This is a genomic window from Polyangium sp. 6x1 (genome assembly GCF_029946515.1).
In the GTDB taxonomy this organism is placed as follows: domain Bacteria; phylum Myxococcota_A; class Polyangia; order Polyangiales; family Polyangiaceae; genus Polyangium.
This window is the reverse complement of record NZ_JARZHH010000013.1, coordinates 57672-115342: the sequence shown is the minus strand read 5'-3', so window position 1 is coordinate 115342 and position 57671 is coordinate 57672. Positions and strand designations below refer to the sequence as shown.

General features: G+C 69.7%; 40 protein-coding genes (2 of these 40 cut by a window edge). 17 read left to right on the top strand and 23 right to left on the bottom strand.

Annotation, left to right across the window (positions count from 1 at the left end):
* From QHF85_RS15380 to QHF85_RS15360, 5 genes are all read left to right on the top strand, one after another.
* On the top strand, positions 1-360 hold the 3' end of the coding sequence (locus tag QHF85_RS15380) for a hypothetical protein (protein ID WP_281327927.1). The gene continues 747 nt to the left of window position 1, outside the view; 360 of the gene's 1107 nt are visible here — the last part of the coding sequence; the start codon falls outside the window, past its left edge; it ends in the stop codon at positions 358-360.
* A gap of 120 nt (positions 361-480) precedes the next feature.
* On the top strand, positions 481-1419 hold the full coding sequence (locus QHF85_RS15375) for a hypothetical protein (RefSeq protein WP_281327926.1): 939 nt from the start codon (positions 481-483) through the stop codon (positions 1417-1419).
* Positions 1420-1499: 80 nt separating this feature from the next.
* A complete protein-coding gene (locus QHF85_RS15370; protein WP_281327925.1) occupies positions 1500-2108 on the top strand; it encodes a TetR family transcriptional regulator C-terminal domain-containing protein in 609 nt (202 codons plus the stop codon).
* Complete coding sequence (locus QHF85_RS15365; RefSeq protein ID WP_281327924.1) at positions 2105-3325, top strand: MFS transporter; 1221 nt, start codon at positions 2105-2107, stop codon at positions 3323-3325. The genes QHF85_RS15370 and QHF85_RS15365 overlap by 4 nt, the downstream gene beginning before the upstream one ends.
* 65 nt (positions 3326-3390) lie before the next feature.
* A complete protein-coding gene (locus tag QHF85_RS15360; RefSeq protein ID WP_281327923.1) occupies positions 3391-7185 on the top strand; it encodes a tetratricopeptide repeat protein in 3795 nt (1264 codons plus the stop codon).
* Positions 7186-7207: 22 nt separating this feature from the next.
* On the opposite strand, the gene QHF85_RS15355 is transcribed toward QHF85_RS15360, so the two are convergent.
* The 4 genes from QHF85_RS15355 to QHF85_RS15340 form a co-directional block, all read right to left on the bottom strand.
* Positions 7208-7972: a hypothetical protein gene (locus QHF85_RS15355; protein ID WP_281327922.1), complete on the bottom strand. Its 765-nt coding sequence runs from the start codon at positions 7970-7972 to the stop codon at positions 7208-7210.
* A gap of 382 nt (positions 7973-8354) precedes the next feature.
* Positions 8355-9926 (bottom strand): VWA domain-containing protein, encoded by a 1572-nt coding sequence (locus QHF85_RS15350; RefSeq protein WP_281327921.1) that lies wholly within the window; start codon positions 9924-9926, stop codon positions 8355-8357.
* 245 nt (positions 9927-10171) lie between these two features.
* Entirely contained in the window at positions 10172-12748 is a 2577-nt protein-coding gene (locus tag QHF85_RS15345) for a HEAT repeat domain-containing protein (protein WP_281327920.1), read from the bottom strand.
* Positions 12749-12804: 56 nt separating this feature from the next.
* Positions 12805-14076, bottom strand: coding sequence for a hypothetical protein (locus tag QHF85_RS15340; protein WP_281327919.1), 1272 nt, complete (start codon positions 14074-14076; stop codon positions 12805-12807).
* Positions 14077-14289: 213 nt separating this feature from the next.
* Between QHF85_RS15340 and QHF85_RS15335 the strand changes: the two genes are divergently transcribed.
* Positions 14290-15021 (top strand): DUF2064 domain-containing protein, encoded by a 732-nt coding sequence (locus QHF85_RS15335; protein WP_281327918.1) that lies wholly within the window; start codon positions 14290-14292, stop codon positions 15019-15021.
* Positions 15022-15028: 7 nt separating this feature from the next.
* On the opposite strand, the gene QHF85_RS15330 is transcribed toward QHF85_RS15335, so the two are convergent.
* Entirely contained in the window at positions 15029-15865 is an 837-nt protein-coding gene (locus tag QHF85_RS15330; RefSeq protein ID WP_281327917.1) for an NTP transferase domain-containing protein, read from the bottom strand.
* A gap of 680 nt (positions 15866-16545) precedes the next feature.
* Here QHF85_RS15330 and QHF85_RS15325 point away from each other — a divergent pair.
* On the top strand, positions 16546-17859 hold the full coding sequence (locus tag QHF85_RS15325; protein WP_281327916.1) for an inositol-3-phosphate synthase: 1314 nt from the start codon (positions 16546-16548) through the stop codon (positions 17857-17859).
* Here the strand turns inward: QHF85_RS15325 and QHF85_RS15320 are convergent.
* Both QHF85_RS15320 and QHF85_RS15315 read right to left on the bottom strand, forming a co-directional pair.
* Entirely contained in the window at positions 17850-18173 is a 324-nt protein-coding gene (locus QHF85_RS15320; protein WP_281327915.1) for a TMEM165/GDT1 family protein, read from the bottom strand. The two genes, QHF85_RS15325 and QHF85_RS15320, sit on opposite strands and share 10 nt — an antisense overlap.
* Before the next feature lie 49 nt (positions 18174-18222).
* Entirely contained in the window at positions 18223-19347 is a 1125-nt protein-coding gene (locus QHF85_RS15315; protein ID WP_281327914.1) for a diacylglycerol kinase family protein, read from the bottom strand.
* Between the two features lie 272 nt (positions 19348-19619).
* Between QHF85_RS15315 and QHF85_RS15310 the strand changes: the two genes are divergently transcribed.
* On the top strand, positions 19620-20282 hold the full coding sequence (locus tag QHF85_RS15310) for a hypothetical protein (RefSeq protein ID WP_136932596.1): 663 nt from the start codon (positions 19620-19622) through the stop codon (positions 20280-20282).
* A gap of 109 nt (positions 20283-20391) precedes the next feature.
* On the opposite strand, the gene QHF85_RS15305 is transcribed toward QHF85_RS15310, so the two are convergent.
* Positions 20392-22032 (bottom strand): SulP family inorganic anion transporter, encoded by a 1641-nt coding sequence (locus QHF85_RS15305; protein ID WP_281327913.1) that lies wholly within the window; start codon positions 22030-22032, stop codon positions 20392-20394.
* A 194-nt stretch (positions 22033-22226) separates the two neighbouring features.
* Here QHF85_RS15305 and QHF85_RS15300 point away from each other — a divergent pair, with 194 nt between their 5' ends.
* From QHF85_RS15300 to QHF85_RS15265, 8 genes are all read left to right on the top strand, one after another.
* On the top strand, positions 22227-23687 hold the full coding sequence (locus QHF85_RS15300) for an NADH-quinone oxidoreductase subunit M (protein ID WP_281327912.1): 1461 nt from the start codon (positions 22227-22229) through the stop codon (positions 23685-23687).
* 7 nt (positions 23688-23694) lie between these two features.
* Positions 23695-27630, top strand: a complete 3936-nt coding sequence (locus QHF85_RS15295; protein WP_281327911.1) for a putative inorganic carbon transporter subunit DabA — start codon at positions 23695-23697, stop codon at positions 27628-27630.
* Positions 27623-29788 (top strand): proton-conducting transporter membrane subunit, encoded by a 2166-nt coding sequence (locus tag QHF85_RS15290; protein ID WP_281327910.1) that lies wholly within the window; start codon positions 27623-27625, stop codon positions 29786-29788. Before QHF85_RS15295 ends, QHF85_RS15290 begins: the two co-directional genes overlap by 8 nt.
* Before the next feature lie 2 nt (positions 29789-29790).
* Positions 29791-31353 carry an NADH-quinone oxidoreductase subunit M gene (locus QHF85_RS15285; RefSeq protein WP_281327909.1) on the top strand — a complete coding sequence of 521 codons (1563 nt, stop codon included), beginning with the start codon at positions 29791-29793 and terminating at the stop codon, positions 31351-31353.
* Entirely contained in the window at positions 31350-32909 is a 1560-nt protein-coding gene (locus QHF85_RS15280) for an NADH-quinone oxidoreductase subunit M (RefSeq protein ID WP_281327908.1), read from the top strand. The genes QHF85_RS15285 and QHF85_RS15280 overlap by 4 nt, the downstream gene beginning before the upstream one ends.
* Before the next feature lie 188 nt (positions 32910-33097).
* Positions 33098-33694, top strand: coding sequence for a sigma-70 family RNA polymerase sigma factor (locus QHF85_RS15275; RefSeq protein ID WP_281327907.1), 597 nt, complete (start codon positions 33098-33100; stop codon positions 33692-33694).
* Complete coding sequence (locus tag QHF85_RS15270; RefSeq protein WP_281327906.1) at positions 33691-34299, top strand: hypothetical protein; 609 nt, start codon at positions 33691-33693, stop codon at positions 34297-34299. The genes QHF85_RS15275 and QHF85_RS15270 overlap by 4 nt, the downstream gene beginning before the upstream one ends.
* A 176-nt stretch (positions 34300-34475) precedes the next feature.
* A complete protein-coding gene (locus QHF85_RS15265; RefSeq protein WP_281327905.1) occupies positions 34476-35645 on the top strand; it encodes a porin in 1170 nt (389 codons plus the stop codon).
* A gap of 463 nt (positions 35646-36108) precedes the next feature.
* Here QHF85_RS15265 and QHF85_RS15260 read toward each other — a convergent pair whose 3' ends face one another.
* From QHF85_RS15260 to QHF85_RS15240, 5 genes are all read right to left on the bottom strand, one after another.
* Positions 36109-37065, bottom strand: a complete 957-nt coding sequence (locus tag QHF85_RS15260) for an IS110 family transposase (protein WP_281327904.1) — start codon at positions 37063-37065, stop codon at positions 36109-36111.
* Positions 37066-37330: 265 nt separating this feature from the next.
* Entirely contained in the window at positions 37331-37993 is a 663-nt protein-coding gene (locus QHF85_RS15255) for a hypothetical protein (RefSeq protein ID WP_281327903.1), read from the bottom strand.
* Positions 37994-38022: 29 nt separating this feature from the next.
* Positions 38023-41181: a serine/threonine-protein kinase gene (locus tag QHF85_RS15250; protein ID WP_281327902.1), complete on the bottom strand. Its 3159-nt coding sequence runs from the start codon at positions 41179-41181 to the stop codon at positions 38023-38025.
* Between the two features lie 112 nt (positions 41182-41293).
* Positions 41294-42076: a hypothetical protein gene (locus QHF85_RS15245; RefSeq protein WP_281327901.1), complete on the bottom strand. Its 783-nt coding sequence runs from the start codon at positions 42074-42076 to the stop codon at positions 41294-41296.
* A gap of 336 nt (positions 42077-42412) precedes the next feature.
* Complete coding sequence (locus QHF85_RS15240; RefSeq protein ID WP_281327900.1) at positions 42413-43864, bottom strand: ATP-binding protein; 1452 nt, start codon at positions 43862-43864, stop codon at positions 42413-42415.
* 53 nt (positions 43865-43917) lie between these two features.
* Between QHF85_RS15240 and obgE the strand changes: the two genes are divergently transcribed.
* The gene (gene obgE / locus QHF85_RS15235; protein WP_281327899.1) at positions 43918-44949 is read left to right on the top strand and encodes a GTPase ObgE; all 1032 of its coding nucleotides are present in this window, start codon (positions 43918-43920) and stop codon (positions 44947-44949) included.
* A gap of 43 nt (positions 44950-44992) precedes the next feature.
* Here obgE and QHF85_RS15230 read toward each other — a convergent pair whose 3' ends face one another.
* From QHF85_RS15230 to QHF85_RS15185, 10 genes are all read right to left on the bottom strand, one after another.
* A complete protein-coding gene (locus QHF85_RS15230) occupies positions 44993-46237 on the bottom strand; it encodes a guanine deaminase (protein WP_281327898.1) in 1245 nt (414 codons plus the stop codon).
* Positions 46238-46282: 45 nt separating this feature from the next.
* A complete protein-coding gene (locus QHF85_RS15225) occupies positions 46283-46876 on the bottom strand; it encodes a hypothetical protein (protein WP_281327897.1) in 594 nt (197 codons plus the stop codon).
* Between the two features lie 44 nt (positions 46877-46920).
* Positions 46921-47940 (bottom strand): SUMF1/EgtB/PvdO family nonheme iron enzyme, encoded by a 1020-nt coding sequence (locus QHF85_RS15220; RefSeq protein ID WP_281327896.1) that lies wholly within the window; start codon positions 47938-47940, stop codon positions 46921-46923.
* Between the two features lie 100 nt (positions 47941-48040).
* Positions 48041-50170: a sulfatase-like hydrolase/transferase gene (locus QHF85_RS15215; RefSeq protein WP_281327895.1), complete on the bottom strand. Its 2130-nt coding sequence runs from the start codon at positions 50168-50170 to the stop codon at positions 48041-48043.
* 124 nt (positions 50171-50294) lie between these two features.
* A complete protein-coding gene (locus QHF85_RS15210) occupies positions 50295-51557 on the bottom strand; it encodes a hypothetical protein (RefSeq protein ID WP_281327894.1) in 1263 nt (420 codons plus the stop codon).
* Between the two features lie 60 nt (positions 51558-51617).
* The gene (locus QHF85_RS15205) at positions 51618-52148 is read right to left on the bottom strand and encodes a hypothetical protein (protein WP_281327893.1); all 531 of its coding nucleotides are present in this window, start codon (positions 52146-52148) and stop codon (positions 51618-51620) included.
* A 68-nt stretch (positions 52149-52216) separates the two neighbouring features.
* Positions 52217-53173, bottom strand: coding sequence for a hypothetical protein (locus tag QHF85_RS15200; RefSeq protein WP_281327892.1), 957 nt, complete (start codon positions 53171-53173; stop codon positions 52217-52219).
* 210 nt (positions 53174-53383) lie between these two features.
* Entirely contained in the window at positions 53384-54916 is a 1533-nt protein-coding gene (locus QHF85_RS15195; RefSeq protein WP_281327891.1) for a serine/threonine-protein kinase, read from the bottom strand.
* A gap of 129 nt (positions 54917-55045) precedes the next feature.
* Complete coding sequence (locus tag QHF85_RS15190) at positions 55046-57577, bottom strand: HEAT repeat domain-containing protein (protein ID WP_281327890.1); 2532 nt, start codon at positions 57575-57577, stop codon at positions 55046-55048.
* Positions 57578-57623: 46 nt separating this feature from the next.
* On the bottom strand, positions 57624-57671 hold the final stretch of the coding sequence (locus QHF85_RS15185; RefSeq protein ID WP_281327889.1) for a hypothetical protein. It continues 996 nt past the right edge of the window; only the last 48 of its 1044 coding nucleotides appear in the window; the start codon falls outside the window, past its right edge; it ends in the stop codon at positions 57624-57626.

Sequence of the window (57671 nt, the reverse complement as noted above, 5' to 3'; positions counted from 1 at the left end):
GGGCTCGTCTTCCCCGCGTCCGTCGCCGTGGACAACGATTCGTTTTATTATCCGTCGTGGCAGCCGGGCGGCACGATCCAGCGGTGTGCGAAGGGCACGTATTGCGGCGGACCCACGGTGATCACGCCCAGCGAGGCCGGGGAAAAACCCTTCGACGTGGCCGTCTCCGGGGGGCGCGTGTACTGGAGTGAAACGACGAACGGCGCGATCCGGAGCTGCCCCGCTTCCGGATGCGGGGCCGAGGCGCCGCGCGTGCACGCGAGCGGGCGGACGGGTCTTTCGCGTTTCGCGCTGGGAAAGGCGTGTATTTTCTGGGTGGACGCGACGGACGGCGGGAGCGTGATGAAGGTCGGACGATGAGCCGCGTTTTCAAGCGCCCGGACCCCATCGCTTGACAGCCGCCACGACTCGTGGCAGCGGGCGGGCGCGCGAAAGCGTCTGTGCCGGCGCCGGAGGGGCCCGGCGGGAAGGTATGTCGTCGTGCTCGGTCTCCGGGAAACGTGGTTGCGTGCGTGGGGCATGTCCGCGGCGCTGCTCGTGGGGATGGTCGTGTCGCCGGGCGAGGCGCGGGGCGGGGACGCGCCGCGCTGCTCGGCGTGGCGCGCGGCCGGCAAGGGCTACGAGAAGCTCGAGCTCCGGACGTGCGCGCCCGCCGAGGACACGAGCGACGAGAGCGACGACGAGGACGAGGTCTCCGCCGTGGAGATCAAGAGCGGCTATGAGGACGCGCTGAAGGTCCGGGTCGAGATCGTGACCCGCGGCGGCGCGACCGAGCAGCTCGACGTGAAGCTGAAGAACGGCGAAAACGCGGCCGGGACGTGCAAGGCGTGCCGCGGGCACGACGACGTGAAGAGCTTCCGCGTCACGGCGCAGGACGGCGTCGGCGAGGGCAAGGACGCGACGCCCGAGCCGCTGCAAAAGGTGGCGGGCACGAACCACATGGAGGTGCTGGCCCGCGATCTGCGCCTCACGGACACGAACGCGAAGCGGCTCGACCGCATCGCGACCCGTTATCACAAGGCGACGAAGAAGCGGCTCGTTGTGACGGGCGGGACGCGCACGCCGCAGCGGCAGGCGCAGCTCATGTTCGACAAGCTGAAGCGCGGCGACGACGTGGTGGCGCTCTACGAGAACAAGGCCGCGGCGACCGAGGTGCGGAACGCCTATCGCGACGCCGCGGGCCGCGGGGAGAAACGAAAAGGGACGATCCGCGCGATGCGCGAGGTGATCGAGGCGCAGATCGGGCGCGGGACGTACGTGTCGAAGCACCTGAAATCGGGCGCGGTCGACGTGCGGTCGTGGGCCATGGACGGCGCGCTGGAGAAGGCGCTGCGCGAGGCCGTGAAGCAGGAACCGGGCGTGACGCTCATGGACGAGCGGGACGGGCCGGAGCCGCATTTCCACCTGAATCTGCCCTGATCGACGGGCCTTGGGCGCGCGCCCTTGACCTCGGTCGTCTCTTCGTTTATAGGTTGGTCAACCAAACAACGGAGTGAGCGATGGCGCGACCGTCGAACACCGAGGAGCGTCGAGGGCAGATCGTCGAGGGGCTCTTGGCCGTGATGGCGGAGCGCGGCTACGAGCGGGCCACGATCCAGGAGGTCGCCCGCGCGGCGGGGCTCTCCCCCGGGCTCGTGCACTACCATTTCCACGACAAACAGGAGATCCTGCTCGTGTGCGTGAACGAGCTCGCGGCGCGGGCGCGGGCGCGGGCGTCTGCGCGGATCGCGCGGGCGAGCGGCGCGCGCGCGAAGGTCGACGCGTTCCTCGACGCGTACCTCGCGACGGGCAAGGACGCGGATCCGGCCGCGGTGGCCGCGTGGGTGACGATCTCGGCGGAGGCCGTGAAGCAGCCGGAGGTGCGCGCGGCGTACGAGAAGGTGGCGCGCGAGGATCTCGAGCGGCTCGAGGGCCTTTGCGCGGAGGCCGTCGGCGCGCGGCGGGCGCGGGGCGTGGCGGCGGGGCTTTTTGCGGCCATTCAGGGGTATTTCGTGCTGGCCGCGGCGGCGCCCGGCCTCACGCCCAAGGGCTCGGCCGCGGCCACGGCGAAGCGCATGGCAAAGGGCCTGCTCGACGAGCCTGCGGACGATACGAAGGAGGCCGTGTGACGATCCCGAAGAGCTCGCTGACGAAGCTCGGATTGCTTTCGAGCCTCTACCTCTCGCAGGGACTGCCTTTTGGCTTCTTCACGCAGGCCCTGCCGGTGCTGCTCCAGCGGATGGGTTTGTCCCTCCCGGCCATTGGCCTGAGCCACCTGCTCGCGCTCCCCTGGATGCTGAAGTTCCTCTGGTCGCCCCTGATGGACCGGCGCGGCGCGGGGAGGCTCGGGCGGCGGCGCGGCGTGATCTTGCCGATCCAGGTCCTCTCGGCGTCGCTGCTCTTCGCCCTCGCCTTGCCGGAGGGCGGCCCCACGATCCCCTGGCTCTGCGCCGCCGTGCTTTGCATCAACCTGCTCGCGGCCACGCAGGACGTGGCGACCGACGGTCTCGCGGTGGACCTGCTCGACGAACACGAGCTCGGCTGGGGCAATGGCGTGCAGGTGGCCGCGTATCGCGTGGGGATGATCCTCGGCGGGAGCTTCCTGCTCCTCGTCTTCGACGCGGCGGGCTTCCGGATCACGCTCACGAGCCTCGGCGCGATGCTCCTCGTCGCCACGCTGCCCATCACAGTCTTTCGCGAGCCGCCCGCCGCGCCGCCGCCGCCCCGCGAGAGCCCGAGTTTGTCCTACTGGCTCACGCGCCCGGGCGCGTTCTCGTGGCTCGGGTTGCTCTTCGTCTACAAGGCGGGCGAGCATTTCGCCTCGGGCATGCTGAAGCCCTTCTTCGTCGATCCGCACGGCGCCGGGCTGGGGATGCGGGAGGTCGGCTGGATGATCGGCGGCGTGGGGTTCGCCGCGGGTCTGCTCGGGGCGATGCTCGGAGGCGGGCTCGTGCGCAGGCTTGGATACCGGCGCGCGCTGCTCGGGTTCGGGACGTTGCAGGCGATCGGGGTGCTGCTCTACGCGCTCGTCGCGTCGCGGCCCGTATCCATCTCGGCGCTGTCGGTGGTGTGCGGGATCGAGCACCTGACGAGCGGAATGGCGACGGCGTCGCTCTTCACGGCGATGATGGAATCGTGCCGGCCGGAGCACGCGGCGGCCGATTACACGGTGCAAGCCTCGGTGGTGGTCGCGGCGACGGGCGTCGCGGCGGCGGCGAGCGGGTTCTCCGCGGGTGCGCTGGGGTATGCGGCGCATTTCGCGCTGGCGGCGGGGCTCGCCGCGCTGGCGGTGGTGTTCGTCGGGGTGATGTTTCGGGGAATCGAGCCGGTGGGGGCGCGGGGGTGATTCCCCCGGCGAACCTCCTACCGTCACGAGCTCCCGGGCTGCGTTGACCTGTCCCTCGCGGGCGCTTGCGTCCGCCTGCGCACCGTGTACCGTACTCCAGACTACGGAGGGAGGGCCGGGTGCAGACATACACCTTGACCGTGTTCGACAAAGGGGGCGGCGTCAGCGAGCTCAGGCTTCTCGGGCCTGATGATCGCGAGATCGGGAGCCGACCGCTGGATCCTGCAGCCGTCCAGCAGTTCGCAACGGCGATCGTCGGCGCCTACCACGCCCCCGCTCCGCAGCTCGCCTTGCTCGGTCAGCGGCTCTACGAGTGGATCGACGGGCCCACCGAGCGGTGGCTCGAAGGCATCCTCGAAACGACGCCGGGGCTCGCGCTGCGCATCGACGTCGACGCGCGCCTGCGCCATCTCCCGTGGGAGCTCATGCAGCGGGGCGGCGTCTTCGTCTTCGCGAACGCGTATCCTCCCGCGACGCCGATCCGTCACGTCAAGGGCCCGCGGCTCTCGGGCGAGGCCGCGAATCGCCCGCTGCGGGTGCTGTTCATGGCTTCCTCGCCGGAGGACGTACGGCCCATGCTCGACTTCGAGGACGAGGAGAAGAAGATCCTCGCCGCGACGGGTCGCAGCTCCCTGGAGCTCGTGGTCGAGGAGAGCGGCACGCTCCGAGGCCTCACGGAGAGGCTCGCGGAAGGCGGCCCCGGGTACTACGACGTGCTGCATATCACTGGGCACGCGACGCTCGAGGACGGGAAGCCGTATTTCCTCCTGGAGAATGATGTCGGGCGGCTGGAGCGCGCAGACAGTGAGGCGATCGCGCGGGCCTGCGCCGGTCGCTGGCCGCGGCTGGTTTTCCTTTCCGGTTGCAGGACCGGCCAGGCCGGCGATCAGGGCGACCTCCCCTCCCTCTGCGAATCGCTGATCACCAAGGGTGCGCCCGCGGTCCTCGGCTGGGCCCTGCCGGTCGGGGATCCCTCCGCGACGCAAGCGGCTGCGAAGCTCTACGGGGAGCTCGCGCTTGGCGTGCCCATCGGGGAGGCCGTCGTGGCGGCGCGGCAGGTCTTGTACGACGCGAAGTCGCCCTACTGGCATCTGCTCCGGCTTTATGCGCGTCCCGGCGTCCTCCCGGCCGTCGTGACCCCGCTCAAGCACCCCGGGCGCGCGCACCTGCACCGCCGCGAAGCGGACCACGAGTTCCTCGACGTGCGCGAGAGCAGCGGCGTCCGCGTACCTGTCTGTCCCCGCGGCGCATTCGTGGGTCGTCGTCGCACGATTCAGCGATGCTTGAAGGTGCTGCGGAGTCACCAGGGGGAAGATGTCTACGCGGAGGGGGTGGTGCTTCAGGGCATGGGCGGGCTCGGCAAGAGTAGCCTGGCGGCACGGCTTTGCGAGCGGATGCCGGATCATCGTCGGCTGGTGTGGTTTCAGGGCGTCGATGAGAAGGCTTTCTTGCGGGGGTTTGCCGCACTGGACGACGCCGATACGAACGCGCTGCTCAACGAGCCGAAGCTGGAGCTACAGCAACGGCTTCGGAAGGTCCTGACGGGACCGCTGTCGGCGAAGCCCGTGCTCTTTGTGTTCGACGACTTCGAGCACAACCTCTCCGAGGCCACCGATGAAGCGAGCGTGGTGAAGCATGATGCGCTGCGCGTGCTCGTGTCGTTGCTCGGGGCGATCCGGGATACGGCCTCGGAGAGTCGCGTGATCGTCACGAGTCGGTATGGGTTTCCGTTGCCGAAGCCGTTGCAGCTCACCCCGATCGAGCTCGACGCGTTGCATGGGGCGGACCGGGAGAAGAAGGCGACGCGGCTGCCGGCCATGGCGGAGGCGGCGAAGGAGCTGCGGGAGCGGGCGATGTCGCTATCGGCGGGCAATCCGCGGTTGATGGAGCGGCTCGATACGGTGCTCGCGGAGAAGGGCATGGATCACGCCGCGTTGTTCGACGCGCTAGAGGCGAAGACGCGCGAGTTCCGGGAGGAGCTCGTGCTGGGGGCGCTCGTCGGTCGGCTGCGTCCGGAGGGAAAGAAGCTTCTGGCATTGATGTGCGTGTACGAGGTGCCCGTGGCGCGGGCGGCGGTGGATGCGATTGCGGGCGGGATCGACGTGGGGGAGCAGCTCGCGCGGGCGGCGAATCTCGGGCTCGTGGAGGTGGGGCGTGCGGCGGAGGAGGCGCAATACTTCGTCTCGCCGCTTTTGCGGCCCCTGCTCGCGGGGGAGCTCTCCGCGGCGGAGCAGGCAGATGCGCTGCTCGCGGCGGTTCACCATGTGTACGACGCGTGGTGGAAGACGGGTGTGACGACCGAGCGACGACTCGAGGTTCATCGCCTGGCCATGGCGACGCGCCTCAAGGACGTGGCCGTCGAGGTGGGCTATGCCATTGCAACGAGCTGGGTAAACGGAGCTCGTTATCGCGAGGCGTTGCTGCTGTGCGAGGAAACGCTGAAGCTCGGCGACGATTACCGGATCCATCACGCCATGGCCCGCGCCGAGACGATCCTGGGGGATACCACGAACGCGCGTTCGCATTATGAGCAAGCGCTCTCGGCATGCAAGATGGCGGAGGAAACGGATGCGCGGGAGCGAGCGCACTCGGCAATCGTTCATAATCTGGCGGACCTATGCGCCCAGCAGGGGGATGTGGCGCGCGCGCTTGACCTCTGGAAACAGTCCCTCGCCGTGGATGAGAAAATCGGCGACGTGAAGGGCAAGGCCGTGACGCTCCACCAGATGGCCGGCGTCATCGCCCAGCAGGGGGATGTGGCGCGCGCGCTTGACCTCTGGAAACAGTCCCTCGCCGTGGATGAAAAAATCGGCAACGTGAAGGGCAAGGCCGCCACGCTCCACAACATGGCCGGCGTCATCGCCCAGCAAGGGGATGTGGCGCGTGCGCTCGACCTCTGGAGCCAGTCCCTCGCCGTGGATGAGAAAATCGGCAACGTGAAGGGCAAGGCCGCCACGCTCCACAACATGGCCGGCGTCATCGCCCAGCAGGGGGATGTGGCGCGCGCGCTCGACCTCTTGAAACAAGCCCTCGCGCTCGTTGAGAAAATCGGCGACGTTCAGGGCACGGCCGCGACGCTCTCCAATATGGCAGGGATCATCGCGCAGCAGGGGGACGTGGCGCGCGCGCTCGACCTCTGGAAACAGGCCCTCGCGCTCCTTGAGAAAATCGGCGACGTTCAGGGCACGGCCGCGACGCTCTCCAACATGGCAGGGATCATCGCGCAGCAGGGGGACGTGGCGCGCGCGCTCGACCTCTGGAAACAGGCCCTCGCGCTCGTTGAGAAAATCGGCGACGTTCAGGGCACGGCCGCGGCGCTCGCCAACATGGCATGGGCCGCGGGCAAGAGCGGTGACCTGCAGCGGGAGCGCGCGTTGAACATGGAAGCGGCGCGGCTTCTGGGGCACGTCCGCGCCTGGCTAGATCTCGCTACGGTTCTGGGGAACCTGGGAGCGGAAGACACGCCAGATGCAGCGAACTTCCTGACACAGGCTTTGTGGCTTGCGCATACCGTGGGCGTGCGGGTCGATAATGGTATCGCGCTGACCGCTGTGCTGCTCCAGAAACTCACGCCCGCCCATCCACATGCCCCCACGCTCGCCGTCGCCGCGCAGTTCCTCGTGGCAACCAGAGGCGCGCAGCACCCGGAGCAGCAGAAGCTGCTCGGGTACACCAGACGCATGCTCGGAGCCTGTGTCAAGGCGCGGGAGATTGCCGATCAAGATTTCGAGAGGTGGGCGCACGAGGAAGGGCTGGACGATCCTCAGCGGCTCGGTCCCAAGCTGATGGCCGCCCTCGACTCCCTCGTGCCCGAGGGAGCCTGGCTCTTCGACCGCAACGACGTCCTGGAGAGCCGCTGAACCGGCTCCCCAGCCCCGTTCCCTACCCCTCCCCCTCTTCCCCCTTCTTCCGCGCCGCCACATGCCGCGATTGCAGCGGCGGCACATGCTCGTCCACCTCATCCACCCACAGCCACATCCCCACGCGCCGCAATTCGCGGTGCCCCTTCCCGAGCAGCGTCCACAGCCGATCGCGCGCCTTCACCGCCTCCTCGGCCGGATCCTTGCTCTTCGTCCCCCTCGGCTTGAGCCGCGTCAAGAGCTCGGTCCCGACCGTCGCGGCGTCCTGAATCTGCGCCGCCGTGACCGCCGTCTTTCCCTGGAACTCTTTCTCGTATTTCGTGAAGAGCGCGGCGAGGTCGACGCAATCCTGGGCGAGGTCGATGTTGCCCCTGCCCTCGCGGATCCTCGCGACCGCGTGCGCCGGGAGGATGCCCGAGGCGGCGAGGGCGTCCGCGGATTTGATGAGCACATCGCGCAGCGCGCGCGCCTTCTCCATGAACGCGGGGGTGGATCCGTCGCTCGAGCGGTCGATCTGCGCGGCGGCGTAGATCACCGCGAGCGCGAGGTCGTCGAGCTGCTGGAGCTGCGTGACGTCGATCTTCGGCAGCTCCTCCTTGATCCGGTCGATATGCGGCGCAATGGCGTCGAGGGCGCGGCGGATGTTGTGGTACGCGAGGGAGGCGTCGGCGCGGAACAGGCGCACCTCCCCCTCGGGGAGCGCCTGCGCCGCGAGGAGGAAGGTTTCATACGCCTTCTGCGAGCCCACGACGGTGAGCGGGGGATCGGAATTGCTGGGGTCGGTCATGGCAAGGGACCGTACCAAGAGCTACGACAGCGTGGCAAGCCCGGTCGGTTCGGGCGCGGGGAGGGTGAACCTGTCGGCGCGCTCGAAACGTTGAAGCGCCGGAAGGGCTCGACCCGGTTCACGCACCCCAAACGTTGGGGCGCCGAGACGGCTCGGGCCGTTCACGCGCTCCAACGTTTCGGCCAACGGGAGGGGTCGAGCGATTCACGCGCGCCAACGTTTCGGGCGACGGAACGACCTGACCCTTCCACCTGTGGAAGAGCTGCGCATCGCGCAGTTCTTCCATCAAAGGTCCAGGGCTGGCCCTGGTTCGGGTCCAGGGGCGAAGAGCCCCTGGTCGGGTCCGGGGTGAAACCCCGGCGAGACGCAGCAGTCCACCCTCTCAAAGCTGCGGGTGTTTTTCGATGAGCGAGACAATCTCGGCAATCACGGGATCGGCGAGCTCCGGGTCATACGCGAGGGCCGCGTCGCGGGCCGCGGTGAGGGATTCGTGGCTCGGCCGCTTCAGGGCCTCCGCGTACATGACGATCACCTTGCCCTTCGGCAGCCCCTTCTTTTGCGCGGCGAGCAGATCGCCGATCGTCGTCGTGACCTTCGTCTCCTGCTTGGCGTAGGTGATCGGCGTGGTCCAGACGGCGCGAATCGTGACCGGGTCGGCCGGGTTGATGACCGACGGGTCGCACGCTTCGAGGATCTGGCTGAAGATCATCGCGTCGTCGGGCGCGAGGTGCTGCGGCTGCACCTCCGCCTTGTCCGTCGAGTAGATTTCGCCAAAGCTCTTGCGGATGTTGAAATACCAGGGGAGCGTGAGCTCGACGCTGACGCTCCGGGCCGCGACGTCCATGGTCTCGTCGAATCGCTTGGTGAACATGGTCGAGGCCTCCTCGACGGAATCGAGGTACACGTACGCGCCCCGGCCCTTGTCGGTCAGCGGCTCCAGGACCGCGTCGTTGTGCGTGAGCGCGGGACCGGTCGCGATGCCGAGGAGGTAAATGCCCTCCTTGTCGGCGTCCTCGGCCGCCATGGCAATACGATCTCCGTCCGTGACGCCGACGTTCGCGCCGCCGTCGCTGATCAGGACCACGCGGTTCAAACGCCCCGGCGCATAATGCTTTTGCGCGAGGTCGTAGCCCGCCTTGAGGCCACTTGCGAGATCCGTCCCGCCGCTCGCGGTGAGGGCATCGACGACGGCGAGGATCGCCGGATCGTTCGGGCCCGTGGCCACGTGATCGGCGAGCAGGACGTTGTTCGCCGCGCCCCACGTGACGATTCCGACGAGATCACCCGACGTGAGCTGCGACGCGATGGCGGAGACGGCAGCCTTCGCCCGCGTGAGGCCCGGGCCCTGCATGGAGCCCGAGGTGTCGACGAGGAAGGTGATGTTCATCGGCTTTCGCGGGAAGACCGCATTGAAGGAGCGCAGGCCGACCTGGAGAAAGAGCTGCCCCGGAGAATCCTTTTCAGCTTCGAGCTCGGGAAAGAGGGTGAGCTGGCCCGACGGAGCCGCGGGATACTGGATCTGGTAGTAATTCAAGAATTCATACGTTCGGACCTCGCGCGCGAGCGGCTCCATGCCGAGCCGGAGCAGATCGCGGACGTGGACCGGCGACGCCATGGAGTTCGAGTCGTCGGCCGAGACGAAGAAGCTGACCGGCTGGGATGGGTCGATGTCCGCGCAGGCGAGGGGGGCACCGTCGTGATCAGCCACGACGAGCGTGTCATCCGGGTGGGGGGGCGGAGGCACAGGGTCCGGGCCGGTGCTGCTCGAGCCTCCCGGCTCACCGCCGAAGCCGCCGCCGTTGCCCGCGCCGCCACCCGTGCCGGACGACGACGTCGGCGGGTCGATGATCCTGGACTCGTCGCTCGCGCACGCGCCGAGACCCATGCCAAGGCCGCCGATCCAGGCCGCGCAGAGCACAGGGAAGACGAAGAAAAGAGAAGACGATCGCTTCATGCAAGACCTCCAGGCGAAAGGAAGCGTGGCAAGGTCCGTGCCCTCCCGCACCCCGGCCTCTCTGCCGCGAGGCGCCCAAAACGAGCCGCGCCCCGGCGCAAGGTGACACAGGTCCAGAGAAAAAATACAAGGGACCGACGCGCGAGGCAAGGGCCCCCTCGATCGCCATTCGTACGCTCGAATCCACGGGAGCCGGGAGGACGGAATGGTTCGTCCTGTAAACCGGTTTTTGGAAGATCGCTCGCCTACCGCGCGAGCTGCGCCGGGACCGCGAGCCGGATCGTCCCCTTGGGGACCGCGAACTCGAAGAACGCGCCGCGCCGATCCGCGGTCCCCATGCGGAGGAGCCCGTCCTCCCGCACGAGCGCGTAAGGCGCGCGCGCGAGCGGCTCGTCCTTGCCGTCGGGCGCGACGAACACGAGCACGTCGTCGGTGCCCGGCGCACGCACGGGCGGACGCGCGCAGCGGTTCGCCACGGCAGCGTTGCGATCCTCGCCGGCACAACGCGCGAGCGCGCGACGCTCGATCTCCTTGCCCGTCTGCCCACGCGCGACGTCACGCCAGAGCGCCTCGGCCGCCGCGAGGCGCACAGCCTCGGAGCGATCACGCTGGAGGAGGCCCACGACGAGCCCCGCCTCGCAGGATGCGCCCGCGAGGCCGAGCGCGACGACGGCGTTGGCACGCACGTAGGACCGCGGATCGGTGGCCGCGCGGCAGAGCGAGGCCTGCACGTCGGCCGCCGCGTTCTCGCGCGACGCGACGCGGCCGAGCGCGCCCGCCGCGTTGCCCGCGACGGCCACGTCGGGGTCGGTCACGGCACGCGTGAGCGTCGCCAACGCGTCCTTCTTGCCGACGGCGCCGAGCGACCAGGCAGCGTTCGCGCGCACGCCGGGATCGGCGTCGCCGAGCAGCGGGACGAGCACGGACGCGGCCTCCGGATGCCCCGCGAGCGCCTCGGCGACCTTGCGCCGATCATCGATGCCGGACGTGACGAACTTGCGCAGGACCTTGCCGCTCGCCTCGCCGCGCATGCGGCCAAGGCCCTCCAGCAAAGCATCTCGCGCGACGTCGGGCGACGACGGGACGGCCGCGCCGACACGCTCGGCGAGCGCCGGATCCGTCACGCGCGAGAGCGTCCCCGCGAGCGCGAGGCCGATCGCCCCGCGATCTTGCTCGGCCGCGACCTGGAGCCGTTCGAGGAGCTTCGCCGCGGCCGAGGGGCCACCCGCGCGCGCGATCGACGACGCCGCCGCGAGCCGCACGTCCGCCGCGTCGTCGGCGATCGCGTCGAGCAGCACGGCCTCGACCTTCGGCGGCGCGGGCGCGTACGCGCCGAGCGCTTCGAGCACCGCCAGCCGGAACGTTCGGGATTTCGTGGTCGCGAGCGGCAAGAGCACGTCGTGCGCGCGCGGCGAGCCCGTGCGACCGAGGAGCCGCACGAGCTCGATCTTCTCGTCGAGCGGGGTCGCCGCGTCGAGCAGCATCGCGCGCGCCGGATCGACCGCGCGCCCATCGGGCCGCGCCGGATCGAGCAGCTCCGAGGCCGCACGGATGGCCTCGCGTCGCACGGTGGGATCCGCGTCCGAGAGGAGCTCGAGCACCGCCGGCAGCGCCTCGGACGAGCCGAGGAGCGCGAGCGCGCGGAGGCCATGCTTGAGCGGCAAGACGCCCCGCTGCATCGCGCGCACCGTCGGATCGAGCCCCTCCTTCGCGCCGAGCGCGCCGAGCACGAGCGCCGCGCCTGCCGCCGTGGACGGCGAGGGCGAGCCCGACAGGACCGCGACGAGCTGCGGCGCCGCGCTCTTGCCCGCCGTGACGAGCGCGTCGCGGACCGGCGAACGCGGCGCCGAGGGGTCGTCCTTCGCGAGCGCGCCGATGAGCGCGCGCACCGCGCTCTCCGAGCCGATCCGGCCGAGGGCCCGCAGCGCCGCGGCGCGCACCTCCCCCGCGCCGGCGCTCCCCTGCCCCGGCCTCACGCCGGGCATGCTGGGCGCGAGGACCGTGTCGCTGCCGGCGTTCGCTTCGAGGAGCGGCGCGATCGCCGCCGTGGCCTCGTCCGAACGAAGCTTGCCGAGCGCGGTGACGGCCTCGACGCGCACGTCCTGCGAGCCGTCCTGCAGGGCGATCATGAGCGCGCTCGTGGCGCGTGCGTCGCCGAGCTCGCCGAGCGCGCGCGCCACGGCGCGGCGCACCTCCGGCACGGCGTCCTGCACCTTGCCGATCAGCGGGACGACGGCGCGCGCATCGACGAGCCTACCGAGCGCGCGCGCAACCTCGACGCGCACCTCGAACGTGCCGTCGTCGAGGTGCCCGAGCAGGGGCGAGACCGCGTCGGGCAAACCCGAGCTGCCCATGGCCGACGCCGCCGCAACGCGGACCTTCGAATCCGGATCGCCGAGCACGCGGCCGAGTGCCACGACGCTGCGATCCGTCGGCGAGGAGCGGATGACGTCACAGGCCGCGAGCCGGAGCCTCGCGTCGCCCTCGCCTAGCCAGCCGATGACGAGATCCCCGGCGCGCGACACACGCAGCGCGATGGCCGCCTCGGCCGCGGCGAGGCGCACCTCGATGTCCGGATCGCCGAGCGCGCGTTGCGCGAGCGGGACGCCGAGCTCCGCGGGGAGCTCGCCGATCCGCTGCGCCGCGGCGCGCCGCTCGGAGACGTCAGGCGAGGCGAGCGAGCGAGCGATGCGCTCGGGCACGTTGGGCCAGACGAACGCGTCGGCCGCTCCGCCCGAAACGAGCGAGAGCGAGACACCGAGCGAAAGGAGGCCGGCTCGGACGAGGCTACGCATGCGGATCGAGCGCGTGACCGAACGCACGACGCGCACCGTACCATGTTTTGTGGGCCGAGCCGGATCCTCGCGAAGCGCGAGGCTCAGGAAAGCGGAGGAGGTGGAGCACTGCTACGCGAGGCGATGGGACGCACGGTCTCCTGTTCACGTACGGGCGTACTCACGCTCGTGCTGACCGCGACCTGCGGCTCGGCGGCGGCCGTGCGCTCCTTGGGACGGACCTTCTCGGGTGGCGGCGCGGCCGCGCGCAGGTTGATGAGCTTGTTCAGGATGTCGAACCAGAACGGCGCGCCGAGCGCGATCGCGATCGCCGTGAAGAGCCATCCGCCGAAGCGACGCCCGAACCCGCCGAGCGTCGCCGGCACCGCGCGTCGATCACACGAGACCTCGGCCGTGGGTGTGCAGAAGAACCCGCGCCCCTCGGGCCAGCCCATCGGCAACGTGAGCTCGTCGAGGCCACGCTTGACCGCGACGACGCGCTTGCGCACGAGCTCCTCGGTCTTCTTCTCGTCGAGGAAAACCTCGGACGGCGTCGCGCTCGCGTTCGCCTTTTGCTCGGCGATGACCTCCGCGGCCGTCTTCACGACGGGCGACTCTGCCTTCACGCTCTCGGTCACCGCCGACGTCACGGACTCCCGCAGCACGGCGTCGCGGTTGAGGCTGTCGAGGACGAGGAACGTGTCGACGTTCAGCACGACGGCCGCGAACAGCCCCACGGCCGAGATCAGGATGTGCGCCGTGCGCTTGTACCAGCCGGAGACGCTATCCATCGCGCGATCGAACCAGGCGGCGATCTGGAGGTTTGCGTCTTCGAGCGTCTTGACGCTCGCGTCCGACACGAGCGCCGTGAGCGCGACGCGCGTGTCCTCCTCGAAGCCCTTGGCCTCGGCGAGGCGCTTCTTGAAGTCGTCGAGGCTCGCCGCGACCTTCTTCGTCGCGTCCTCACCTCCGCCCTCGACCTTCGGCCAGAGCCTGCGGAAGAAGCCCCGAATCGCGCGGAGCGGGACCGACAGCATGCCGCGAAGGAGGCCCATGCGCTCCGGCCTCCGCGATTGATCCGCGCCGTCCTTCCAGCCCGCGACCGCGTCGATGAGCGCGCGCGCGAAGAGATCCGACGGGATGTACGAGGGGTCGCTGTCGTCGTCCTTCGTCAAACCGTCGATGAGCGGATGCGCATACACCTTGTCCGTCAGCGTCCGGTCCTTGAGGAGCCGCTCGATGCCCTGACGCAGCGTGACGGAGCGCAGCGACAAGACGCCGGAGATCGCCTCGGTCACGGCCGATGCGATCACGCTGAGCAGCATGAAGACGAAGGAGATCCCGATCGCGACGTCGAGGATGGTCGATATGGTCACGGCTACCTCCTCGCCGGCGGGACGCCCTGCCGCGGGCCTCCCGGCGCCCCTGCCCCCACGCGCGTCGGGCGCCGAGCCGACACGCTCATGGTCCCAGAGGATCTCCCGCCACGCAATCGAGGCCTGGACAAAGAAAGCCCGGCCAGAAAGGTCGCCTTCGAATCGACAGCCTGTCGCTTGGCCAAGGACACGAAACTCGTGGTACGACGAGGCGTGGCCGACCATCGCGCCCGCCCCACCGTACGCCCCCAGAGGCTCGCGCTCGGCGTCCTCGCTCGCGCTCCGATCGCGGGCACCGCGAAGCCGCGCCTCTCCCCACCGCTCTCCCCCGAAGCCGCGGCCGAGCTCTCGTCGGCGCTCCTCGGCGACGCGCTGAACATGCTGGCCATCCTGCCGATGGCGTATCGCGCGGTGCTGAGCGTGTCGGACGAGGAGAGCTCCGCGCTGCAAAAGCTCGTGCCCGGACGATGGCAACATGTCGTCTCGGCCGGCGCGACGAGCGTCGAGAAGCGGCTCGGTCACGGGCTCGATCACCTCTTCACGACAGGCGCCGAGGCCGCGGCGATCGTCACGACAGACGCGCCCTTCATGCCGCTCGACGAGGTGTTCGAAGGCCTGCTCTGGCTCGCCGCCAAGCGAAAGCGCCTGCTGCTCGGGCCGACGGGGCCGGGCGGTCTTTACCTCATCGGCACGACGCAACCCGAGCCCGCGCTCTTCGACGGCGTCGACTGGACGTCGCCCGGCGTGCTCGAACGCGCGACGAAGCGCGCCGCGGCGCTCGGCCTGGAGACGCAGCTCTTGAAGCCGACCTACGAGATCGACACGCCCGCGGACCTCGAGCGTTTCGCCCGTGATCTCGCGAGCGGCACGGGAGGCCCCGGCATGAGCGCGCCCGCGTGCACCGCGTTCCTCTCGCGCGCGGGCCTCCGGCCCGTGAACCGCTGAGCGGGTTTTACTCGGCGTCCGCAGCCGCGGCGGGCTGATACCCCGCGGCCCACGTGCGGCTGACCGGCGCCACGCGATCGGACGGGCGCGGATACGTGTCGCGATCGAGCCCGTCGCCGAACATGCGCAGGAGCGCCTCGGCCTGCTCCAGCGCGGCCGGCGTGTCGACGTCGATCCACCGCGCGTCGCCCGCGTCGCACGCGAAGAACATCCCCTCGTCGGCGAGCGCGCGCACGCCCTCCGAGAGCGAGCAATCCCCCTTCGCCGCGTACACGCGATCGAGCGCTTCGACGAGCGAGGGGCCGATGCGGAACACGCCCGTGTCGAGCGCGTCGTAGGCCGCGATCTCCTTGCCGATGTCCACGATGCGCCCGCGCTCGACGCGCACCTTCGTGGCGTCGTCGAGGTCGAAGCAGCGCGGGATGTCGTAATCGACGGCGAGCGCGGCGGCGCGGCTCGGCAGATCGAGCGCGGCGAGCCGACGCACGATCGCCGGCGCGTACAGGTGATCCGCCATCGTGAGCAGCGTCCCCGGGACGACGTGCTCGCGCGCGGCGAGCAGCGACACGCCGTTCTTGCGCTCGTACTGCGTGTTGCTCACGAACGAGATCGACAGGCCGAGGGAGCTCTCCGCGAGCGCGCGGCGGATGAGCTCTTCCTTGTAGCCCGTGACCACCACCACTTCGCGGATCCCCTCGGCGCGCAGCGTGCGGAGGATGCGAACCAGAAGCGGAACCCCGGCGACCGGCTTGAGGGGCTTGGGTGCGATCTCGCCACTCACGAGGCGAGAGCCGGTTCCTGCCGCGAGCACGATCGCCCGCTCCATCGTTCGTTTTTCAAGCATGGAAGGTGCGGTGCCCAATCCGAAGGCGCCCCTCGTAGCACGCCTTCTACGTGCAAAACAATTCCCTTCGGTCCGCTTTGAAAAAGCGGTGTTCCGGCGCCTCACAGTGTTGCAAAAGCGCAACACCCGCCCGACTTCGACACGCGGAGCCGAGCGCCATCGCCACGCGCATCCGACCGGGATCGGTGTGCGAGGCGAGGGAGATGCATCTCCATTCGAAGCAAGCGTGAGGCCAGCGGCGCCGCTACCGTGCGTTCGCACCTCGCGCGCGTGACTCCAGAAAATCGCGCTGAAACTTCGCAGGAACCGCGTGCGCGAGCGCGCACGCGAGCGAGGTCGGGCGTGCGCATGGAGCGACAGCGCGACGTCGTTGCCAGACCCCGCGGCGAACGTTCGCGTCATCGCGCGAGCGAGCGTCGTGAAGCGCGCGGCCGGCCGATCCGAGCCGCATGATCCCGCGTCCGTAACGTGACGCTCGACGCGTCCACCCCGTTCGGGTCAGACCCCACGCGCCGTGGTCGTTCGTGACCTCGCAGGGATCGCGCAGACGCCGTGCACACGCCGCGCGGCACGTCATGCTCCGGGGGGTCGATGCTCGCAGGCGCCGCTTGAGTGTCATGCGACGTTGGCCTAGACATGCCCCCCCTGGGGCGATCGACGGGACACACGGAGGAGCGGGAGTGAAGCAGCCGAAAGAAATCACGAAGGCAGAGGGCAAGCTCGGCGTGCTCCTGCCCGGGCTCGGTGCGGTGGCGACGACGACGATCGCCGGCGTGATGCTGGCCCGCAAGAACCAGGCGTTGCCGATCGGGTCGCTGACGCAGCTCGGGACGATCCGGCTCGGCAAGCGCACGGACAACCGCTCGCCGCTCATCCGCGACTTCTTGCCGCTCGCGTCGCTCGATCAGCTCGAGTTCGGCGGCTGGGACCTCTTCCCCGACACGGCGTACGAGTCGGCGAAGCACGCCGAGGTCCTCGAGCAGCGCCACCTCGATCTGGTGCGCGACGAGCTCTCGCAGGTCACGCCGATGAAGGCGGTCTTCTACCCGGAGTACGTGAAGCGCCTGCACGGCCCGCACGTCAAGACGGGCGCGACGAAGGCCGACATGGTCGAGCAGGTGCGCGACGACATCCGCACGTTCTTGAAGACCAAGGGCTGCTCGCGCGCCGTCGCCGTGTGGTGTGGCTCGACCGAGGTCTACTTCCCGCCGGGCGACGTGCACGCCTCGATCGACGCCTTCGAGGCCGGCCTCGCGCGGAACGATCCGGGCATCTCGAACTCGCAGATCTACGCCTGGGCCTGCCTCAAGGAGCGCGTGCCCTACGCGAACGGCGCGCCGAACCTGACGGTCGACTTCCCCGCCGCGTGGGACCTCGCGAAGAAGCTCGAGGTGCCCATCGCCGGCAAGGACTTCAAGACCGGCCAGACGCTCATGAAGACCATCATCGCGCCCGGCCTCAAGGCGCGCATGCTCGGCCTCTCGGGCTGGTTCTCCACGAACATCCTCGGCAACCGCGACGGCGAGGTGCTCGACGACCCCGATAGTTTCAAGTCAAAGGAAGTCTCGAAGCTGGGCGTCCTCGAGTACATCCTCCAGCCGCACATGTACAAAGAGCTGTACGGCAAGCTCTACCACAAGGTCCGCATCGAGTTTTACCCGCCGCGCGGCGACGCGAAGGAGGGCTGGGACAACATCGATCTCTTCGGATGGCTCGGCTACCCGATGCAGATCAAGGTGAACTTCCTCTGCCGCGACTCGATCCTCGCCGCGCCCATCGTGCTCGACCTCGCGCTGCTCATGGACCTCGCCTCGCGCGCGGGCTTCTCGGGCACGCAGGAGTGGCTGAGCTTCTACTTCAAGAGCCCGATGACCGCGCCGACCCTCTACCCGGAGCACGACCTCTTCATCCAATCGATGAAGCTCAAGAACACGATGCGCTGGATGATGGGCGAGGACCTCATCACCCACCTCGGCAACGAGTACTACGACTGATCACGCGACGCCGGGGGCTCGCCCGAACGAGCCCCCGGCTCCTCCTTCGCGCCCACCAGGTAGATCAGCCCGAGCACCACGAACACGAGCCCCGCCGCGCGCTTCACCCAGATCGCCGGCACGTAGCGGCTCACGACCTCCCCGAGCAGCACAGCGACCGCGCTCGTCGCGACCAGCGCGAGCGCCGAGGCCGCGAAGACCACCCAGCGCGAGGATCCGCTGCCGGCCAGCGTGAGCGTCGCGATCTGCGTCTTGTCGCCCATCTCCGCGAGGAAAATGGCAGCGAACGTCGATGCGAAGAGCTTCCAGTCCATCCGGCGAGCGTGACGCGGCAAAGCGCCGCGAACAAGCTCGCCGCGCCCGCTACCCCCGCGGCGGCGCGTAAAAATCGACGATGCGGATCGGTTCGGTCAGACGAACCCGGACGCTGTGGCGATCACCCCGCACGTCGCCGCCGATCTGGAACGCCGTCGACGGGTCCATCTCGATCGTGATGTCGTCGACGAAGAAGTCGAACGTGTTCTCGAGGTTCTCGTACTCGCCGCGCCAGATCGTCTGGAAGTTCGACACGAAGGCCACGGGCGAGAGGTTCGTGACCCGCAACTGCATGCGGTCCGGTCGATCCTCGGCGTACGGGAACATGCGCAGGCCGAAGCCGTAATACGGGATCGTCGCGACGCACGCGAGCTTCGCCGGCCCCTCGTAGATCACGCCTCCCTTGCGGATCGGCGCGCCGAGGATCGAGCCCTTCTCGCCCACGCGCACGGCGTCGCTCCCCGTGTTGATCACGCGGCAGTGCGGCGTGCGGCGCACGAAGTAGCTCGGCAAGGTCTTCGTCGTCGCCGCGATCGCGTAGGACAAGATGCCCGGCGCGACGCGCTTCAGCGGGCCACGCGCGAGCAGGCCCTTCACCCGCGTGTAGTCCTTGAGCATCTCGGCATCGATGCCGAAACCGCAGAACGGCGAGAGCACGCCCTCGGCCTCGACGAGCCGGAGCCAGCGGCTCCCCGCGTCGGCGCGCAGGCGCGAGAGGTCCACCGCGAGCCCGCGGAACCCGCCCGAGCCTCGCTCACCCGCGCCGCTCGCGCCGAGCACCCACGCGAGCGAGTTGCCCGTCCCGAGCCGCAAGAGACCGAAGCGCGGGATCGGCGCGCTCCTCCGCTTTGCTTCGTTCACGACGGCCGTGACGACCGACGTGAACGTCCCGTCCCCGCCGCCGGTGAGGATCGTCCCGTAGCCGCGATCCACGAGCGTCCGCGCGATGCCCTCGCTCTCCTCGACGCTGCGCGACACGAAGAGATCGCCGCTGTCGAGGATCTGATCGAGCGTCTCGATCACCTCTGCCGTGACGCTCTTGGCGTTGCCGTTGACCACGACGGCGATGCGCGGCAAGGCCGGGCCGCCGGACCGGGCCGGCTCCGAGGGCGTCGCGGAGGCGGCCTCGGGATCCGTGCCGGGGGAGAGGGGCGCGTCAGTGCGAGAGGCCATGGGGCGCGGATCTAGCACGAAAACGGCCCTTTCCCCGCTCGCCCCCCCGGTCCTCGGGGCCCATCCTTTAGACCTGTCCGTCCGCCTGCCCGGACACAAATTGACCATACGTCCGAAGTTTCTGGACGGACTGGCTCAAATTTTGGTAAGGCGACGGGCGTATAGCCTTCACGTGCACTTGACAGCCGTCCGGCTCGAACCGTACGGCGCGCCCCAGTTCGCGTGGCGATACGCGTGGGACGGGGATTATCGCAGAAGCGGGACGCAGCGACATGGCGAAATCGACAAAGACGAAGAGCTCGGAGAAACGCTCCGCGAAGAAACATTCGAGCTCGCGCGCGAGCGGCGACGCCCCGAAGTCCGGGACGAAGGCCCGGGAGAAGGACGACGACGCCAAGGGCTCGAAGCGCAAGCTCGGTTTGCGAGGGGCCGCGCCGTGGGCCGCTCGCCACGCGGCCAAACACGCCGCCGAGGCGCGGGCCCGGGCCGCCGAGCCTGCCCCGCCGGGCAGCGCGCGCGCCACGATCCGCGTGCCGGAAGGTGCCGACGCGATCAAGGCGAAGATCGCCGAGCTCCACAACCAGACCACGAAGATCCGCACCCTGCGCAAGCGCATGGAGAAGGGCTTCTTCGACATCGGCCTGGTCCTCGCCGAGATCCAGGAGCAACAGCTCTTCCAGGCGAAGGGCTACGGCTCGTTCGAGGCCTTCCTCGAGCGCGAGATCGACTTCGGCAAGCAGACCTCGCTGAAGCTCGTGAAGCTCTCGAAGGTCTTCCAGCGCGAGGCCGCCCTCGACCACGGGATGGACCGCTGCATGATGGCCCTCGCCGCGCTCGACGGCGAAGCCGCGCCGAAGGCCGCGCCCTCGACGCCGGGCCCCATGGCCCCGCTCCCGCTGCCCCTGAAGCCCCCGATGCGCGCCGCCGGCGGCTGAGTCGAAGCGGGCCGGCCCTCGCCGGCCCTCGGTTCGAAACCACGACGTCCCCCTCCCCGGAGCACACCGGGAAGGGGGACGTTTTGCTTTCAGGTTCGGCCGGGCAGACTCAGGGCGTCGAGCCGGCGCGCTCCAGCGCGATCTTCCGGCGCGCCGCGAGCGGGTGCTCCGACAGGCTCCGGTGCCGATCGAGGCCGATCACCTCCAGCGTGCGCCCGCTCCGCTCGTACTCGCCCTGCAGCTCGTGGAGCTTCTCCATCACGGTGTGGTCCACGAGGCGGGCATGGTCGAAGTCGACGACCACGTGCTTCGCGTCGTGCTTCGCGAGCCTCCCCTTGATCGAGAGGTAGTTGCTGAACACCGCGGCGTGCCGGATCCGCAGCACGACGCGATCCCCGAGCGAACGCTCCTCGATGTCGGGCCGGAACAGGCTCGTGATGGGCGCCCCGTTCACGACGTGAATGACCATCTTGATCACGATGCCAGCCGCCACGCCGACGAGCAGGTCGGTCGCGATCGTCACGACGGTCGTCGCCACGAACACGAGGAGCTGCTCGCGGCCGATGCGGAACGTCTTGACGAACTCGTGGGGCGACGCGAGGCGCGTGCCCGTGAAGATCAGCATCGCCGCGAGCGCGGCCAGCGGGATGCGGTGGATGAGGCCGGGCAAGAAGGCCACGAAGAGCAGCAGGAACAGCCCGTGGAAGAAGTTCGACAGGCGTGAGCGCGCGCCGTAACCGATGTTCGCCGAGCTGCGCACGATCTCCGAGATCATGGGCAGGCCGCCGATGAGGCCTGCGATCAGGTTGCCGACGCCCGTCGCCAGGAGGTCCTTGTCGAGGTCGGAGCGGCGCTTCTCCGGATCCAGCGCGTCGACGGCCTTTGCGCTGAGCAAGCTCTCGATGCTGCCGACGAGCGCGAACATCACGATGTACTTGAGCGAGGGCCCCGAGAGGACCGCGCTGAAATCCGGCGTCGTCACCGCCGCAAGCACGTTTCCCGGGAGGTTCACCAGGAAGTTCGGCCCGATCTTGTAGTCGTGGTGGTTGATCGAGAACGTGTACGTGTGCTCGTGCTCGAGGTCGAACAGGTACGCGAGCGGCACCGAGATCGCGAGGACGAAGAGCGGCGCGGGGATCTTCTTCAGGAACGCGAACCGCTTCGCGAGCACGGGGAACGCGAACAGGATCGCGAGGCTCACGCCGCCGATGATCGCGATCTCCGGGTTCAGGCGCCCGAGGCTGCGCGGGATCTCGAGCAGCAGGTGGACCGGCTCCTTCGCGTCGGGCGACACGCCGAGCGCCACGTGGATCTGCTTCGAGCAGATGATGATGCCGATCGCCGCGAGCATCCCGTGCACCACGGACGACGGGAAGAAATCGCCGAGCGCCCCGGCGCGCGCGAGGGCAAACCCGATCTGGAGGACGGCCGCGACCACGATGGTCGCGAGCGCGCGGCGATACCCGACGGAGCCATTTCCGTTCCCGAGCTCCGTCACCGCGCCGAGGGCGATGACGATGAGCCCCGCGGCCGGCCCCTTGATGGTGAGCGCTGCGCTGCCTATCCATGTAGCAACCACGCCGCCGATGACGGCCGTGATGATGCCCGCCACGGGCGGAAAACCACTCGCCATGGCGATGCCGAGGCAAAGCGGTAACGCGATCAAAAAAACGAGAAATCCGGAAACGAGGTCGTTCCGGATGGAAGGCGCGCCCGTGGGCACACCGGCGCTCTGGTCCGGCTTGTCCATAAAACCCTCTGCGGATCGGTCACGGACGTCGGAATTCCGTTCCCCACGACGTCGGTCGTGCGATCCGATCCGCAAGACGGATCGAGCCCACGAACAGGTTCCCGGGAACCAACGCGCCACTCGTCCCGTCTCAGGGATACAAGCCGCAAGTAGCACCCGCGGGGACGTTTCGTTCCTGCGGTGAGCACCTATTTATGCCGAGCCTTCTCCTGACGATTTTCCCGCCCTTGCTCGGCGCGATCCTCGTCATTCTGCTCCCGCCCGGGAACGTCCGGTTGATCAAAGGCGTGGCTCTCTTCCACGCGGCGCTCGCATTCATCGCGTCGTGGAGCCTCGTCCCATCGTTCGACCGTGGCACCGCCGCGCTGCAGTTCGTCGCGCCATTCCCGTGGTCCCCGGATGCCGACGGAGCCGCCGCGCTGGGCGTCGATGGAATCTCCTTTCCGATGGTGCTCCTGACGACGCTCGTGATGCTCGTCGCGCTCGTCGCCTCGCTTCACGGCGCGCACCGGGTGAAGGGATATTTCGCCTGGTTCTTGCTCCTCGAATTCGCGGTCCTGGGCGTCTTCACGTCGCTCTCGTGGTCGCTCTTTTACGTCTTCTGGGAGCTCACCCTCGTCCCGTTGTTTTTCCTGGTCAGCGTGTGGGGCGGGAAAAACCGCTCGGCCGCGAGCATGAGCTTCTTCCTGTACACGCTCGCCGGCTCCGTCCTCATGCTGGTCGCGATCCTCGCGCTGCACCTCTCGGTGCCGCAGCACGGCTTCGGGATGGTCGAGATGCAGAACGCGAGCGCCGGGCTCGGCCGGGCGACGCAGGTCCTGCTCTTCCTCGGCCTCTTCGCGGGCCTCGCGGTGAAGATCCCCGTCTTCCCGCTGCACGGCTGGCTCCCGCTCGCCTACGTCGAATCCGAGCCGCCCGTCAGCATGGTCTTTTCGGCCGTGCTCGCGAAGATGGGCGCGTATGGCCTGCTCCGCCTCACGGCGCTCTTGCCCGCCGGCGCGGAGTCGCTCGTGCCGCTCCTCTTCTTGCTCGGCCTCGTCAATATCGTCTACGGCGCGCTCCTCGCGTTCCGCCAGCCCGACCTCAAGACCATGGTGGCCTATGGCTCGATGAGCCACATGGGCTTCGTCTTGATCGGCGTCTCCTCGCTGAACGGGGCCGGGCTCACGGGCGCCACGATGCAGATGTGCACGCACGGCGTCTCCAGCGCCGCGCTCTTCCTCCTCGTCGGCGCGCTCGAGCGCCGCACGAAGACCCGCGACCTGCGCCATTACGGCGGCCTCGCGAGCGTCACGCCGCGGTTCTTCGTGGCGCTCTCCCTCGCGCTCCTCGGGTCGATGGGTTTGCCCGGGCTCGCCGGGTTCGTCAGCGAATTGTCCACGCTCGTCGGCACGTTCCAGCGATACGACTATTTTGCTGGAATCGCGACCGTCGGCGTCCTCATCACGGCCGGATATTCGATGCGCGCCATCGGCCGCCTCTTCTTCGGCCCCTTGAATCCCCGCTGGAAACACCTCCGGGACCTCGAACCGCGGGAGCTCCTCGCCGCCGCGCCGCTCGGGGTGCTCATCGTCGCGCTCGGCGTCGCCCCGCGCGCCGCCCTCGACCTCTTCGCCGCCACGGTCTCGCACATGGCGACGCTCTTCCACGGATAAGCCTCGTATGCGCGTACAGCTCTCCGCCGTCCCGCGCGGCATCTCCGTCGAATCGAGGAAACACCTCGAGCACGAGATCCACCACATCGCCCATGTCCTGCCCGGACAGGGGCCGATCGATACGTTCATCCACCACAACACGCTCCACGGCTTCCAGCACCTCCATTTCGAGGAGGCCGTCCTGGAGGCGCGCCGCGTGCTCGGCGGGCGCGGATACCTGCCGCTCGCCGAGTACCGGCGGCTCTACTCCATCGGCCGGATCACCGACGAGGACCTCGAACGCGCGCGCCGCGCGAGGAATGACGCCGCCGAGCCCGAGCCGCTCCTCCGCATCGGTGATCGGACGGTCACCACGCGCGACGTCGAGCGCCTCGCCTTGCTGCACGGCCTCGACCCGCTCGAGCCCGGCGAGGGCGCCGAAGCGCGCTTCGGGCCGAACGTGTTTTCCGTGCTCCGGCCCGAGCTCTCCGCGGAGGCCCGCGAGCGCCTGCTCGCCGCGGCGAAACACGAATTCGAGGCCTCGCTCGCGCGCGTCGGCCGCGATTTCACGGTGGCCGATCTGCTCGCGGAGCTCTTCGCCACGCCCGTCCCCGCGGCCGTGCTCGAAGAGGCTTGCCTCGACGGGCCGACGAGCGGGAGCGCCGATCCCGGCGCCGTCACGCGCGCATTCGACGCGCTCGGGATCCCCGAGGAGGCGCGGGCCGGCTACCTCGACCTCGTCCGCGACAAACTCGCCGCGGGCCCCGCGAAAGACCGCCCCGAGCGCTGGCTCGAAGCCGAGGTGCGCAAGGTGCGCCGCGTCCTCCTCGCCCATTTCGGCGTGGAGGGCACGCTCCCCGCGATCGCCGAGCGAATGCGGCGGGATCCCGAGGGCCTCGCCGTCCTCTCCTTGCTCCGCGCGAGCCTCCAGAGCTTTGGTTTGTCCGATCCATTCTCGCCGATCCACGCCGAGAACCTCACGCCCGAGGAGCCCGTGGGCGCGCGGATCGAGGCGCTCTTCGAGCGCATCGAGCACCTCGAAGCCTGGGGCGGCCCGGCCATTCCGCTTACCGCCGAGCTCGCCGCGCGGGTCCGGGACACCGTCCGCGCGCACCTCGAAGAGCGCGACGGCGCGCTCGGGCCGCATGCCGGCGCGGCGACCAGCGAAATCGCGCGCCTCTGCCTCACCGTCGTCCACGACCTCGGCCCCGATCAGCTGCGCCGGCGTGGGTTCGAGGCGCTCCGTGCGCTCGAATCCGCGTTCGGCGGCCCGCCGTCGAGCGAGAGCCTGATCGCCGAGCTCACCGCGCGGGATCCTCGCCAGCAGATGATGGAGCACGCCGCGCGAAGGTGGGAGGAGCACATCGGCAAGGTCGGCCCCGAGACGTGCCACCGCGATTTGCTCCTCGCGCTCACGGGCGAGGACATCCACGAGAAGATTCACCCGCAGATCATGCGCGTGACCATGGCCTTCCTCGACGAGGGCCTCGCGGCCTGGCACGTCGCGGGCCGCTCGCTCGGCTTTTACGACGCGTTCCGCAAAATGGCCGAGCACGACCGATTCTTCGAGCTCGAAGATTTGCCCGGCGCCCGCGACGCGCTTCGGGAGCTCCCGCCGCTCGCCGTCGACGCGATCCTCCAGAGCCTCGAGCGCCTCGGCGTGCCCGAGCCGCACTGGGGGCCCTATCTTCGCCGCATCTGCGTGGGTTTGCCCGGGCTCGGGGGCATGGTGCACTGGCGCGAGACGCACCCGAATTACCCCGCGCAACGGGCGCACCCGATCGATTTGCTCCAGTTCCTCGCGGTGCGCCTCTTCTACGAGGTGCTCTTCGTGCGGCGCGCCTCCTTGCGCGCCTTCGGGCACGACGGCGACATCGACGCCTTCCGCCATTACTTCTCGCACCACCTGCCGGAGCTGCTCGTCCGGCATGCGCTCTTCCTCGGCGAGCTGCCCGATTTCCTCGCCGAGCGCGCGCGCGCCTTGTTCGAGGCGCGACCCGCGGGCGCCGCGGCCGGCGACGACGGGGCCCTCCTTCGCCTCGCCGACATGGTCTTCGATCTGAAGCAGAGCGCCGAGCACGTGAATGGCGGACGCTCCGCGCGGCGCCACGCGTTCCGCCTCTTCTTGCTCGCGCAGCACCTCGGCGTCTCCCCGGGCGAGCTCCGCGCGACCTCGCTCGAAGGCGTCACGCGCCTGCTCGCGACGCTCGACGCGTGCGACCCCGACACCCTCACGCCGCTCTGGCACAACGCCTACGAGATCCATTACCGCGACGCCGTGCTCGAGGCGCTCACCGAGAACGTCCGTCAGCGCAAGCCGTACGTGGGCCGGCGCGAGGCGCAGATCGTCTGCTGCTTCGACGATCGCGAGGAAGCCATCCGCCGGCACATCGAGGAGCTCCGGCCCTCGTACCAGACCTTCGGCGCCGCGGGCTTCTTCGGCGTGCCGATCGCGTACGAGGGGCTCGGCGCGCGCGAGGCCGTGCCGCTGTGCCCGATCGTCGCGACGCCCGCGGCGCAGCTCTGCGAGGTCCCGCGCCCCGAGGCGCTGCACGCGTGGGCGTCGCGCTCGCTCCGCACGCGCGCCCTCGCCGCGCTCCGCGACGTCATCCGCGAGGTCACCCGCAATCCCGTCTCGTCCTATTTCGTCATCGACATCCTCGGGTTCTTCTCGCTCTTCCCCGTCTTCGGCCGGCTGCTCTTCCCGCGCGCGTTCGATCGCATGTCGCGCCGCATGAAGGACGCCGCGCTGCCCGCCGTCGAGACCGAAGTGCCGCTCGATCGCGAGCGCGAAAAAGGTTCGGAGCCGAAACAAGGCGAGCTCCAGAAGACCCATTTCACCTTCGCCGAACAGGCGGATCGTGTGGCGTCGCTCCTCCGGATCATCGGCCTCGTCCGCGACTTCGCGCCGCTCGTCCTGCTCTCGGGGCACGGCTCCGAGAGCCGCAACAACCCTCACCTCTCCGCGTACGACTGCGGCGCCTGCGGCGGCAACCATGGCGGCCCGAACGCCCGCGTGGTCGCGCGCATGGCGAACGCCCCCGAGGTCCGCGCGATCCTGCGCGAGCGGGGCATCGACATCCCGGACGACACCTGGTTCCTCGGCTCCGAGCACAACACCGCGACAGACGAGATCACCTATTTCGACCTCGTCGACGTCCCCGACGACTTCCACGCGGCTGTGGGCAGGCTCCGCGGCGTGCTCCAGAAGGCCCGGGAACGCTCGGCGCACGAGCGGTGCCGCAAGTTCGAATCGGCCCCGAAAAACCCCACGCCGGCGCGCGCGCTCCGGCACGTGATCGGCCGCGCCGCGGACCTCTCGCAGGCGCGGCCCGAGCTCGGCCACGCGACGGTCGCGTTCGGCATCGTCGGACCTCGATCGATCTCGCAGGGCGTGTTCCTCGACCGCCGATGTTTTTTGATCTCGTACGATCCGTCCATCGACCCCGAGGGCACGATCCTCGAAGGCATCTTGCTCGCCGCCGGCCCCGTCGGCGCGGGCATCAACCTCGAGTACTACTTCTCCACGGTCGACAACACGACGTACGGCTGCGGGACGAAGGTCCCCCACAACGTCGCGGGGCTCATCGGCGTGATGGAGGGCGCCTCGGGCGATCTGCGCACGGGTTTGCCCCGGCAGATGATCGAGATCCACGAGCCGATGCGGCTCCAGTTGCTCGTCGTGGCGAAGACCGAGATCCTCGCCAGGATCTACGAAAAGCAGCCGGCCATCCGCGAGCTCGTGGGCAACGCGTGGGTCCACCTCGTCGCGATGGATCCGGAGACGGCCGAATGCATGTCGTTCCAGCCTGGAAAGGGCTTCGTCCCATGGGAGCCGCAGGGCTTCCCCATGAAGACGGTGAAGAGCTCTGCGGCCTGGTATTCGGGCACGCTCGATTTCCTCCCCCCGGCGTTCATTCGCCCGGACGAACGCCCCGCGCGTGGACGGGTGGCCCATGCTTGAGCGCCTCGCCATTCTGATTCCGCTCCTGCCGCTCGTCGCGGCGATCCTCATCGGCCTCTTCGCGCTCGGCGGACGGCCGCTCCGCGAGCGCACGACGAGCCGGCTCGCCCTCGGCGCGACGCTCCTCTCCTTCCTCGGCGCCGGCGCGCTCCTCGCGCGCTCCACGCTCGGCGCCGCGCCCACGACGATCTTCGTCGCGCCCTGGATCGAGACCAGCGCTTATCGCGCGCCGCTCGAGCTCCTGCTCGATCCGCTCTCGGCTTCGCTCGCGCTGCTCGTCACGGGCTTCGGCGCGCTCGTCCTCAAGTTCTCGACGAATTACATGCACCGCGAGGCCGGCTTCCCCCGGTTCTTCGCGGTGATGAGCTTTTTCCTCGCCGCGATGCTCCTGCTCGTGCTCGGCGGCAACCTCGTGATGACGTTCGTCGGCTGGGAGGGCGCGGGCCTCGCGTCGTACCTGCTCATCGGTTATCATTACGATCGCAAAGCACCGGCCCGCGCCGCGACGTACGGGTTCGTGACGAACCGCATCGGCGACGCGGCGTTCGTCTGCGCGATCTTCATCGCCTGGCACGAGCTCGGCACGGTGAGTTATTCGTCCCTGTTCCGCGTCGCGGAGACGGCGAACCACGGGGCGCTCTCGGCGCTCGGGTTCTGCCTGCTCGTCGCGGCGGCCGCGAAATCCGCGCAGCTCCCGTTCTCGCCGTGGATCTCCCGCGCCATGGAGGGCCCGACGCCTTCGAGCGCGCTCTTTTACGGCTCCGTCATGGTCACCGCGGGCCTCTTCCTTGTGCTGCGCATGACCCCCGTGCTCGTGCACGCGCCCGACGTGCTCCGCGCCATGGCCGCGATGGGCGCGGCGACCGCGCTTTATGGCGGGCTCGTGAGCCTCGTGCAGACGGACGCGAAGAGCGGCCTCATCTTCTCCACGGTGAGCCAGCTCGGGCTCATGTTCCTCGCGGTCGGGCTCGGGGCCCGCGGCATTGCGCTGTTTCACCTCTTCGCGCACGCGCTCCTCCGCGGCGCGCAGTTCCTCACGGCGCCGAGCACCCTGCTCCTCGTCACGCGCGACGAGCCGTCCCGCGAAGAGCGCCCCGTCGCGGGCGAGGTCGAGCCGGCCTTCTGGCTCTTGCTCGCAGGCCTGCTCGGCGTCCTCGCCTTGCCCTTCCTCGCCGAGATCTGGGCCGGCCCGGAGGCGCCCCTCTCCCCGGGCGCCTTCCTCTCCGCGGCGGGCGCTGGCATGGCGCTCTTCTGCGGCGGCCATTATCTCCTCCGGTTCGCGCAGCGGAGCCTCGCGAATGCCGGAAGCGGCGCGGAGTGGAAGACCGTCGCCTCGTTCGTCGACTTCGGCCCGGCGTGGATCGCGCCCGCGGTCGTCGGCGCCGTCAGCCTCTCGCTCGGCCTCGCGCCTGGCGGACGGCCGCACGGGCTCTTCCACCTCATCCTCGATCCCTTGCTGAAGCGCGGGGGCCTCGGGCGCGCCGCGCATCCGTTCTGGGCCTTCGGCCTCATGCTCCTGCTCGGGTGCCTGCTCGTCGCGGGCTGGGCGACGGCGCTTTATTTCCACCGCGCCGCGCCCGAGCGGCCCGGCATTTTGCCGACGCGCCTGCGGGGCCTCTACGTCACGGCGCTCGCCCGATTCTGGCTCGAACCGCTTTACGAGCGATTCCTCCTCGCGCCCATTCTCCGCCTCGGCCGCGCGCTCGACCGCCTCGATGCCTCGCTCCTCGATCGTGCCTTCGGCCGCCCGCTCTCGCCCGAGGACGCGCCCGCGCCGCTCGCGACCTTCCAGGAAAAGGTCCTCGCCGGCGAGATCGACGACGCCGATCCTTTCGCGGCCGTACGCGCGGCGCTCGAGCGCCAGACCACGAGCGGCGCCGCGATCGAGCACGGGGAAGAGCCGCCGCCCGCGCCCGGCGCCGAGGACGATTTCGCGCGGAGCCGGGGCATCCCGGGCCGGACCGTCCAGTACGCGTCGTCGCTCGCGAACCTCATCGAGAAGCACATCGTCCGGCGCGCGATCGGCCGCGGCATCCCGATCACCGGCGACCTCCTCGGGCGCACCCTCGATCACGTCGAGGCGCTGCTCGAGAGGCCCGTCGTCGTCGGGGCGCTCGTCGTCCTCTCGCTGTTCGTCGTCGTCCGCTGGGCCGTTTGACCATGAACGAGATTCCCTATTCCTCGGCCTTGCCGTTTCCGATCCTGAGCGCGCTCATCCTCGTGCCGCTCCTCGCCGCGGCGTTCGTCCGTTCCCTGAAAAACGCGCGCCACGTCTATTCGATTGGCCTTGCCGGCGCCGCGCTCGAGCTCGTCCTCGCCGTGCTCGTCGTCGCCCGGTTCGAGCGGCACACCTCCGCGCTCCAGCTCGTCGAGCGTGTCCCGCTCTTCGGACATTTCGCCTATCACGTCGGGGTCGACGGCATCAGCGTCCTCTTTTTGCCGCTGACGGCCGTGCTCGCGCTGCTCGTCATCCTCCACGCGCAGGTCGCGTCGAAGGAGCGGCCCGGCCATTACCTCGCCGCCATTTTTTCCCTCCAGGCGACGCTCATGGGGGCGTTCGTCGCGCTCGATCTCCTGCTCTTCTGGGCGTTCGCCGCGCTCGAGCTCGTGCCCGGCACGCTGCTCGTGCGGAGCTGGGGCACGGGACCCGGCCGGCACGCGGCGGCGCGCCGGTATGCGGCGCTCAATGCGATGGGCGTCGTGCTCGTCCTCGCCGGCGCGCTCGTCCTCGGCCGCGTCACCGGCGGTCGATTCTCCCTCGACGCCCTCTTCGACATGCCCGCGCCGGCGAAGGCGCAATCCCTCGCGTTCTGGCTCTTCGTCCTCGGCTTCGCCGTCCGCATCCCGCTCTTCCCTTTCCACGGCTGGCTGCCGCCCGTCATGGCCGAGGGCCCGGTCGTCGGCGTGAGCGTCTTCCTCGTCGGCGCCAAGCTCGGCGTGTATGGCCTTTTGCGCTTCGTGGTCCCGCTCCTCCCCCTCGCCGCGCACCGCCACGCTTCCATTCTGGCGATCCTCGGCGTCGTCGGGATGCTGTACGGCGCCCTGCTCGCGCTCGTCCAGACAAACCTGCGCCGGCTCGTCGCGTTCGCCTGCCTCGCGCACACGGGCGCTGTGCTCGTGGGGCTCGCGGCGCTCAACGTGGAGGGGCTCTCGGGCGCGCTGCTCGTCACGCTGAACGTCGGCCTCAGCGCGGCCGGGCTTTATTTCGTCGCGGGCTTCTTGCATCGCCGCCTCGGCTCGACGGAGATCGATCGCGCCGCGCGCCTCTCGCATCGCGCGCCGCTCTTGTCGTTCACGTTCCTGCTCGTCGGCCTCTCCACGATCGGAATGCCGGGGACGAGCGGATTCGAGGCCGAGCACCTCGTCGTCGTGGGCGCGCTCGGCGCGCGGCACGGCATCATGGCGATCGCGGTTGGCCTCGGCAGCTTGCTCGGCGCCGCCTATCTCTTGCGGTATTTCCAGCGCGCCTTCCTCGCGCCCGCCGCGGCCGCGCCGGGCTCTGCGGCGACCGAGGTGAAATCGACGCGCGGCAAGAGCGTACGTGACCTCGGCCCGCGCGAGCTCGTCATTGCCGGCGCGGTCGGCGCGATCATCGTGGGCCTCGGGCTCTTTTCTCACCCCTTGCTCGAGGTCGTGGACGGCTCGGTCCGCGCCATGTCCACGCGGCTCGAGCACGCCAAACCGCACACGTCCCTCGTGATGCACGGGGAGGGCGCCCCGTGACGGGGCGCTCGGGAGACGCGTTCGTCGTGCAAATTCGCGAGATTTTCGCCGCAGATCAGGTCGGTTTTCCCGTCCTCTCCACGCTGATTTTCCTCCCCCTCGCCTGGGCAGTGCTCGTCCTCGCGATCGGCGACGAGAAACGCGCGCGGTGGACGGCGCTCACCGGCGCGCTGCTCGAGCTCTTCCTCTCGCTCTTCGTGCTCGCGCGGTTCTCGCCCGGGACGCCCGACGTGCAATTCGCCGAGCGGCGCTCGTGGATACCCACGCTCGGCGCGAGTTATCACCTCGGCGTCGACGGCATGAGCGTGCTCTTCTTGCCCGTCGCCTCGATGCTCGCGGTGCTCGTCCTCGTCGCCTCGTGGCACGACGTGAAGACCCGCGCCCGGGGTTTTTGCGCCTCGGTCCTCGCGCTCTCGGCGATCATGGTGGGCATCTACTCGTCCCTCGATCTCGTCCTCTTTTTCGTGTTCTGGGAGGCGTCGCTCGTCCCCATTTATTTCCTCGTGAGCCTCTGGGGCGTCGGCCCCGAGCGCCGGTATGCGGCGACGAAATTCGTGCTCACGATGCTCGCCGCCTCCGGGCCGCTCCTGCTCGGCATCGTCCTGCTCGCGGTCGCGGGCCGGCAAAGCCCGGCCGATCCGTACACGTTCGACTGGCTCGTCCTCCGCGCGAGGCCGGTCCCGTCCGCGATCGGGCCGATCGTCTTCTTCACGATGCTGACCGGCTTCGCCGTGAAGGGCCCCTTCGTCCCGCTGCACACCTGGATGCCCACGATGCTGCGCGAGTGCCCCGTGGGAATCGGCGTCATCTTGACCGGGCTCAAGCTCGGCAGCTACGGCGTGCTCCGCTTTCTCGTGCCGCTTCTCCCCGAGGCCACGGCGCGTTATGCATGGCTGCTCGGCGCCGTCGGCGTGACGGGCATCGTCTACGGCGCGCTCGTCGCGCTCGTCCAGCCAAACCTGCGGCGCATGCTCTCGTTCGCGTGCCTGAGCCACGTGGGCCTCGTCTTGCTCGGCATCTCGTCGGGCACGGCGGAGGGCCTCTCAGGCGCGGTGCTCGCGATGTTGAACCTGGGTTTGTCCGCGACCGGCCTGTTCTTCCTGACCGGTTTCCTGCAGAGCCGCGTGGGTTCGTCCGAGGTCTCGGCGCTCGGCGGCGTCGCGCAGAAAGCGCCGCGCGCGGCCGTGATGTTCCTCCTCCTCAGCCTCGCCGGCATCGGCGTCCCCGGCACGAGCGGCTTCCCCGGCGAGCACCTCGTCCTGTTCTCCGCGTACGAGACGAGCCTCCCGCTGCTCGGATTCGCGCTCCTCGGCACGATCCTCGGCGCGGCGTACGTCCTGCGGGTCTTCGAGCAGGTCTTTCTCGGCCCCGTGACGCGCCCGCGCGTCGCCTCGATGAAGGATCTCCGGCCGCTCGAATGGGGCGTCGTCGGATGCCTTTCCATTCTCGTGCTCGTGGTCGGCCTGTATCCGCGGCCTTTGCTCGCGATCGTCGGCCCGAGCGCCGAGGCCCTCGCGCGCCCCGTCCCCAGCACCGTCGTCGCCGGGCGCCCGTGATCTCGCGCCCCGACGCGCTCGCCCGGGAACCCAGGCCGAGCTCGTTCCGTCCCACTCCGGACATGCGCGCCACCTCGGAATCAAGGGCGTTCTCCGCGGAAGGACCGATCTTCCAGCTTGCCGGAGTGGCCCCGCGTCTTGGCTACGCTAGAGTGGCCCCGTCGTCGCAGATGCTCGACGGGTTCACCATGGCTTCTCCACAATCCAGTCCCCTTGCGGAAAGCCGCGCGCAGTTCGAGGCGGCGGTTCGCCCGGTCCTGCCGCGACTCTATCGCTTTTGCCTCGCCCTCTCGGGTGACCGCGACCGGGCCGACGACCTCTTCCAGAACACGCTCATCAAGGCCTACGCGAACGCAGCCTCGTTCGAGGGCCGGAGCGATCTCGTGGTCTGGATCTGCGGCATCGCCCGGCACGAGCACCTGGAGGCGCGGCGCACCGAGGCGCGGCGGCGCGGGCTCTTCGAGCAATTCGTCGATGCCTGCGCTTCGGCGCTCGGGTTCGGGGCGGAGGACGAGCGAAAGAGCCCGGAGGCCCTCGTGATCCAGAACGAGCACGCGGGCCAGCTCCTCGCGTGCTTGCAGACGTTGCCGGAGGAATTCCGCACGGTGGTGGTCCTCTGCGACATCGAGGAGCTCGGATACGATCGGGTGGCCGAGATCCTCGGCGTCCCCAAGGGGACCGTGAAGAGCCGACATGCCCGCGGGCGGGCGCGTCTACGGCTGGCTTATGAAAAGCTCGTGGCGGCGAAGCCCGAAACGCCGGCGAGGGAGGAGGAGTCGACATGAATTCGAAAGACCTACCCCCGCTCCCCGAGAAGCTGGAGGAAGAGATCCGCGCGCTCCGCCAGGTGAAACCGCCGCAATCGCTCGTCGAGCGCGCGTTCGCCAGTTTGCCCGAGCGCTCGGCCTCCGAGCGTCGCACGAGCAAGGATATCCCGGACAAACCTCGCCCGGACGGAAGCTCGGCGTTCGTGCGGATCGCGCCCGCGATGGCGCTCGCGGCGGCGCTCGCGTATGGCATCTATGGGCATGTGCGCTCGGAGGGGCCCGAGGTCGTGCGGATCGAAGAGCGCGCGGTCGCGTTGCCGGAGGCGGGGCACGCCTGGACCGAGCTCCACTTGCAGACGCAGCACCACGACGATCAGCCGGCGCTCGTGAGCCTCGAAGTGCCGACGCACGTGCGCGTGGTGCTCCCGTCGGAGAGCGACACGAAGCTCGAACGGCAGTGTGTCGAGGACCGCTGCGTGCACAAGTTCACGCACCACAATGGCAGGGGCGTCCCCTTGCGTGTGGCTGTCGCGCACCCGGGCCGATACGAGATTCACGTCCGTCACGAATCGAAGAAAGCCGCCCTCCGTGAGCAATTCGTGCTGACGGCCAGCCGCGATTGAAGGCTTCCGGCGGCAGGGAACATCCCTCCGCCCCATCGATGGAAACCTAGCCCTCCGAGCCCCCGGGCGCCGCGCCCTACCGCGCAGCGCCTCCGGCTCGTCCTCCGCGCCGACCCGGGTTTGGCGGCGCGATCGTTCGTCCTGGTACGTCCGCGCTGCGGACCGCTGGAGGTATCGTGTCTCATCGCATTCGCGCGCTCGCGAGCGGACTCGCGTCGCTCGCCCTGGCCTCTTTCTTCGCGCTCCCCGCCGCCCACGCCGACGCGCCCGCCAAGAGCGACAAATTCGAATTCCACGCCTCGCTCGCCGACGGGCTCGGCTTCCGCACCGCGCAGGACAAATTCGTCCTCGACGCGGGCGTGCTCAGCCAGACGCGCTTCGATCTCGTGTCGAACAGCGACGGGCTCGCGACCGACGGATTCAACGTCGCCGTGGTACGCCCGTACATCCGGGCCCGCGCATTCCACGACCAGATCCGCTTCTTCGTGCAACCCGAGCTCGCAACGGCCACGCCGAAGCTGCTCGACCTCGAGATCGCGTGGCAGCCAATCCCGGAGATCGGCATCAAGGTGGGCCAGTTCTTGACGCCGTTCAGCCGGGCCTTCCTCACGCCGGTGCCCGTCCTCCAGTTCCCCGATTTTTCGCGCATGAACGAGCGATTCAGGGCATCGCGCGACACGGGCATGATGCTGTTCGGCTCGACCGGCAAGGGGCGCCTGGAGTATTTCGCGGGCGCATTCAACGGAAATGGCATCGACAAGGGCGGGAACGACGACACGTCCGTGATGGGCATCGGCCGCATCGCGGTAAACCCAGTCCGCGCCATGCCCTACGACGAGACGCCTTCCCTGCGTGGCGCCGTTCCCTTCGGCATCGCGATCGGCCTCAATGGCATCGCCGACCGCGCGCACCCGACGAAGCAGCAGACGGACCCCGCGACGGGCGCGCAGACGACCGTGGCCCTGCCAGCCGAGACACGCCTCACCGCGGGCGCCGACGTCTTCATCGCCTGGAATCGATTCACGTTCCTCGCCGAGGCCTACGCAAAGCAGGTGCAGCCGGACGAGGGCAAACGAATCCAGGGTTTCGGCGGTTACGCGCAGGCGGGGTATTTCGTGGTGCCGAAGCGCTTCGAGATCGCAGCGCGCGCGGGCGTGATGGATCCCGACACGTCGAAGCCAGACACCGAGCGCAGCGTCGAAGGGCTGCTCAACGGCTACGTCGTGGGCAACCACCTCAAAATGGGCCTGCGCTACATGTGGCTCCGCACCGACGCGAAGACAGCCGACGGCTACGCGGCCGGCACGAACCACAAGCTGACCTTCCAGGTGCAGCTCTGGATCTAGGTGGCGCCGCCGCGCCGGGGCGCTGCCCCGGACCCCGCGGGGGCTGTTCGCCCCTCGACCCGAACCAGGGCCAGCCCTGGACCTTTTGGGGAAGAACTGCGCGATGCGCAGTTCTTCCCACAGGCCGGTGGGACCGCGTCGCCAGTTGAGCCGTCAGCGCGGCTGTCTTGGTTGGCAGGGTCGGTTGCGGTCTTGACCTGGCCCGTTCGATGAACTGCGCATTGCGCAGTTCATCGACCACGAGTCCAGCGCTTGCGCTGGTCCGGGTCCAGCAACTGTTTTCGTTCTCGGTCTCAGCTGGCAGGGCCCTCCGACAGGGCGTCCGCCATCGCCCCGGAGACCGTGGCGCCGTGCTCGTCAGCGTCCAGGTTCTTCGACCCGCTCCGCGGGCGCACCGCGGCCTTGACGCTCGCTGTGCGCGGCGCCCGATGACCCGTTCAGCGATGGCGGACGGCAACTCGCGTTAGGTCGGAGCTGCCACCTCGTTCGACTTCCAGCGACACCCTGACCGTAACATCGCGTTCAGCATCGTCAGCAGCTTGCGCATACACGCCACCAGCGCGACTTTCTTCGCTTTTCCCACGCTCAGCAGCCGCTGGTAGAAGCCTCGGATCGTGTCGTTGCGTTTCGTCGCGACCAGCGTGGCCATGTACAGCGCTGCGCGCATCGACGCGCGTCCGCCCCAGATGCTGCGTTTGCCTTGCATCTTGCCGCTATCGCGGTTGAGCGGCGCTACCCCGACCAGCGCTGCGATCTGCTTGCGGTTCAGCGTCCCGAGCTCGGGCAGCGACACCAGCACCATCGACGACACCACCGGACCGACTCCGGGCACCGACTGAAGCAGCTCGTCTTTTTCACGCCACATCGGGCTGTTGCGCACGCTCTTGGTGATGTCCTTGTCCAGGTCCTTCACCTGCTTGCGCAGCCACTCGATGTGTTGCTCCAGGCTCTTGCGCATCGAGCTGACGCGGCATCCGCTGAGCCGGCATTTCTCGGCCACGAGCATCTCGAGCAGCTGGCGACGACGCATCACCAACGCCTCCAGCTCCCGCGTCTGCGCATCGGGTAACGGCCGCGGTTCCGGGCGCACGGCCTCGCCGAAGTGCGCCAGCACCGCCGCGTCGATCGCATCGGTCTTCGCCAGCTTGCCCAGCGCCTTCGCAAAATCTCGCGGCTGGCGAGGATTCACGATCGCAACAGCCACCCCCGCCGCTGCGAGGTCCGCTGCCACGGCCGTTTCCAGGCCTCCCGTCGCTTCCATCACGACCAGCGTCGGCCGCGCCTGTTGCACGAACCCGACGAGCGTATGCAGCTCGTCCGCTGCAAAACGACGCGCGGTTCCCGTCGGTCGAACCGCGACGTCCAGGTGATCCTTGGCAACGTCAATGCCTACAAAACACGCTTGTTCTTGTTGCTCCATGGTGCCTCGTGGATCCAAAGGCAGCCTCCGGCGTGTCCCATCCTTGCTGATGCGAGCTAGAGCTCAGACAACTGTTCGGGCTTACCGCCGGAGGACGAGAGCGCGGCGACCCATGCTGGACCACGGGCTCGAAGACCCAAGGGGCCACGGTCTACCGCGCCCTCTGCCTCCAGACAGGCAAACCCTAGCGCAGTCTGAAGATACAAGGGGCGGATAGCCCCGGTGGGGCCTGGGGCAAAGCCCCAGCGAAGCGCCCCCGAATCGCTCACTCGAAGAAATTCGTATGAATATCCGCGTTCGCGCCGGCCGTCGTGCGGTTGTCGGTCCAGATCGTGAGCGCCCGGGCGCCGGCCGCGTTCGTCAGGACGAACGGATTGCGTGAATCGGCGGCGCCCACGGGCAAGGGGGCGCCTGCCGTGCCGACATCCATGCGCAGGTCGAGCGGCTGGAACGTCGCGCCGCCGTCGAAGGAGTGGTTTGCGAAGATGTCGCGCTGGCCGCTCCGCGCGTCTTCCCACGCGACGAACACGAGGCTCGCGCCGCCGAGCGCGACGCGCGGGCGGGTCGAGGCGCTCGTGCCCGCGACGGTGCCGAGGTCCGCGCGCGCGGAGGTCGGCTGCCAGGTGACGCCGCCGTTCGTCGAATGGTTCAGGCGAATGTCGGGCAAGCCGCTCCGCGTCCGAAATAATAGGATGGCGTTCAGCGGGTTGTTCGCGGCCGTGGCGGCGAGGCCCTCGCCGATGTTGAGGCCGACCTGGATGCACCCCTCGGCGTTGCCGCTGCCCGGGCAATTCGCGACCTGCACGGGGACGACGAGCCCATCGGTCTGCTCGACGACCGCGCGCGCATCCCCGGGCGACAAGCAAAAACCGAGGGCCACGAGCGCGAGCCACGCCGCCCGCGGAGGGCCTGATCGAAGGATCTCCATGATCTCGCGAGCGCGCGCCACAAGAGGCTTCAGGGGGCGCGGCGAAGGGCGGCGCGCCGGTCCTGGAAGCGCCGCGGCAAGAGGGGGTTCGTCGTGATCGCCTCGTCGAACCATTCCACGGCGAGCCGCGTGTCCTCGGCGCGCGCCCGCGCCGCGAAGACGAACCCCTTGGCCGCCATGGCGAGGGCCCATTTCGGGTTGTGCCGGAGGGCCTCGTCGGCGGCGGCGAGGCCCTCCGCGAGGAGTTTTTCGCGCGTCTCGTCGTTTGCCGGCCGCGCTTCGGCGCGGAGCGCGAGGAGCTCGGCGAGCGCCGCATGGAGCGGGGCGTGGCGGGTATTGACGCGCAATCCCTCCCGGAGGACACGCTCGGCCTCGTCGATCAGCGCCGCACGGTCCTCGCCGCGGAGCGCCGCGCGCCGCGCCATGGTCATCAGGAGCTGGCTGAGCTCGAGGCGAATGGCAGGCTCGCGTGCGTCGATCTCGACGGCGCGGCGCATCTCGGCGCGGGCCTCGTCGAGGGCCTTTTGCGCGTCGGCGTTTTTCCGAAGGAGAAAGAGCGCTCGCACGTGCTTGGCGGCGCCCATGCCGAAATGGGTGTCGGCCTCGTCCTTGTTGAGGTCGAGCGAGGCCTGGAAGCTCGCCTCGACGCGATCCAGCGTCGCCGTGGGATCGGCGCCGGTCGCCTCCTCGTATTGCGCGGCGGCGAGCTCGGCCCAGCCGCGGTTGTTAAGCATGGGGAGCCATTTCGGATTGACCTCGGCGCCGCGCGCGCAAGCCTCGACGGCGCGCTGCGCGGTGGGGCGCGGATCCTTTCCGATCGAGACTTCGTAGCTCGCGCGGATGGAGAGCACGAAGGCCATGTTGGAGTAAGAGCCGATGTAAGCCGGATCCTCCTTCGCGGCGCGCACGAACCTCTCCACGGCGCGATCGATGGAGGGCCTCGGATCGATGCCGCGGTCTCTCTCGTGGTCGGCCCTCACGATGAGCGCGAGCCCGGCGTCGTTCCATGCCCACGCGAGCGTCGGCTCGATGCGCGTGGCCTCGTCGCAGCTCTGCATGGCGCGCTCGAGGGAGGGAATGGGATCGAGCCCGATCTTGCGCTCGTGCTGCGCAAGGATGATGTAGGCATTGCCCACGCCATCGTCGGCGATCGCGTCCTCGCCCGAGAGCCGCTTCGCCGCGAGCCATATCTCGATCCCGGCCTCCAGCGTGGGGCGCGGATCCTCGCCGCGGCGAAGCTGGCTGTAGCCGACGTGGTAATGCGCGCGTCCCTTCTTCCGGAGCGCGCCGACGCTTTTCGGATTCGACGCGAGCGCCGCGTCGCAGGCCGCGAGCGCAGCCTCGAATGCGGCGCGGTAGGGGCGCCCCTCCCAGATGTCGAGGAGGAGCCGCTGATTCCACGCCTCGGCGAGCGCCTCGTGAACGACCGCGTCGCTGCGGGCCATGGCCGACGCCGCCTGATACGCCTCGATCGCCAGGGCGAGCAGGCGTCGCCCCTCCTCCTGGCGCCCGCTCTCGCTCGCCGTGATCCCTGCCTCGAATCGCGCGTCCCCTTCGAGCTTCTTCGCCTCGTAAAGCCAGGGCGACTCCTCCGCCGCGAGCCGCGCCTTTGCCGCAGCGTCGTCGTAACGCTTCTCGTAAAGCGCGACGAGCCCGTCCATGTACGCCCTCGACTCGACCTCGGTCTCGCCGCTTTCGCGGAGGTGCCCGAGCGCCGGGTCGCGGAAGCTCGCCTCGGCCTTCCGGATCGCGGCCTCGCGCGCCGCCGCGTCCTCGATGCGGCGCGCGCCGTCGAGCTCCTCTTGGTACCGCCCGCCCAGCGCGAGGCCGAGCGCGTAATGCACCTCGGGCTTCGTGTACCCCGCCCCGAACGCTCGTTCGAGTTGCTTCTGCGCCGTCTCGTATTCGTGCAGCGCCAAATGCCCGCGGCCGAGCGCGTAATGGCCGGGGCCCTCGCCGACGCGCCCGGCCGCCGCCATCCGTCGCTCGATTTCGGCGAGCCGCGCCCGCACGACGCGGTGCTCGCGCTCGACGTCGTGCGCAGGAAAAGCGTATGCGCTCCGTAGAAAGAGCTCGACGTATTTCACGTCCTCGCCGAGCTCCCGCGCGAGCCTCGCTTGCTCGGACGCGTGCCGCGCGGCGTTCACCCACATGCCCCCGAGGATCAGCGCGACCGAGAGCCCGATGCACGCGACGAGGACGACGGCCCGGTTTTTCCGCGCCTTCGCCCACAGGACATACGCGAGCGAGGCCCGCTTCGCCTGGATCGGCTCTCCGTCGAGGAAGCGCTGCAGATCGTCGCCGAGGGCCCGCGCCGACTCGTACCGCCGCGAAGGATCTCGCTGGAGGCACGTCATCACGATGGTCTCGAGCTCGGTCGGCACGCCCCGCCGGATGCTCCCGAGCACGGGCGCGTCCTCGAGGATCACCTGCGTCAGGATCGACATCGCGTTCGACCCGACAAACGGCGTCCGACCCGCGACGAGCTCGTAGAGCGTGGCGCCGAGGCTATAGACGTCCGTGCGTCGATCGAGCAGCGTCGAGTTCCCCTCGGCCTGCTCGGGGGACATGTACGACGGCGTTCCCACGATGGCGTTCTGGAGCGTCTCGCCGCCGCTCGACACCTCGCGGGCCAGCCCGAAATCGACGACGTAAGGCTTGAGCGAGCCGTCCTCGGCCGTCATCACCATGATGTTGCCGGGCTTGATGTCGCGATGAACGAGGCCGAGCCGGTGCGCCTCGTGGAGCGCCGCCGCGACCTCGCGGACGACCTTCACCTTCTGCTCCAGCGTCATCTTGGGGTGCGCGCGATCGAGCGGCACACCCTCGATGAGCTCCATCGCAATGTACGGCTCGCCGTCGGCCTCGCCGACCTCGTAGACGCGGCAAACGTTGTCGTGCTGCACGCGCGCCTGCGCCCGGGCCTCGGCCAGAAAGCGCCGCGTGTCGTCCGGGTCGTCGCTCTTCAGGAGCTTCAGCGCGACCGCGCGGCCGAGGCGCGGATCCCAGCCGCGGAACACGGTCCCCATCGCGCCTTCGCCGATGAGGCGGAGCTCCTCGTATCGCTCCCGCAGCGCAGCGGGCGGGACGCGGTCCTCACCACTCCCTCCGGTGCCGACGCGCGTGTGGCTCTGCGCCGCACGCGCGTCCAGCGTCTCCGCCATTCCGTCGCTGCGCGCAATCTCCATATTGCGAAAAAGCCTACCATGGCCGCTCGCGAGGCTGCCATGAGCGTTGCGGAATCATTGCGTAAGCGGACGCCCGTACATCGTCGGGGGTTCGCCCGAGAGAATGGAATCCCTACCGATACACGGTGAGCACGTTGCCGTACACACCACAGGACTTCCACCCCGACGCCGCGTCATCGCCGTCGTACGCCGCGCAGTTGTCGGAGCATTTGCCGTCCCCGGTGAAAGGATTCGTGTATTGCTTCTCTCCGGACGAACCGATGCGCCCATCGATCGGCGACGTCAAGGCGCCGGCGCTGTTGCAATAATGGAACTCCGGCGGGCTCTTGAAGACGTTGCCGAAGAAGGCGCCCTCCTGCGTGGGATACGCCGAGCTCGTCCCCGGGCCGATCAAGGGGAAGTCGTCCCGGTTGCCGACGAGGAAGATGGAGACGTGCTCGCCGGTCGTGTTGAGGTGCGCGCCGAGGCAGGCGGTCATCCGCTCCTGGCAATCCTCGTCACAAGCACCGTCCTCCCACTCCGGGGCGACGCCGAGCAGGCCGTCGAAGGGGTACTCCACGAGGTTCTCGTCGCGCTTCGTGATCGTACGGCCCGCCGGGAGCGCGCACTTGATGATGTACTCGACGGTCTTGCGACCCAGCTCCGAAGTCATCAGCCCGACGCCATTCTGGAGGCCATTGCCCGTCCCGAGGCCATTGCCCGTCCCGAGGCCATTGCCCGTCCCGAGGCCATTGCCCGTCCCGAGGCCATTCACGACGGCGAAGCCGTTCGTGCTCCCGACCTCTTGCTCCGCCGCGGCGACGTCTCCCTCGTCCCAGCCTTCGCCCTCGAAACCGCCACATCCGGTCAACGACACGAGGATCGCCGCACACCCTGCGATATGACTCAGCTTCATAAGGTTTCTCCTGCGTTAGCGAGCAAAGACGGCACCATGATGCAGACTACCCGGCAATCGCAACATGTCAATAGGCCCGCCCGCGTATTTCCGCAGAACAGGCTGATGATACGAATACAGTATCGACGGCACGTCTCGGCCCCTTTATCCGGGGTCATCTCACGACGTCACGCCACGTCACCCGTGGAGAACGAGCCGCAACGAGCGGTGAACCGCACGCCCCACGAAATGGGCGTCACCGAGGCGCGCTCTCTCCGCACGTGCCGGGCGCAATCGAGGATACGTGGTCGCGCCCACTGCATTCGCGCGTGACCACGCCGCCCGCGGCCGCGAAGACTAACCCCGCGGCAAGATGACCTTGACCGTGGTGCCTTCGCCTTTTTTCGTATCGACGACGACCCGACCGCCATGCTGGTCGACGATTTTTCGCACAATGGCGAGGCCGAGCCCCGTCCCGGCGGCCTTCGTCGTGAAAAACGGGTCGAAGATTTCAGCGAGAATATGGGGGTCGACGCCCGGACCGTTGTCACCGATGGAGAGCCACGCGTCGCGCTCGTCCGCGCCCACCCGCGCCCGGAGGACGCCGCCCTGGGGCATCACGTCGAGCGCATTGACCACGAGGTTCAAGACGACCTGCTTGAGCTTCTCGACGTCGCCGACCGCGATGACGCCCGCCGCGAGCTCTCGCACGAGCTCGATCCCGTGCGCGGCGATGGCCTCGGCTTCGAGGTCGAGCACCTCGTCGACCACACGCCCGAGATCCAGGGGCTCGCGTTGCGGCGCCCGCGGCCGCGCGAGCTCCAGGAAGTCCGTGAGCAGCCGTTCGAGGCGCTTGATCTCGCTCTCCACGATGCGCACTCGCGTCCGCATCGGATCCCGCACGGTCGGCGCGTCGAGCCGCTCGATGCCACGCCCGAGCAGGTGCAGCTCGAGCACGGCGGCGTTCAGCGGATTGCGGATCTCGTGCGCGAGGCCAAGCGCGAGGGGCGCCATCGCGTTCAAGGCCTCCGCGTCGGCCGCGCGGCGCTCGAGCGCGCGCCGCGCGGTCACGTCGATCCCGATGCCATAGACGAGCTCGATCCGCTTGCCCGCGCCTCGCACCGCGCTGAGGTGCCAGCGGACACGGCGAAACGCGCCCATGGCGTCCCGCACGCCGACCTCGATCTCGGTCGCGGTGCCGTCGTCACGAACGGCGTCGAACGCCTGGCAGAACTTCTTTCTCCCGTCGTCGTCGAGGATGTTGTCGGGCAACGCGCCGCGGAGCGCCGCCTCGGTGGGGACGCCGGTCATGGCGGCGAGGCGCGGGTTCCAGAGCGTGACGTCGCCGGAGGCGTCGAGGCCGACGATGAGGACGTCCGCCGCGTCGACGATGGCGCGGTAGCGGCGCTCGAACTCCTCGCGCTCGCGCTTCAGGGCGATCTTTTCGAGGGCCTGGGCGACGGTGGAGATGAGCTCGGCCGGCCGGAAGTTCTTCAGGATGAACGCGAAGGCGCCGGCGCGGAGGGCGGCGATGGCGGTGTTGACCGTGGCGTTGCCGGTGACGAGGACGATCTCGCCGTGCGGGCAGGCCTCGCGCAGGGGGCCGATGAGGTCGACGCCGCTGCCGTCGGGCAGCTTGACGTCGACGACCGCGACCTCGAAGCCGTCCTTCTGGGCCCGCCCGAGCGCCTCGGCGCCGGTTTCGGCGAGCGAGACCTCCACGTCGAGGTCGGGATCCCCCGAAAGGACGTCCCGGAGGTTCTTCGCGAGGCTCTGGTTGTCGTCGACGATCAGGATCCGTGCCGGCAATTTCGTCTCCTTCGCTGTCGTATCCCTATCATTGTGGTAGAAGCCGCGCCGCCATGCGGTTCGTCGACGAGTGTCAGGTCAAGGTGGTAGCAGGCAGCGGCGGCAACGGGTCCGTTGCCTTCCGCCGGGAGAAGTACATCCCCTTCGGAGGCCCCTCGGGGGGCGACGGGGGTCGCGGCGGGGACGTCGTGCTCGTCGGCGACGAAGGGATGAGCACGCTGCTCGACTTCGTCTACGCGCGGACGATCGAGGCGGACCGGGGCGAGCACGGTCAAGGTTCGGACTGCCATGGGCGCGGGGGCGAAGACCGCGTGGAGCGCGTGCCGGTCGGTACGCAGATCTACGACGCCGAGACGGGCGAGCTCATCGCGGACGTGACAGCGCACGATCAGCGTGTGGTCGTGGCGCGCGGGGGCAAGGGGGGTCGAGGCAACATCCACTTCAAGAGCGCGGAGGAGCGGGCGCCGCGGCGGGCGGAGAAGGGCGACCTGGGCGAGGAGCGAGAGCTCCGGCTTTCGCTGAAGGTGCTGGCGGACGTGGGGCTCGTGGGCTTCCCGAACGCGGGCAAGAGCACGTTCGTCGCGTCGGTGTCGAAGGCGCGGCCGAAGATCGCGGATTACCCGTTCACGACGCTGACGCCGACGCTCGGCGTGGTGGAGATCGGCGGCGGGAGGCGGGCGGGCGGCACGCATTTCGTGATCGCGGACATCCCGGGCCTCGTGCCGGGCGCGAGCGAAGGCGTGGGCCTCGGGACGCGATTCTTGAAGCACCTCGAGCGCACGGGGGCGCTCTTGCACCTCGTGACGATCGATCCGGGCGAAGGGCGGGATCCTTTGAAGGATTACCGTGCGATCCGGAAGGAAATCGGGAAATACAGCGAGGCACTGGCGGGGCGGCCGGAGATCGTCGCGCTCTCGAAGGCGGACCTGCCCGAGGTGAAGGAGGCCTACCCGGCGATCCGAAAGCGCTTCAAGCGAGCGAAGATCGACCTGCACCTCGTGAGCGCCGCGACGGGGGAAGGGATGCCGGAGCTGATCGCCGCGTTGTTTCAGATGGTGAACGAGGGGCGGCGACCGTCGAAATGAACGGGAGGCCCGTTTTTCGGGCCCTTACATTCCGTGCCGCTGCTCACCCCCCCACGACCCGCCGCCCGCGCACATAGGCCTCCCGCACGGGCGTCGTGTCGCTGCTGAACACGATCCGCGAGAGCACGTCGCTTCGCTCCTGCACGTAGGCCGAGAGCTCGATCACGCAGAAATCGGCGTCCTTGCCCGCTTCGAGGCTGCCCGTCTCGGGCGCGATGCCGAGCGCCTCCGCGCCGCCGAGCGTGCCCAATCGGAAGAGCTGCTCGGGGGCGATCGAGTCGCCGACGCACGTCGCATTGTCATACGTGGAGGACATGATGCGGCGCACGTCGAAGGTGCGGCCCGCAGCGACGTCCGTGCCGAGCGCGACGGGGATCGAGCGGGCGCGCGCCTCGGCGAGGAGCATGCGGCCGCTGCCGAGGAAGAAGTTCGAATCGGGGCAATGCGCGATGCGAGCGCCGCGCGCGCGGACCCGATCCCATTCGTCCGGCGAGAAGTGAATGGCGTGCGCGAGGAGCGTGCGCTCGCCGAGCAGGCCCGTGCGGTCGTAGATGTCGATGTAATCCGTGGCGAACGGGTGCACGGCGAGCGCCGCGCGGCACTCGTCGGGGTTCTCCGAGACGTGCGTCTGGACGAACAGGCCGTGATCCTGGGCGAGCCGGCCCGCGCCTTCGAGCAAGGCGCGCGAGCAGGTGGGCGCGAAGCGCGGGGTGATCACGAAGGAGAGGCGGCCGCGATCGAAGCCATGGTAGGCGCGGACGAGCTCGGCGCACGCGGCGAGCGCGCGATCGGCGTCGACGCGGAGGGGCTCGGGGCAATGCTGATCCATGAGGGTCAGGCCCGCGAAGGCGCGATGGCCGCTCCGCGCGAGGGCCTCGAAGAGGACACGCGTGGCCGCGGGGTTCGAGCTCGAATAAAGGACGGCCGTGGTGGTGCCGGCCGCCGCGAGCCTTTGCGTGAGCTCGGCGGCGACGGCCGTGGCGTGGCGTTCGTCGAGGAAGCGCGCTTCTTCGGGGAAGACCGTGCGTTCGAGCCACGGCAAGAGGGGGCCGGTGGCGCTGCCGATGACGCGGGTCTGCGGGTAATGCAGGTGCGCGTCGACGAACCCAGGCACGAGGAGCCACGGACGAACGTCGCGCACGAGGGCGCCGTTCGGCGGGCCGGTCCAGGGTTCGACGGCGTCGATGCGGCCGTCTTCGCCGATCACGAGGACGCCGTCGTCGAGGTACCGGAGGCCCTCGCCGCCCGAACATGCGGTCATGATCCTGCCGCGAAACGCTCGCTTCATGCTCGCCCCTCTCTCGCGCCGCGCGTCACGGAACACCGACGATCGTCAACGAATCGCAAGCTGGCTCCTCTGCATCCAGCCCATGAGGACACCCTCGGCGCCAGTTTGCAAGACGAGGACCCACTCGCCCTGCTCGCGGACGACGAAGACCGAGTCCCCGACGCTGACCTCCCCCGTGGGATCGGCGTCCTCCGAGGCCGAGAGGCGCAAGGTCGCCTTGCGACGCACGACGGCAGGGCGCATGCGCCCTCGAGGCGCGCCCTCGTCGGGCTCGGCGCTGTCCGCGGTCCGACCCGAAGCGCGGGGGGCATCGCGGAACGGGTCGAAGCGCGGTCCGAGGAGCGGTTCGCTGCCGTGATCGTCGTCGTCTTCGTCGTCGGCGAGCCCGCTCCCGATCGGGTGCGGATCGGCCACGGGGCTTCGCAAGGGCGAGCGGAACACGCCGGAAGGACCGAACGGCGCGAGGCCGGCGGCGCGGAGGAGCGCAGGCGTCGCGGAGACGGCGACGAAGCAAGCCGTCGCGACGAGGAGGAGCGTCGTGAGCGTGTCGATCCAGCGCCCCGGGCGCGGCGCGGGGCCTTGCCCCTCGGGTGCGGGGCCTTCGGGCGAAGGAGGCGGGGGCGCGGAGGAGGTCGTCACGCGTCGAGGATAGGGCAGCGCGGGCGGCGAGGCAGGTCCCGCGACTACTTGAGCTCCCGCGGCAGCGGCGCGACCGCGGGATCGGCATTTTCGCTCTTCGCCTCGAGGGTGGTCCCGACGGCGGCGCAGCAGCGGAAGCCCTGCTGATAAAACGTGTGGTTCTCGTCGTGCGAGCGCGTGGAGGGCCGGCACCGCGTGCGGACCGGGCCCCAGTAGCCGCCCTTCAGGATGGAGGCGTGGGGCTCCCAGGTCCGGACGTTCCGGGTCCACTCGTCGACGTTGCCGGTCATGTCGTAGATGCCGAACGGGCTCTTGCAGCGCGGTCGCGAGCCCGAAGGGACGCCCTGCCACAGGCGGTCGAGCTCGTTCATGGCGGCGAGTCCGTCGCGGGGCTGCATGGCGCGCTCGTTGTAGGGGCGCCACTTGTTGTCGATGACGCACGCCTCGGTGTCGCGCACATAGCCGTAGGGGTAGGGCTGCGCCTCTTCCCCCTCGCAGGCGAACGTCCACTCGAGCTCGTCGCAGAGGCGCTTGCCTTGCTCGGCGCAGAGCTCGCTCGCCTCGTGGAAGTTCACCATGATGACCGGATAGTCGCCCTTCCGGTTCGGGTACTCGAAGCGATCCATGCAGAAGTGCATGGGCTTGGTGGGCAGCTCCTTCGAGAGCGCGAGCCACTGGTCCCGGTCGAACTCGGCGCAGCGCTCCGGGTAGTCACGGCTGATCCACTTCGTGCAGGTCTTCTTCTGCAGCTCCTCGACGGACTTGCCGTCGTAGGCGGCCGTCGCCGAAGGATCGACCTTCATCGTGCCCTTCACCTCGACCATGCCGCCCGGGCAAGACCTGCGGTTCGCTTCGAGCATGTCCGTGGTCTCGGTCGGCTCGGTGGAAGACGCGATGATCTGCCAGTGCTTGCCCCCGACGAGGCGCCACTCGTGCGTCGGCTTGCGCGGGACCACGCCCCGGATCGCGCCGAGCGCGAGCGAGAGCGGTAGCTCCTGCTTTTCGGCGAACTTGACGATGCCCACGGCGGAAGCGACGACGCAGGAGAGCACGCTCGCGCCCACGAGGGCATGAACCGTGCGCGATCCGCGCGGAGTCGGCTCTGGGGTGGGGGCAGGCGACGGGGACGAGGTTTCTGCGGGCATGACGATTCGACGCGCCTCGCTAGGGGGATGGTGCAATCTCGGCGGCGAGCTTCACGAGCCGTGCCACGTCGTCCGGACGGCCTTCCGACAGGTCTTTCGTCTCGCGCGGGTCGACCCCGAGATCGAAGAGGAAGTTGCGGTTCTGCTTCTTGCGCTCGATCACCATGAGCTTGAGCGGCCAATCGATCAAGGCGAGCCGCTTCGAGGCATGGGCGAGCACGGGGGGACGGCGCGGCGCGTTGGAATCGAGGCGCGCGTAAGGCAGAAGCGAGACGCCCGAGACGCCGTCGCTCGGAGCATTGCCCAGGGCGAGCACCGTGGGAGCGACGTCGAGCGTGCTGACCGCGCCGTCGGCATGTCGACCCGGGCGTCCCCCCGGCAAGGCGATGACGAGGGGCACGCGGATCATCTCCTCGTACAGCTCGGAGCCGTGCCCCTTCTCGCCATGCTCGTCGAAGCCCTCGCCGTGCGAGCCATGGACGATCCACGCGACGCGCGAGGCGCGGCTCCACTTCGAGACGAACGCCGCGATCTGCCCGATCTGCTTGTCGACGAAGGCGACTTCGCCGTCGTAGAGGCCCGGCTGGCCACGGCCGAAGCGCAGGCCGGCGTGCTCGAGGTAACGCTCGTGCGCGTCGAAGAGGTGGATCCAGAGGAAGATCGGCGCGTCCTTCTTGCCGAGGTCTTCGAGGACCGAGAGGGCCGCGCGCGTGGCGAGCGCGCCGGTGACGCTGCGCTCGGGATGCTCCTCGCGATAGACGGGCTCGAACCGATCGAAGCCCTGCGCGAAGCCACGATCCTCACTGAGCCACGTGAACGAGACGACCGCGGCCGTCGCATACCCGGCCCGCTTCATGCGCTCGGCGACCGAGTCCATCTCGTCGGCCAACGTGGGCCACTCGCGGCGGTTGTGCGGGGTCTGCGAGAGGGGTTTGCCCGAGACGAGCGGCGCGAGGGCGCGCTGGGTGTCGCTGCCCGTGGCATAGGCGTGCTCGAAGAGGACGCCCCGCGCGGCGAGCTCTTCGAGGTGCGGCGTGGTCTTCTGGTCGTAACCGTACGCGCTCGTATGATCGGCTCGCACGGTGTCGAGCGTGATGAGCAGGATGTCGGGGCGCGCAGGATCGAGGGGTTTTCCCTCGGCAGGCGCGGACGGGGCCGGCGCCGGCGCGGGCGAGGTCGACGACGGGGGCTGCGCGGAGGCGGGCGTCGTGGGGGCCTTGGCAGGCGGCTCGGCGCGAGGCGTGTCGGCGCCGCTGCAGTCCTGATCGATGCCGTCGCCGGGCACGTCCTCGGCGCCGGGGTGGCGGCGCGGATCGCCTTCGTCGCAATCCATGCCGCCGAAGTGCGCGCCCATGCCGTCGCCGTCGCGATCGGTCCAGCGCTCGAGGGCCGAGAGCATCGTGGCCGCGAGGCCCCCGCCCGCCTGCACCGCGCGCCCGAGCGGCGGGGACGATTCGAGCCGCGCCGAGGCCGCGATCATGAGCACCGCCGCGAACGGGACGCCGAGCGCGGAGGCGAGCTTGAGGAGCCTGTCGCTGAGCTCGATCGAGGCGACGAGCGCAGTCGCGAGGACGGCGATCGCGAGGTCGACGAGCGCCGCGCTGACGGATGACGCGCCCGCGCCGCCCGACGCGCGGTAGAGCCAAGCCGCGACGACGAGGAGCGGCAGGACCGAGACGACGGCGCCCCCGGCGGCGACGTAGAGCGGGCGAACGCCACGCGCGACGAGGCCCTGACCGGCCTCGACCATGCGGCGCGCGACGAGGGCGCAGGCGACCACGACGAACGCGCCGAGCACGCCGAACGTGGCGCCGCCGAGGCCTCGATGGTGCGTGAGGGCCTTGAGCAGCCCCGCGAGGACCGCGAGCGCCGGCAGCGCGAGGCCAATCCAGAGCGCGATCCCGAGCGCCGCCGTGGGCCCGGCGCCCGCGCCGATCACGCCCCGCAGGCCGCGCCCCGCGGCGCGCAGGAGCACGATGGAGAGCGTGACGACGGGCAGGAGCGCCGCCGTTCCCACGAGCAAGCCGTCGAGGAGCGTCCCGCCCGCGCCGCTCGTCCGGAGCGCGGTGGGCACGGCCGAAAAAGCCGCGACCGCGAGCGCGAGCACGCACGCCTCCCCGAGGCGCATCGTCCAGCCGGTCTTGGTCATGCGAGGCGGAGGTAGGTGCGGGTGGGGCCCATGACGCCGAGGGCGTAGCACCAGGCCACGGAGCCGAAAAGACGAAACCGGCGCGGCGCGGGAAGGCCGAGATCCAGCGGGCGGCCGGAAAAACTCAAAGCGGCGCGGGGCACGAAAGACCACACACCGCGGCGACCTGCCCGACGCAATTGTCGTCCCAGGTCTCGCAGCAGCAATAGGGGTCGTTCGCGCAGATCGCCCGGATGCACTGGATCTCGACCGCGCTCTCGTTGCAGCTCGCCGGGGTCAGCGCCTCGCCGGCCTGGCAGATGCCGTGGTTGCAGCCGGCGTTCTTGCAGCACGTGCCCGTCGCGCTGCAGATGCCCGCGCAGCACTCCGAGGCCTTCGAGCAGGGGCTGCCCTCCTGCCTGCACTGCGCGCACTGGCCGTTGATGCACGAGCCGCTGCAGCAGGTGTAGCTCTCGTAGCAGCCTTCGCCGTCGTTCGCGCACTGGCACGTGCCCTGGCAGTTCAGGGTGCAGCACTCGTCGTCGAAGCCGCAGTTCTGGCCGGTCTCGGTGCACGACGAGGGCTCCACGCAGCGCTCGAGGCCGGGCTTGCAGAAGAGATCGCCGCAGCACGGATCGGGCCCCGTCGGAGAGCAAGGCGCCGAGAGCGGGAGGCATCCCGCGCTGCCGCAGATGCCGAGCGTCTCGTCGCAGCCGGCGGCGTTGCAGCACTCGGTGTCCGCGAGGCAAGGCTCGTCGTCCTGCGTGCAGACGGGCTGGGTGCACGTGCCTCCGGTGCAGAGGCCCGAGCAACAATCGACGTCGCCCATGCAGTTGAAGCCGTCGGGCAAGCAGGTCTCTTCGCTGCACACGCCGGAAGCGAGGCACACGCCGCTGCAGCACTCGAAGCTGTCGGTGCACGGCTGTCCGGGCGCGACGCACGGCGTGCCGCCGCAGGTCGGCGGATCGCCTTCGCATTTGCCGGTGCAGCAGTCGACGTCGGACGTGCAGGACACGCCCGTCGTCTGGCAGCAGCTCTGCCGGCTGCAGACGGCGTAGCCGCCGAGGAAGCCGCAGCACTGCTCGTTCGTCGTGCAGCTCTGCCGGGGCTCGCGACAGATCGGGCGCACGTCGAGGCAACGGCGCGCGCTCTTGCAATCCGCGAGGCAACCGGAGAGCCCATCGAGGAAGCTCTCCTTGCCCTCGGCGCTCGCCACCGCGAGCTGCGAGCTCACGTGGCCCTCGCACTTGGCGAAGCCCGCTTCGCCGTAGCAACGCTCGAGCAGATCGCAGAGCGCCTCGGGCGCGGAGGCGTAGCCGTCGAGGTCGAGGACGCCGAGACAACTCGCGGCACCGAACGAGAAGAGCGAAGCGAGGAGCGCGCCGAGCACGCGGCGGGGACGGCTCATGGCGCTTCGAGACGGCGAAGGTTCGGGACGCGGCGCTCCGGCATGCACGTTCGAGTCCCCCTAAGGTTTGTCACCGAAGCACGCGTCGAGCGGCGCCTTGCAGTTCTGCTCGAGACAGCTGTGGCACGTGTCCTGCGGATCGGTCGTGAGCAGCTCGATGTTCTGGCAGAACCCGGTGCAGTCGTCGGTGCACACCGAGCACGCGCAGTCCCGCAGCTCCTTGAGCCGCCCCCGGCCGAGCGCGCATTCGAACGTACCGTCGCCCGGCTCGGTCGCGACCTGAAGGCACGTACGGCACGTCTGGCACGTGTCCGAGGTCGAGCACATGAGCACCGAGTCGTTCCACGGGCAGCACTCGCACCCGGGCTTCTCGCCTTTGCAGCCGGGGATCGCGGCGTAACACTCGGCCGCGTGCTCGCAGATCGTGCCGCACTGCTTCTTCTCGAACGTGTCGAGGAACGCCGTGCGCTCCGCATCCGATCCGGCCGTGATGCGCGCCTGCGCGTGCGTCGCGCACGACGCGACGAGCTCGAAGCCGGGGCACGTGCAGAGCGCGCCCGCAGCGTCCTGATAGCCTTCGAGGTCGAGCACGGTCGCGCACCCGCCAGCGATGCAAAACGCGACGAGGATTGCGCTGATCCTGGCGGCGAGGGGCCGCTTCAAAGTGCGCCCCCCACGACGAGGCCGCCGCCGTTCGGCCCGGCCCACGGGGCCACCCACATCGGGCGCGGGACGACGACGCCCGTCGCGGGGCGCGGCGACGGAGCCGCCGGGGGCGCCGTGATGAGGAGCGTCACGCCGACGGCCGCGGCGACGATGCCGCCAAGGCCGATCCACTGCCCGGCCTCGGCGAAGGTCTGCGCCGAGGAGATCGCGGCGAGCCCGTCGGGCGTGCAGAACTTGTTCACGCAGGACGACCGATCGCTCGCGGCGCCACGCTTGGCGAGCGCCACGCCCTCGAGCGCGCCCGCGGCGATGAGCGCCGCGACGCCGAAGCCGCCGACCACGAGCCCCGCGACGCGCTGCTTGCTCGTCGTCGGCGGAGGCGGAGGCGGAGGCTCGACGTGCTTCACCTCGCGAGGCTTCGCCTTGTCGAGCGCCTCGATGTCGAGCGAGATCTCGGTGCGCGCGCCTTCCTGCGTGATGCGGACGCGCTCTTCTTTGAGCTTCATGCCGTCGTCACGCAGGACGAGCAGATCGTGCTCGGCCGGATCCGCGGGCAGCTCCACGCCGAAGACCGCGGGCGCGAGCTTCACCTGGTCCCAGAGGATGTCGACGCCCGGGACTTCGTTCTGCACGTTGATGACGACCTTCGGCAGCTTCGGGAAGAGCGCGTCGCGGCGGCTCCGGGCGAAGTCAGCGCGTTTGTCCCCGTCGCGCAGCGCCTTCTCCATGGCCTCGCCCCACGTCGACCACGCCGTCGCGGTGCGTCCGAGCTTCTCGTAACAATCAGCGAGGTTGAGCAGCGTGCCGAGCGTCGGATCGAGCTTGTAGCTCGCGTCGAACTTCGGGCACGCCTCGCCGAAGTTCTTCTCGGTCATGAGCTTCTTCGCGGCCTGGAACAGCGCGTCCGCGGCGGCCGGATCGTTCGCCCGCGCGACGGGCGACGAGAGCACGAGCCCGAGGCCGAGGGCGAAGGCCGATCCCCCGCGCAGAGCGGCACCGCGCGCTCGTGACGCGCGTGGCGATGTCCGACCAGGCAGTGGGCCCCGCATGCGAGAGTGTTCCATCCGAGAAGACCGCTCCCGAGGGAGCAGCATCGTTCGCACTTCAGCGTACCCTATACCCCAGCTCCCAGGGGAAGCCGAAGAAACGGCAGGCGCGCCTCAGTGCCGGCCCGAGAGCGGATCGAACGGCTTGTTGTTACGCGGACCCACGGACCCCTTGTACGGGTAGGTCGTCGTGGCCGTAGGCTGGGAAAACGGCGGCTTCGTGGTGGCCGAGGGAGCCGCGTCGCCCACGCCCGCGTCCGCGATCTGCGTGTGCGCCGACGTCGACGAGGGCTGCGGCGTCGGGTTCATGACGGTGTGCTGCGTATCGTTCATCGGCACGACCGTGATGGGCGGCACGGACGCGGTCGACTTCACGTCGGGGGAGGCGGGCCGCATGTCCGGATCGCCCATGCCGAGGTTCGGAGGACGCAGGTACCAGAGCACCGCACCTCCGAGCGACGCGCCCACGAGGAGCGCGACGGCCACGGCACGCAGGACCCGGTTCTTCCGGGGCGGCGCGGTGCCGAGCTTCATGCCCGTGAGCGTGAGCGGCCCCGCGGAGCTCTTGCGCTGCGTCTCCTGCGGCGTGAGCGGGGGAGGCGCCGGATCGGTGGGCGGAGGATCGCCGAGCAGGTTGAGCTGCGAGGCGCTGAGCGTCGAGGCCGCCGCCGATGCGGGCGGCGTGAGGAGCTTCGAATCGATGATGAAGCGCCCGGTGATCCGATCCGGCCCGCTGCCCGGACCGGGGAACGTCTCGATCACGCCAAGCGACTTCGCGAGCGCGGTGACCGCCTCGCCGGCCGAGGCGTAGCGGTTCTTCACGTCGCGCGCGCAGCACACGGCGAACCAGTCGTCGTAGTCGTGGCCGAAGGGCGCGCCGTGCTCGCTCGGCACGGGCATGGGCTCGTACGCGATCTGCGCGATCAGGTGGGTGATCGTCTCGGCCGTCCAGATGTCGCGGGCCGTGAGGAGGCGGTGCGCGATGAGCCCGAGGGCCCAGACATCCGTTTGACCACAAATCTTCGACGACTCGCCCTTCGCCTGCTCGGGCGACATGAAGAGCGGCGTGCCGAAGATCTGGCCCGTCGTGGTCGCGGCCGCGCGGACGAGCTCGCGCGAGGCCTCGCCCGTGAGCTTGGCGATGCCGAAGTCGAGGATCTTGATGCAGGGCGTGCCGTCCTCGCGCGTCGTGAGAAACAGGTTCTCGGGCTTGAGATCGCGGTGGACGATGCCGAGGGCGTGCGCCTTGTCGAGCGCGCGCGCCGCCTGGCGGAGGTAGAGCACGACGTCGGTCGGCGGGATCGGCCCCACGCGCTCGATGCGCTGATCGAGGTCCTCGCCGCGCAGGTACTCCATCACGAGGAACGGCGCGCCGTTCAGGTTCGCCGCGATGTCCGCGTCGGTCACGCGGACCACGTGATCGCTGTTGATCCGCGCCGGCGTGCGCGCCTCGCGGCGGAAGCGCTCGAGCGCCACGGCGTCCGAGATCACGGCCGAGTGCAGGATCTTGAGGGCGAGCTGTTCGTCCGTGTGGACGTGCTCGACGAGGAACACCGAGCCCATGCCGCCGCGCCCGAGCTGACGCACGACGCGGTACCGATCGGCGATCACGGTGCCGGGCTTGATGTTCTCGGCGGGGTTACTCACTTGGGCCTTGGTTCCTCCGATCCCTGCCTCCCCTGAAATTACACGGATCGCAGGGCCACCGCTACCGCGCGGTGCGCGCCGCGCGGCGGGGCCTCCGTCCCGGGCTTAGGATGCCTGAAAAAGAAGCGATCACTTGCACTTGGACGTCGCTTCGAGGGCCGCCCGCGCGAGGTCGCGCACGTTGCGCGTGACCTTCGGATCGAGCAGCGGCGCGAGCCGGGCGCGGAGATCCTGCGGTTTTATGTCCCCGAGCGCCGCGATCGCCGCCGCACCGAGCGTGCGCTCCCTTTCGCTCGTGGCGAACGGCGTCCTTCGCGCGAGCTTCGTCCACGCGTCCACCTGGGAGCGATCACACATCGCCGCGAGCGCCAGGATCGCCCGCGCGCGCACCTCGGAAAACTCCTCGTCATTCGTGGCGAGCTCGCGGATCGGCCCGAGGTAGGCCGTCGCCTGGTGCCCGCCCAGGCCATCGAGCGCGCGGCCGCGCACCTCCGGCGAGGCGTCGCCGAGCGCCGCCGCGAGCGCCGCGTCCCCGGCCTTCGTGCTCGGCATCTCGCCGAGGCTGCGCGCCGCGTTCGTCCGTACGAACGTGAACGGATCCTGCGCAAGGCGCTTGCCGAGCGCGGTCACGAGCGCCGGGGACGGGGCCTCGTCCGATCGCCCGCGCGCGCCGAGCGAGAGGACCGCGGCGTCACGCACGCGCACCTCCGGATCCTCGGAGGCTTCGAGGAGCAAGGGCAGGATCTGCGGCGCGCGGTACGCGACCTCGGCGGCGCGCAGCCGCACGTGCCGATCGGGATCCTTGCGCAGCGCCGCCACGAGGAACGCCTCGGCGCCCCTGTCCCCGGCGCGCGCGAGATCGGCCGCGGGGCCGAGCAAGAGGTAGCGCGTGCGGAACGACGCGCCCTCCGTCGCGAGCGAAGCGAACGCTTCCCGCGCACCCGGGACGAGGCCAATCCGCGCCCCGAGAGCCCGGAGCAGATCGATCCGCACGACCTCGCTGCGCGCCGCGAACCGCTCCTTTTCGAGCTCGACGCCGAGCGCCGCGAGCGCCCGCTCACTCTTGGCCGCGTGCGCGAGCGAGCCTCGGATCTCGCGGCGGAGCGCGTCGTCCGGCGTCGCGAGCGCATCGACGAGGACGGGCACCGCCTCGGCGGGCGCGATGAGCGAGAGCTCCGATGCGGCCTCGATCCGGACCTTGCCTTCCCCCTTCACCACGAGCTCGACGAGCGAGGCCGCCGACGCGCGCCCGCAGCGGCGCAGGCGATCACGCGCGTGCGCGAGCGCCGGCTCCTCGGGGGCGCGCTTCGGCCCCTTCTTTGCGAGCTCGGCTTGCATCACGCGTGTCCAGAACGGCGCCTGGTCGGCGCACGGGGCCGCGTCGATCACGCCCTCGGCGAGCTGCTTGCCCGCGTCGTCGAGCTTGTCGTAGCCCTGGATCGTCGCCTTCACCGCGGCGCTGCCGCCTCGCGCGAGCAGCGCCGCCGCGCCCTTCGATCGCTCGCTCCCGCCCGCGAGCGCGCCCACGAGGGCCTCGGGCGAGCTCTCGTCGAACGCCGTCCGCGCCGTGATCTCGGCGATCGTCACGCGCGCATCCGCCGCGCTCTCCGGCGCGTACGCCGCGTCGAGCACGAGCGACAGGCACGTGGCCACGATCGGCGCGGGCAACTTCACCTCGTACCGCGCGCCCGCCTTCTTGAACGCGTCCTCCGGGAAGCTCACCTCGTAAAGTTTGTCCGGCGTGGCGAGGTAGATCGTCTTCGGCGCGGCGCCCCCGGGCACCTCGGCCTTGGGCGGGCGCACGACGATGTCGAGCGACGTGATCGGCACCTCGCTCGCCGACGAGAACGTCACGAATTCCCCGCGCCCCGGGCCCGTCTTGGCCTCGGACCACGTCGTCTCCGGATCGCCGTCCGTGAGCGTCGCGAACGCCTTTCCCACCGCGCTCGACGCCGTGCGCGCCACGAGCAGCGGCACGAGCGGTCGCGGTTTGTCCCCGGAGGCGGCGGTCGCTGCGAGCTTCGTCGCCTCGGCCCGCTCCTTGACGGAGAGGCTCTGCACGCTCGCTCCGCGCTTCAGCGTCATCGTCTGCGGATCGACCTCGCGCGCCGAGACGAGCGCGGGCCTGCCGCACACCGTGACGTCGTCGCGCTGCTCGCCCACCACGATCCGGACGCCTTTCTCCTGCGGTTCCTCGACCAGCACGGTCGCGCGCTCCTCGCCGTGCTCGCCCTTCGCGAGGCCCGTGAAGCCGGTCCAGAGCGTGATCGGCGCGTCACCTTTGCCCGCGAGCGGCGCGGCGAGGAGCGCCACGAAGCTCGCCCCGCCGGCGCCGCCTCCGGCGACGACACGCACGACCTGACGCCCACCCGCGAGCGTCCTCGTGTCGACCTTCGCGCCCTTCGCGACGAGATCGAGCGCGCCTGCGGGCAGCTCGATCGTCGCGCCCGACGCCGCGTCGCAGCCTGCCTCTTTCGCGCAGACACGCGCGACGATGCCCGCCTTCGACGCGCGCACGGCGAGCGCTTGCTGACCGGCCACGGCCGGGGCGACGATCGCGTCCTTGGAGGTGCTCGCTTCGGGCGCGGCCTCGCTCGTCGCGAGGACGAGCGTGCCTGTGGCGAGGGTGGCGAGGGCGGGGAGCGCAGTGCGGAGCCGCATGACCCGCATCCTTGCCGCGACGGGGCCAGCGCTGCAACGGCCGAGGTTACTTCGGCACTTCGCTCGACGGGATCCAGAAGCCGCCGTCGTCCGG

Bases quoted from the DNA above. Each gene is read 5' to 3' on its own strand.
- QHF85_RS15370 (WP_281327925.1), top strand. From the start codon at position 1,500: ATGGCGCGACCGTCGAACACCGAGGAGCGTCGAGGGCAGATCGTCGAG.
- QHF85_RS15355 (WP_281327922.1), bottom strand. From the start codon at position 7,972: ATGACCGACCCCAGCAATTCCGATCCCCCGCTCACCGTCGTGGGCTCG.
- QHF85_RS15350 (WP_281327921.1), bottom strand. From the start codon at position 9,926: ATGAAGCGATCGTCTTCTCTTTTCTTCGTCTTCCCTGTGCTCTGCGCG.
- QHF85_RS15330 (WP_281327917.1), bottom strand. From the start codon at position 15,865: ATGCTTGAAAAACGAACGATGGAGCGGGCGATCGTGCTCGCGGCAGGA.
- QHF85_RS15320 (WP_281327915.1), bottom strand. From the start codon at position 18,173: ATGGACTGGAAGCTCTTCGCATCGACGTTCGCTGCCATTTTCCTCGCG.
- QHF85_RS15315 (WP_281327914.1), bottom strand. From the start codon at position 19,347: ATGGCCTCTCGCACTGACGCGCCCCTCTCCCCCGGCACGGATCCCGAG.
- QHF85_RS15310 (WP_136932596.1), top strand. From the start codon at position 19,620: ATGGCGAAATCGACAAAGACGAAGAGCTCGGAGAAACGCTCCGCGAAG.
- QHF85_RS15305 (WP_281327913.1), bottom strand. From the start codon at position 22,032: ATGGACAAGCCGGACCAGAGCGCCGGTGTGCCCACGGGCGCGCCTTCC.
- QHF85_RS15300 (WP_281327912.1), top strand. From the start codon at position 22,227: ATGCCGAGCCTTCTCCTGACGATTTTCCCGCCCTTGCTCGGCGCGATC.
- QHF85_RS15295 (WP_281327911.1), top strand. From the start codon at position 23,695: ATGCGCGTACAGCTCTCCGCCGTCCCGCGCGGCATCTCCGTCGAATCG.
- QHF85_RS15290 (WP_281327910.1), top strand. From the start codon at position 27,623: ATGCTTGAGCGCCTCGCCATTCTGATTCCGCTCCTGCCGCTCGTCGCG.
- QHF85_RS15285 (WP_281327909.1), top strand. From the start codon at position 29,791: ATGAACGAGATTCCCTATTCCTCGGCCTTGCCGTTTCCGATCCTGAGC.
- QHF85_RS15275 (WP_281327907.1), top strand. From the start codon at position 33,098: ATGGCTTCTCCACAATCCAGTCCCCTTGCGGAAAGCCGCGCGCAGTTC.
- QHF85_RS15270 (WP_281327906.1), top strand. From the start codon at position 33,691: ATGAATTCGAAAGACCTACCCCCGCTCCCCGAGAAGCTGGAGGAAGAG.
- QHF85_RS15260 (WP_281327904.1), bottom strand. From the start codon at position 37,065: ATGGAGCAACAAGAACAAGCGTGTTTTGTAGGCATTGACGTTGCCAAG.
- QHF85_RS15255 (WP_281327903.1), bottom strand. From the start codon at position 37,993: ATGGAGATCCTTCGATCAGGCCCTCCGCGGGCGGCGTGGCTCGCGCTC.
- QHF85_RS15250 (WP_281327902.1), bottom strand. From the start codon at position 41,181: ATGGAGATTGCGCGCAGCGACGGAATGGCGGAGACGCTGGACGCGCGT.
- QHF85_RS15245 (WP_281327901.1), bottom strand. From the start codon at position 42,076: ATGAAGCTGAGTCATATCGCAGGGTGTGCGGCGATCCTCGTGTCGTTG.
- obgE (WP_281327899.1), top strand. From the start codon at position 43,918: ATGCGGTTCGTCGACGAGTGTCAGGTCAAGGTGGTAGCAGGCAGCGGC.
- QHF85_RS15230 (WP_281327898.1), bottom strand. From the start codon at position 46,237: ATGAAGCGAGCGTTTCGCGGCAGGATCATGACCGCATGTTCGGGCGGC.
- QHF85_RS15215 (WP_281327895.1), bottom strand. From the start codon at position 50,170: ATGACCAAGACCGGCTGGACGATGCGCCTCGGGGAGGCGTGCGTGCTC.
- QHF85_RS15210 (WP_281327894.1), bottom strand. From the start codon at position 51,557: ATGAGCCGTCCCCGCCGCGTGCTCGGCGCGCTCCTCGCTTCGCTCTTC.
- QHF85_RS15190 (WP_281327890.1), bottom strand. From the start codon at position 57,577: ATGCGGCTCCGCACTGCGCTCCCCGCCCTCGCCACCCTCGCCACAGGC.